The 56,513-nt window shown below is 70.9% G+C and carries 53 protein-coding genes and 2 pseudogenes (1 of these 55 running past the window's edge); 14 read left to right on the forward strand and 41 right to left on the reverse strand.

All coding sequences use genetic code 11. The features are described 5' to 3' along the window. From HLK59_RS12075 to HLK59_RS12095, 5 genes are all read left to right on the forward strand, one after another. Positions 1-731 (forward strand): biotin/lipoyl-containing protein (locus HLK59_RS12075; protein WP_171141370.1); only part of this gene is annotated, 731 nt, incomplete at its 5' end. After that, on the forward strand, positions 728-2,461 hold the full coding sequence (atzF, locus tag HLK59_RS12080) for an allophanate hydrolase (RefSeq protein WP_171141371.1): 1,734 nt from the start codon (positions 728-730) through the stop codon (positions 2,459-2,461). The genes HLK59_RS12075 and atzF, both read left to right, overlap by 4 nt. A gap of 159 nt (positions 2,462-2,620) precedes the next feature. Next, on the forward strand, positions 2,621-3,028 hold the full coding sequence (locus HLK59_RS12085; protein WP_171141372.1) for a hypothetical protein: 408 nt from the start codon (positions 2,621-2,623) through the stop codon (positions 3,026-3,028). Between the two features lie 230 nt (positions 3,029-3,258). Next, positions 3,259-3,927, forward strand: coding sequence for a DUF5134 domain-containing protein (locus HLK59_RS12090; protein WP_171141373.1), 669 nt, complete (start codon positions 3,259-3,261; stop codon positions 3,925-3,927). Between the two features lie 134 nt (positions 3,928-4,061). Then, positions 4,062-4,379 (forward strand): hypothetical protein, encoded by a 318-nt coding sequence (locus HLK59_RS12095; protein ID WP_171141374.1) that lies wholly within the window; start codon positions 4,062-4,064, stop codon positions 4,377-4,379. A gap of 71 nt (positions 4,380-4,450) precedes the next feature. On the opposite strand, the gene HLK59_RS12100 is transcribed toward HLK59_RS12095, so the two are convergent. From HLK59_RS12100 to HLK59_RS12125, 6 genes are all read right to left on the reverse strand, one after another. After that, on the reverse strand, positions 4,451-4,666 hold the full coding sequence (locus HLK59_RS12100; protein ID WP_171141375.1) for a heavy-metal-associated domain-containing protein: 216 nt from the start codon (positions 4,664-4,666) through the stop codon (positions 4,451-4,453). Positions 4,667-4,805: 139 nt separating this feature from the next. After that, a complete protein-coding gene (locus HLK59_RS12105) occupies positions 4,806-6,257 on the reverse strand; it encodes a PepSY-associated TM helix domain-containing protein (protein ID WP_171141376.1) in 1,452 nt (483 codons plus the stop codon). 552 nt (positions 6,258-6,809) lie between these two features. Further along, positions 6,810-7,397 (reverse strand): copper resistance CopC family protein, encoded by a 588-nt coding sequence (locus tag HLK59_RS12110; protein ID WP_171141377.1) that lies wholly within the window; start codon positions 7,395-7,397, stop codon positions 6,810-6,812. Beyond that, the gene (locus HLK59_RS12115; RefSeq protein WP_240982358.1) at positions 7,376-8,029 is read right to left on the reverse strand and encodes a superoxide dismutase family protein; all 654 of its coding nucleotides are present in this window, start codon (positions 8,027-8,029) and stop codon (positions 7,376-7,378) included. The genes HLK59_RS12110 and HLK59_RS12115 overlap by 22 nt, the downstream gene beginning before the upstream one ends. Before the next feature lie 146 nt (positions 8,030-8,175). After that, positions 8,176-8,976, reverse strand: coding sequence for a hypothetical protein (locus tag HLK59_RS12120; protein ID WP_346779715.1), 801 nt, complete (start codon positions 8,974-8,976; stop codon positions 8,176-8,178). 87 nt (positions 8,977-9,063) lie between these two features. Beyond that, positions 9,064-9,279 (reverse strand): hypothetical protein, encoded by a 216-nt coding sequence (locus HLK59_RS12125; protein WP_171141378.1) that lies wholly within the window; start codon positions 9,277-9,279, stop codon positions 9,064-9,066. Positions 9,280-9,575: 296 nt separating this feature from the next. Between HLK59_RS12125 and HLK59_RS12130 the strand changes: the two genes are divergently transcribed. Next, positions 9,576-10,187: a DJ-1/PfpI family protein gene (locus HLK59_RS12130; protein ID WP_171141379.1), complete on the forward strand. Its 612-nt coding sequence runs from the start codon at positions 9,576-9,578 to the stop codon at positions 10,185-10,187. Positions 10,188-10,205: 18 nt separating this feature from the next. Here HLK59_RS12130 and HLK59_RS12135 read toward each other — a convergent pair whose 3' ends face one another. The 30 genes from HLK59_RS12135 to HLK59_RS12285 form a co-directional block, all read right to left on the reverse strand. After that, entirely contained in the window at positions 10,206-11,033 is an 828-nt protein-coding gene (locus HLK59_RS12135) for an ABC transporter ATP-binding protein (RefSeq protein WP_171141380.1), read from the reverse strand. Positions 11,034-11,037: 4 nt separating this feature from the next. Next, positions 11,038-12,003, reverse strand: a complete 966-nt coding sequence (locus HLK59_RS12140; RefSeq protein ID WP_171141381.1) for an iron ABC transporter permease — start codon at positions 12,001-12,003, stop codon at positions 11,038-11,040. Positions 12,004-12,059: 56 nt separating this feature from the next. Beyond that, the gene (locus HLK59_RS12145) at positions 12,060-13,097 is read right to left on the reverse strand and encodes an ABC transporter substrate-binding protein (RefSeq protein WP_171141382.1); all 1,038 of its coding nucleotides are present in this window, start codon (positions 13,095-13,097) and stop codon (positions 12,060-12,062) included. A gap of 93 nt (positions 13,098-13,190) precedes the next feature. After that, positions 13,191-17,489 carry a non-ribosomal peptide synthetase gene (locus HLK59_RS12150; RefSeq protein WP_171141383.1) on the reverse strand — a complete coding sequence of 1,433 codons (4,299 nt, stop codon included), beginning with the start codon at positions 17,487-17,489 and terminating at the stop codon, positions 13,191-13,193. Next, positions 17,486-17,731, reverse strand: a complete 246-nt coding sequence (locus tag HLK59_RS12155; protein ID WP_171141384.1) for a phosphopantetheine-binding protein — start codon at positions 17,729-17,731, stop codon at positions 17,486-17,488. The genes HLK59_RS12150 and HLK59_RS12155 overlap by 4 nt, the downstream gene beginning before the upstream one ends. 87 nt (positions 17,732-17,818) lie before the next feature. After that, positions 17,819-19,402 carry a long-chain-fatty-acid--CoA ligase gene (locus HLK59_RS12160; RefSeq protein ID WP_171141385.1) on the reverse strand — a complete coding sequence of 528 codons (1,584 nt, stop codon included), beginning with the start codon at positions 19,400-19,402 and terminating at the stop codon, positions 17,819-17,821. 21 nt (positions 19,403-19,423) lie between these two features. Beyond that, positions 19,424-19,972 (reverse strand): FcoT family thioesterase, encoded by a 549-nt coding sequence (locus tag HLK59_RS12165; protein WP_171141386.1) that lies wholly within the window; start codon positions 19,970-19,972, stop codon positions 19,424-19,426. After that, positions 19,969-20,859, reverse strand: a complete 891-nt coding sequence (locus HLK59_RS12170) for a TauD/TfdA family dioxygenase (protein WP_171141387.1) — start codon at positions 20,857-20,859, stop codon at positions 19,969-19,971. The genes HLK59_RS12165 and HLK59_RS12170 overlap by 4 nt, the downstream gene beginning before the upstream one ends. Positions 20,860-20,882: 23 nt before the next feature. Further along, entirely contained in the window at positions 20,883-21,122 is a 240-nt protein-coding gene (locus tag HLK59_RS12175; protein WP_093590698.1) for an acyl carrier protein, read from the reverse strand. Beyond that, entirely contained in the window at positions 21,119-22,174 is a 1,056-nt protein-coding gene (locus HLK59_RS12180; RefSeq protein ID WP_171141388.1) for a beta-ketoacyl-ACP synthase III, read from the reverse strand. Before HLK59_RS12180 ends, HLK59_RS12175 begins: the two co-directional genes overlap by 4 nt. A gap of 55 nt (positions 22,175-22,229) precedes the next feature. Beyond that, positions 22,230-23,603 (reverse strand): MFS transporter, encoded by a 1,374-nt coding sequence (locus HLK59_RS12185; protein WP_346779716.1) that lies wholly within the window; start codon positions 23,601-23,603, stop codon positions 22,230-22,232. Between the two features lie 216 nt (positions 23,604-23,819). After that, positions 23,820-24,575 (reverse strand): aspartyl/asparaginyl beta-hydroxylase domain-containing protein, encoded by a 756-nt coding sequence (locus HLK59_RS12190; RefSeq protein WP_171141389.1) that lies wholly within the window; start codon positions 24,573-24,575, stop codon positions 23,820-23,822. 97 nt (positions 24,576-24,672) lie between these two features. Beyond that, positions 24,673-25,407 carry an ABC transporter ATP-binding protein gene (locus tag HLK59_RS12195; RefSeq protein WP_171141390.1) on the reverse strand — a complete coding sequence of 245 codons (735 nt, stop codon included), beginning with the start codon at positions 25,405-25,407 and terminating at the stop codon, positions 24,673-24,675. Between the two features lie 86 nt (positions 25,408-25,493). Beyond that, positions 25,494-26,096 (reverse strand): sigma-70 family RNA polymerase sigma factor, encoded by a 603-nt coding sequence (locus tag HLK59_RS12200; protein WP_171141424.1) that lies wholly within the window; start codon positions 26,094-26,096, stop codon positions 25,494-25,496. A gap of 229 nt (positions 26,097-26,325) precedes the next feature. Next, entirely contained in the window at positions 26,326-27,036 is a 711-nt protein-coding gene (locus HLK59_RS12205) for a hypothetical protein (protein WP_171141391.1), read from the reverse strand. Positions 27,037-27,170: 134 nt separating this feature from the next. After that, a complete protein-coding gene (locus HLK59_RS12210; RefSeq protein ID WP_171141392.1) occupies positions 27,171-27,713 on the reverse strand; it encodes a copper chaperone PCu(A)C in 543 nt (180 codons plus the stop codon). Next, positions 27,710-29,989, reverse strand: a complete 2,280-nt coding sequence (locus HLK59_RS12215) for a heavy metal translocating P-type ATPase (protein WP_171141393.1) — start codon at positions 29,987-29,989, stop codon at positions 27,710-27,712. The genes HLK59_RS12210 and HLK59_RS12215 overlap by 4 nt, the downstream gene beginning before the upstream one ends. After that, positions 29,989-30,234, reverse strand: a complete 246-nt coding sequence (locus HLK59_RS12220) for a hypothetical protein (RefSeq protein WP_171141394.1) — start codon at positions 30,232-30,234, stop codon at positions 29,989-29,991. Before HLK59_RS12220 ends, HLK59_RS12215 begins: the two co-directional genes overlap by 1 nt. A gap of 177 nt (positions 30,235-30,411) precedes the next feature. Continuing rightward, positions 30,412-31,398, reverse strand: a complete 987-nt coding sequence (locus tag HLK59_RS12225) for a DJ-1/PfpI family protein (protein ID WP_171141395.1) — start codon at positions 31,396-31,398, stop codon at positions 30,412-30,414. A gap of 190 nt (positions 31,399-31,588) precedes the next feature. Next, positions 31,589-32,218, reverse strand: a complete 630-nt coding sequence (locus HLK59_RS12230) for a DJ-1/PfpI family protein (protein WP_171141396.1) — start codon at positions 32,216-32,218, stop codon at positions 31,589-31,591. A gap of 162 nt (positions 32,219-32,380) precedes the next feature. Next, entirely contained in the window at positions 32,381-33,169 is a 789-nt protein-coding gene (locus tag HLK59_RS12235; protein ID WP_171141397.1) for an ABC transporter ATP-binding protein, read from the reverse strand. Beyond that, complete coding sequence (locus tag HLK59_RS12240) at positions 33,166-34,197, reverse strand: iron ABC transporter permease (protein ID WP_171141398.1); 1,032 nt, start codon at positions 34,195-34,197, stop codon at positions 33,166-33,168. Before HLK59_RS12240 ends, HLK59_RS12235 begins: the two co-directional genes overlap by 4 nt. Continuing rightward, entirely contained in the window at positions 34,178-35,248 is a 1,071-nt protein-coding gene (locus HLK59_RS12245) for an ABC transporter substrate-binding protein (protein WP_240982360.1), read from the reverse strand. Before HLK59_RS12245 ends, HLK59_RS12240 begins: the two co-directional genes overlap by 20 nt. 236 nt (positions 35,249-35,484) lie before the next feature. Further along, positions 35,485-36,501 (reverse strand): GlxA family transcriptional regulator, encoded by a 1,017-nt coding sequence (locus tag HLK59_RS12250; protein WP_206327049.1) that lies wholly within the window; start codon positions 36,499-36,501, stop codon positions 35,485-35,487. Between the two features lie 304 nt (positions 36,502-36,805). Continuing rightward, complete coding sequence (locus tag HLK59_RS12255; protein WP_240982359.1) at positions 36,806-37,951, reverse strand: hypothetical protein; 1,146 nt, start codon at positions 37,949-37,951, stop codon at positions 36,806-36,808. 363 nt (positions 37,952-38,314) lie between these two features. Then, entirely contained in the window at positions 38,315-38,506 is a 192-nt protein-coding gene (locus HLK59_RS12265) for a DUF397 domain-containing protein (RefSeq protein WP_171141399.1), read from the reverse strand. Beyond that, positions 38,503-39,390: a helix-turn-helix transcriptional regulator gene (locus tag HLK59_RS12270; RefSeq protein WP_171141400.1), complete on the reverse strand. Its 888-nt coding sequence runs from the start codon at positions 39,388-39,390 to the stop codon at positions 38,503-38,505. The genes HLK59_RS12265 and HLK59_RS12270 overlap by 4 nt, the downstream gene beginning before the upstream one ends. Positions 39,391-39,551: 161 nt before the next feature. Further along, positions 39,552-39,845 (reverse strand): antibiotic biosynthesis monooxygenase family protein, encoded by a 294-nt coding sequence (locus HLK59_RS12275; protein WP_171141401.1) that lies wholly within the window; start codon positions 39,843-39,845, stop codon positions 39,552-39,554. Continuing rightward, on the reverse strand, positions 39,808-42,453 hold the full coding sequence (locus HLK59_RS12280; RefSeq protein ID WP_171141402.1) for a GH32 C-terminal domain-containing protein: 2,646 nt from the start codon (positions 42,451-42,453) through the stop codon (positions 39,808-39,810). The genes HLK59_RS12275 and HLK59_RS12280 overlap by 38 nt, the downstream gene beginning before the upstream one ends. Before the next feature lie 214 nt (positions 42,454-42,667). Continuing rightward, a complete protein-coding gene (locus HLK59_RS12285; RefSeq protein ID WP_171141428.1) occupies positions 42,668-43,630 on the reverse strand; it encodes a carbohydrate kinase in 963 nt (320 codons plus the stop codon). A gap of 257 nt (positions 43,631-43,887) precedes the next feature. On the opposite strand from HLK59_RS12285, the gene HLK59_RS12290 reads away from it, so the two are divergent. The 4 genes from HLK59_RS12290 (at position 43,888) to HLK59_RS12305 (ending at position 47,999) form a co-directional block, all read left to right on the forward strand. Beyond that, entirely contained in the window at positions 43,888-44,910 is a 1,023-nt protein-coding gene (locus HLK59_RS12290; protein WP_171141403.1) for a sugar ABC transporter substrate-binding protein, read from the forward strand. Positions 44,911-45,053: 143 nt separating this feature from the next. Beyond that, the gene (locus tag HLK59_RS12295) at positions 45,054-46,061 is read left to right on the forward strand and encodes an ABC transporter permease (protein ID WP_171141404.1); all 1,008 of its coding nucleotides are present in this window, start codon (positions 45,054-45,056) and stop codon (positions 46,059-46,061) included. Further along, positions 46,058-46,894, forward strand: a complete 837-nt coding sequence (locus HLK59_RS12300; protein ID WP_171141405.1) for an ATP-binding cassette domain-containing protein — start codon at positions 46,058-46,060, stop codon at positions 46,892-46,894. The genes HLK59_RS12295 and HLK59_RS12300 overlap by 4 nt, the downstream gene beginning before the upstream one ends. 73 nt (positions 46,895-46,967) lie before the next feature. Further along, positions 46,968-47,999 carry a LacI family DNA-binding transcriptional regulator gene (locus HLK59_RS12305; protein ID WP_171141406.1) on the forward strand — a complete coding sequence of 344 codons (1,032 nt, stop codon included), beginning with the start codon at positions 46,968-46,970 and terminating at the stop codon, positions 47,997-47,999. Positions 48,000-48,078: 79 nt separating this feature from the next. Here the strand turns inward: HLK59_RS12305 and HLK59_RS12310 are convergent, their stop codons facing one another. Continuing rightward, positions 48,079-49,866 (reverse strand): FAD-binding dehydrogenase, encoded by a 1,788-nt coding sequence (locus tag HLK59_RS12310; RefSeq protein ID WP_171141407.1) that lies wholly within the window; start codon positions 49,864-49,866, stop codon positions 48,079-48,081. Positions 49,867-50,086: 220 nt separating this feature from the next. On the opposite strand from HLK59_RS12310, the gene HLK59_RS12315 reads away from it, so the two are divergent. Next, positions 50,087-51,250, forward strand: a complete 1,164-nt coding sequence (locus HLK59_RS12315; RefSeq protein WP_171141408.1) for a helix-turn-helix domain-containing protein — start codon at positions 50,087-50,089, stop codon at positions 51,248-51,250. On the opposite strand, the gene HLK59_RS12320 is transcribed toward HLK59_RS12315, so the two are convergent. Further along, positions 51,231-51,659: a DUF6299 family protein gene (locus HLK59_RS12320; RefSeq protein ID WP_171141429.1), complete on the reverse strand. Its 429-nt coding sequence runs from the start codon at positions 51,657-51,659 to the stop codon at positions 51,231-51,233. The two genes, HLK59_RS12315 and HLK59_RS12320, sit on opposite strands and share 20 nt — an antisense overlap. Positions 51,660-51,895: 236 nt before the next feature. Here HLK59_RS12320 and HLK59_RS12325 point away from each other — a divergent pair, with 236 nt between their 5' ends. Further along, positions 51,896-52,078 carry a DUF5999 family protein gene (locus tag HLK59_RS12325; protein WP_171141409.1) on the forward strand — a complete coding sequence of 61 codons (183 nt, stop codon included), beginning with the start codon at positions 51,896-51,898 and terminating at the stop codon, positions 52,076-52,078. 10 nt (positions 52,079-52,088) lie between these two features. Here HLK59_RS12325 and HLK59_RS12330 read toward each other — a convergent pair whose 3' ends face one another. The 3 genes and pseudogenes from HLK59_RS12330 to HLK59_RS12340 all read right to left on the reverse strand — a co-directional run. Then, positions 52,089-52,487 carry a RidA family protein gene (locus HLK59_RS12330; RefSeq protein ID WP_171141410.1) on the reverse strand — a complete coding sequence of 133 codons (399 nt, stop codon included), beginning with the start codon at positions 52,485-52,487 and terminating at the stop codon, positions 52,089-52,091. Then, a pseudogene (locus HLK59_RS12335) lies at positions 52,484-53,275 on the reverse strand (acyl-CoA dehydrogenase); the annotation flags it as partial. The pseudogene HLK59_RS12335 and the gene HLK59_RS12330, both read right to left, overlap by 4 nt. A 406-nt stretch (positions 53,276-53,681) precedes the next feature. Continuing rightward, positions 53,682-54,083: pseudogene (locus HLK59_RS12340) on the reverse strand (acyl-CoA dehydrogenase family protein); the annotation flags it as partial. A 136-nt stretch (positions 54,084-54,219) separates the two neighbouring features. On the opposite strand from HLK59_RS12340, the gene HLK59_RS12345 reads away from it, so the two are divergent. Next, positions 54,220-55,812, forward strand: coding sequence for an AMP-binding protein (locus HLK59_RS12345; RefSeq protein ID WP_171141411.1), 1,593 nt, complete (start codon positions 54,220-54,222; stop codon positions 55,810-55,812). A 15-nt stretch (positions 55,813-55,827) separates the two neighbouring features. After that, a protein-coding gene (locus HLK59_RS12350) for a PaaX family transcriptional regulator C-terminal domain-containing protein (RefSeq protein ID WP_171141412.1) crosses the window boundary here: on the forward strand, positions 55,828-56,513 show its 5' portion. Its footprint extends 127 nt past the window's final position; 686 of the gene's 813 nt are visible here — the first part of the coding sequence; it begins with the start codon at positions 55,828-55,830; its stop codon lies beyond the right edge, outside the window.

Genomic DNA, 56,513 nt, shown 5'->3' on the forward strand with positions numbered 1-56,513 from the left:
CCCCGCCCGACCCCCGCCACCGTCTGGTCACCACCAAGTACAACCCGGCGCGCACCTGGACCGCCGAGGCGGGCGTCGGTATCGGCGGCTCCTACCTGTGCGTCTACGGCATGGAGAGCCCCGGCGGCTACCAGCTCATCGGCCGCACGGTCCCCATCTGGGGCGGCCTGCGCCCCGGCCGTTCCTTCGCCGACGGCATCCCCTGGCTGCTGCGCTTCTTCGACCGGATCGTCTGGCACCCGGTCTCCCCCGCCGAACTCCTGGACATCCGGGCCGACCTGGACTCCGGCCGCACCGGCCTCGACATCCGGCCCGGCACGTTCTCCCTTGCCGGACACGAGCGCTTCCTGCGGGAGAACGCCGACAGCATCGCCGCCTTCCGCACCCGCCAGGCAGCCGCCTTCGGCGCCGAGCGAGAGGCGTGGGAGGCGTCGGGCGAACTCGCCGAGCGTGCCGAGGCCGCCCCCGTACCTGCCACCGGACCCGTCTCCCTGCCGCCCGGCGGCAGTCTGGTCGACGCACCGCTCAGCTCCAGCGTGTGGAAGGTGGCCGCCGCCCCCGGTACCCGAGTCCAGGCCGGGCAGCCGCTCGTCGTCCTGGAGGCGATGAAGATGGAGGTCGTCGTCCGAGCCCCGGCCGACGGCGTCGTCGCCGACGTCCTCGTCACCCCCGGCCAGCAGATCGACGCCGGCACCCCGTTGACCGTCATCCTCCGAGAGGAAGCAGCGTGAACCAGCCCCCCACCGCCCCCGTCACGGCCGAGGAGCGCGTGGCCGCCGCCTACGAGCGGATCGACAAGGCCGAACGGCCGGAGATCTGGATCGCCCTGCGCCCCTACGAGGACGTCCTGGCCGAAGCCCGCGTCCTCGACGCCCGTGTGACGGCCGGTGAACTCCTGCCGCTGGCGGGCCTGTTGTTCCCCGTCAAGGACAACATCGACGTCGCGGACCTGCCCACCACCGCGGCCTGCCCCGCCTACGCCTACCGTCCGGAGGTCTCGGCCACCGCCGTACGACGGCTGACGGACGCGGGCGCGATCGTCCTCGGCAAGACGAACATGGACCAGTTCGCCACCGGCCTGGTCGGCACCCGCAGCCCGCACGGACCCGTCCGCAGCGCGGGCCACCCGGAGAAGATCTCCGGCGGCTCCAGCTCGGGCTCCGCCGTCGCCGTGGCCCTGGGTATCGCGGACTTCGCGCTGGGCACGGACACCGCGGGTTCGGGCCGCGTCCCGGCGGCCTTCAACAACATCGTCGGCATCAAGCCGACCCTCGGCCTGGTCCCCAACACCGGCGTGGTGCCCGCGGCCCGGTCCTACGACACCGTCACCGTGTTCGCCCGCACTCTCGCCGAAGCCCAGCGGGCGCTCGCCGTCATGACCGGCCCCGACGAGGCCGACCCGCGCAGCCGCACCTGGCCCGACGCCGTACGGCTGGCAGCGCCCGAACGGCCCCGCATCGCCCTCCCCCGCGACGAGGACCTCGCGCCCCTCTCCGACGAAGCCCGAGCCGCCTTCCAGGCAGCCGCCGGACAACTCCGGGAGACCGGCGCCGAAACGGCCATCATCGACGTGACACCGCTGCTGGAAGCCGCCCGGCTGCTCTACGACGGCGCCCTGGTCGCCGAACGCTACGCCGCCGTGGGCGAGTTCATCGCCCGCGACCCGGAAGCCGCGGACCCCACCGTCGCCGGCATCATCCTCACCGCAGCGGCCCTGCCCGCCCACGCCCTGGCCACCGACCAGGAACGCCTCGACCACTTCCGCACGGCCGCCGCCCGCCTCTTCGCCGGCTTCGACGCACTGCTCCTGCCCACCACCACCGACCACCCCACCATCGCCGCCGTCCAGGCCGACCCCGTCGGCATCAACAAACGGCTCGGCACCTACACCAACTTCGTCAACCTCCTCGACATGGCCGCCGTCGCCGTCCCGGCCGGCGAGGCCGACGGCAGCCCCTTCGGCGTCAGCATCGTCACCCGGACCTTCGACGACCAAGTGGGCCTCGACCTCGCCGCGCGCCTCATCGGTACGACGGGTGAAATCGTTGACCAGACCCCAACTCCCCTCCCCGACAACGGAGTCGACCTGGCCGTCTTCGGCGCCCACCGGCGCGGCCAGCCGCTCAACCACCAGCTCACCGAACTCGGCGCCCGCTACGCCGGCAAGGCAAGAACGGCCGCCGCCTACCAGTTGACCGCCCTGGCCACCGAACCCCCCAAGCCGGGCCTGGTCCACGTGGGCCCCGTCGGCGGGGGAGCCATCACCGGAGAGCGCTGGACCCTCTCACCCGCCGGCCTCGGCCGCTTCCTCGCCGCACTCCCCGCACCCATGTCCCTCGGCCGCATCCGACTCGACGACGACTCCTGGGTCCTGGGCTTCCAGTGCGACCCCCACACCGCAGCCGCAGGAACAGACATCACCCACCACGGGGACTGGCTCACCTATCTGGCCACGGTCTGAGACAGCCGCAGGGCTCCCACACGTCGCATCCGGCTCGTGGGACCCCTGCGTCCTACCGCCTGCGAAGTGGACGCCCGCAGCTCTTCCGGAGCCGCTGAACGGGTACTAGCGTCGCTGGAACACGCTCTGTGCTTCCCATCCCGCATCCTTGGGGTCGCCATGATCCACACCCGGGAACTCCTCGACAGCGTCACCACCGAGAGCATCCTCAGCAACGAGGTCCTGGCCGCCGCCGTCGACGTACTGGCGGCGTGCGAGACCGCCGTCACCGCGTGCGCCACGGGCATGCTCGCCGAGAAGGACGCGGACACCCTGCGCGCGGCCATCGACGGGGACCTGGACTGCGCCGACATCGTGGCCGCGACCCGCCGGATTTTGACCCGGCACAGCGGCCACGACCCGGCGCTCCTCACGGCGCAGGCCGAAGCCTGTCTGCTCGCGTGCCGACGCAGCCACGACCTGTGCACCGGACACGTCGAGCACCACGAACACTGCCGCATCTGCGCCGACGCCACCGCTCAAGCCGCCGACGCCTGCCGGAACGTACTCGACGCCGTACGGTCCTGAAGCAAGCTGGTCGCATCCGCGAGACAGGATGGGGTGCCTCAGACCAAGAGCCCCGCCCCGCGGCCGATGTGACCGCACTCACAACCAACTCCCGGAACTCACCAGGATGTCGCACCGACTCCTGTTGTGGCCGTTCGCCAGGTCGGCGTCCGCTCGCTCACCATGTCGGTGCGTCCGGCCCTGGATCTGTTCGTCGACGCCTTGCCGCGTCGTGGAGTTGGGGTGGTCTGGTGATTGCCGCGAGTGGGCTGCGCTGGGTGCTGAGTCTCCTGTTCGCCGTACCGGTCCTGTACGGCACGGCGAAGTCGGTGCTGCCCGGAGGGGGCGTCGCGGACCGTGTCGATCACGTGCTGCACGCGGCCATGGGGGTCTTGATGATCGCGATGGCCCGGCCATGGGGAATGGGCCTGCCGGTCGTTCCGCAGGTTCTGCTGTTCTCCGCGGGGGCGTTGTGGTTCCTGGCCTCCGCCCCCTTCCGTAGAGGAGAACGATCACCAGGCCGAGCCGTGGCCGCCGCGCTTCCCCACGTCGTGATGACCGGGGCCATGGCCTGGATGGTGGCGGCGATGGAGTCCTCGGTGACGATGTCCGGCTCCGCCGGTGCGGGAGGAACCTCCGACATGGCCGGAATGGACATGTCGGGCGGGTCGGGGCTCGCCTCCATGAGCCTGACCGGAGTCGGGCCCGTCACGGTCTCGGTGCTTCTGGCGATCACTCTGGGCGGCCTCGGGCTCGTCTGGCTGACCCGTGCGCTGGACCGGGCGCGGGAGAGGCACACGGACGAGTACCGACCGAAGGACGGTTCCCCGGCGCAGACAGAACATCTCGGCGCTCTGGCGCCCGCGTGCCATGCGGCGATGGCGCTGGGGATGGCGGTCATGTTCGCGCTGCTCGCGTGACGCCCCGCAGGTGACGGTGAGCGGCTGCGGGACGGCGTGCGGGAACCTGCCGGTCCGTTGTTTTCCCGGGCTGTGGACGGGGAGGTAGACATCGAGCCGTCCGTGGGCGGGAGAGCGGTAGGGGGTGAGGTTCCGTGTCCGGAACACTCGACAGGCAGGCGGCCTTCGGGGACGGGACGTGGCCCTGGGAGCGGCCGGTCGCACGTACGCACGGGTGGGCCGCGGTGGGTGAACACCTGGGCAGGGTCTGGTCGTTGTCCGCGCTGACCGTCGTGGTGCTCGTCGGGGGCTACAGCTGGCTCGGCCTCTTCCTCGGGCGGTGGCCGGGGGCCCTGATCGGGGCCGCCGTGGGCATGGTGGTCTGCGGAGGGCTGCACCTTGCGGTGAACCGGGCCGTGTCGGGGCCCAGTGACCGCCGTGCCGTTCCCGGTTCCAGGCGCCCTGGCCCATGATGACGAGCGGTCCCCGCCATTCGGCCGCCGGGCTCACACGCCGTCCGGCGGCCGGCAGGGGGAGGCGCCCGTCAGGCCGCGACCGTCTCGGTGACCTCGTACCCCGCTTCCACGATCGCCGCGCGCAGCAGCGTGTCGTCCAGGTCCGTGCCGGCGACTGAGACCGAGCCCGCCGTGACGTCGACGTCCACGACGGTGACGCCCGGGACCTGGGTGACCTCTTCGGTGATGCTTGCGGCGCAGTGCTCGCAGCTCATGCCGGTGACGAGATACTGCTTCTGGGCCATGGCTCAACTCCTGAGTGCCGCTGAGGCGTTCGTACGCCTTCTGATACGTATGCACCGGCCTGTGCGTTCATTCGGTGCCGTCCACCATTGAGTCGTGGCGGGGCCGAGCTGAGTTCCCGCCTGTCACACACGTCACTTTTCAGCGGCCGGCGGACACCGTCGTACGGCGCTGCCGGAGCACGCCCACAGTCAGGTCCACGGCGAGGAACACGGCGAGCGGTATCCCGAACAGCGGGATCACCCAGCCGACGGCGGCGACCACGACGATGCCGACGGCGACGGCCCAGGACGGCAGGGAGCGCCAGGCACCGCGGGCGGGCGGGGCTCCGAGCGGGGCCCGCCGGTCGGAGCGGGTGGGGCGGCGCTGCCACCACATGCGGTAGCCCCACACGATCACACAGATCAGACCGGTCGCGAGGAGGGCCAGCAGGATCTGGTTGACCAGGCCGAAGAGGGTGCCCATGTGGGCGTTGATGCCCCAGCGGGTGAGCTTGGCCATCACCGGCCAGTCGGCGAAGGCGACCTTGTCGGTCACGCGGTCGGTGGCGGCGTCGACGGCGACGCTGTCGCGGCCGACCGGCCAGAGGTTGCGGGTCTGCGTCACCGTCCAGGCTGAGGCGTCGTCCGCGGGGACGGCGATCTCCACCGGACCGCCCAAGCCGTCGGCGCGGGCCGCCTTCAGGACGCCGTCTATCGCGGCGGGGTCGGCCTTCTTCGCTGTGCCGCCGGATCCGCCCGCGCCGGTGGCCAGGGTGGTGGCCACGGAGGGGGTGTGGGAGTGCAGCGCGTCCAGTGCCTCACCGAAGTTGGCGCCGGCGTAGCGCGACCACGTCAGGCCGGTGGCGGAGAGGCCCAACAGGCCGACGGCGAGCCAGACTCCGGTGGCCGCGTGCCAGCTGCGGGTGCGCCGCACGCCCTTCTTCGCCGACCGGTCCGGCAGCAGTAGGCGGCGCGCGGTCCGTTTGCCGTGCCGGCGGCGCCACCACAGGAAGAGACCGCCGAGGACGAGCACCCACAGCCAACTGGCCGCGATCTCCGAGTAGTAACGGCCGACGGTCCCGAGGTTGAGGTTGCGGTGGAAGGCGTCCAGCCATGTGGTGAGCGGGGTCTCGGCGTACCAGGTGGTCAGCTGCCCCCTGGTCCTGCCCGTGTACGGGTCGACGTAGACGGTGTGGGTCTTCTCGCCGAGTTCGGGCAGGGCGAAGTCGACCTGCGTGGTGCCGTCGTCGCTGCCCGGGCGTACGGCGACCAGCGTGCCCTTCGGGTGCTCCGCGCGGGCGGCGGCGACCTGCTCGGACAGCGGCACAGTGCTGCCACCCGCATGGGCAACGTGGAGTTCGTGGCCGTAGACGAGCGAGTCGAACTGGGGCGTGAACGTGTACAGCAGGCCGGTGGTGGCCGCGACGAGCAGGAACGGCGCGACCAGCACTCCGGCGTAGAAGTGCAGCCTTGCCAGCAGGGCGCCGAAGCCCTCCGGTCGCCGGGCGGGAGCGGTCTGCGGGGGTTCGGGGGCCGTCGCGGTGGCGGTGGTCTCGGCCCCTCCGGCGGCTGGTGCGGGCGGACTGGGCTCTTCCGAGTCGATGGATGTCATGGTCACCTCTTGCTGGGGTCGGCGGTATCGGGGATGGGGACAGGGCATCCGGCGGTCGGACCGCCGTGACGCCGCTCCAGTGGCCCGGTTTCAGCCGCTGTCCTGAAAGCAGTCGTATGGAAGGCGCTTCGAGTTCCCGGCCGAGCGCCCGGAGTTCGTCGGCGGCGGAGAGGGGAGCCCGGTCGGCGGTGGCGGGCGGGGTGCGGGACGGCGGGCACCGAGCGACTTCATGTAGTCGTCCCGGGGCGGGTGTCGGTTCCCGGCGACGGCAGGGACACTCCTCACGTGGGACGGTTCCGCGTCGGAGGTGTCCTGGCAGATCGGCGCCGTGCCACGATGACCGCACCGGGCCACGATGGAATTCGCCTTCCCGAGCGTGGCCCGGCCTGTGCCCGCCTGCCGCCATATCGCCACATCCCGTCCCGGTGCGGGCGGCGGCCGGCGGGCTCGGTCATGCCGTGGGCGGCCGGACGCTGTCCGCCCACCCCCACCGATGGTCAGCCGCAAGGCCGGCCTGGACTCCCGTACCGGGTACGGGAGTCCGGCCTCGCGTCACCCGGCGCCGCTCCCTTCCGGAGCCCCGCGACGCCGTACCGTACGGGCGGCGAGGAACCCCCCGCCCGCGACCACGGCGACCGCCCCCGCGAGAGCGGCCGTCGCCGTGGTGCGGCCGAGGCCCAGGACGGTGTCCGAGTCTCCTGTGCCGGGGGCCGGCAGGCTCAGGCTCGCGCAGGCCGACGGGGTGCCGGCGGGCTCGGTGCCGTCGGCGGCCTCGAACTGGTATGCGTTGGTCTGGGCGTCCCCGTCCCCCGCGGTGATCGAGTACGTGAGGGTGATGACGCCGGCGGGCAGCGGGGAGACGGCCGCACAGGCCGTGGTCCGGTCGGTCACGACCGGCTTCCCGACCACGATCTCCTTGCCGTCCGGTCCGACCATCCTGATCTCCGGCGCGATACCGGAGGTCAGGTTGTCGAACGTCAGCCTGACCACAGTGGTCCCGGCGCCTACCGTGGCTCCGGGAGCCGGTGCCGCGTTCTTGAGCGCGGTGTGGGCGTATGCGGGTGAGCTGCCCAGGAGCAGGAGCACACCCGTACACGCGACGGGTCCGGCCGTCGCCGTCAGAAGTCGAAGTCGGCGCATGCGATCCGGTTGTCCTGTGCCTCGTTGGGGTGGACGACGACGGCGACCGCGTCCTGGCCGGTCTTGCGAGAATTGGTCACCGTGGTCATGCCCATACCGGACTTGTCGGCGGTGAACATCAGGTGGATCTCGTTCGGGGGCGTGGTCGCGCCGCCTTTCTCGAACTGGAAGTGCCCGCCGCCGTTGTCGTCCGAGCAGTGCTGGGCGTGCAGGTGGGCCATGTAGACATGACCCGCTTCGAGGCCGGTCAGGGAGACCGTGACCGTGGTGCCCTTGGGGCCCTGGGCCAGCCAGGCGGTGCCCTTGACGTCGTTCATCCCGGGCGGGCGGGTGTCGAGCATCTTGAAGGTGCCCTTCACCACCGTCGCACCGGCCATCTTGTAGGCGGGAGTGGCCGAGGGGTCCCCCATCGCTTTGTCGGACATGCCCTCCATGCCGTGGGCGGAGGACGAGGCGGATGATCCCCCGTGGGCCGATACGTGACCGCCCGAGTCGCCTCCGCACCCGGTGAGAAGGACCGCCAGGGCGGTGGCGAATACGGCGCCCAGGGCCGGTGTGGGCCTTCTGCGCGCGAGGGCGAGCGCGGGACGGCGGCCGGGCGTGGCCGCGCGGGCGGACGTGACGTGGTGCATGGGACTGACCCCGATCAATGCGTGGAGGCACACCGGTGCCCACGGGTGGACGAGGCGTGCCGGTCGGGAACGGACAGGAGGACACGAAGCGCGTGGCAGTCACGGCTGTGTCCCGGCTCCCGTCGGCTCCGGCGGACCGGGAGGTCTCAGAGACGCGGGGCGGGCATTGGGCCCAGGGACACGTGCAGGGCTGCCGAGGGGCCGAGGGGCGGCCCTCTGCGGACGACGGCGTGCCGGAGCACGGCGGGAGCCCTCGGTGTCCTGTGGGCGGTGTCCGTCTCCGGTCGGCCCGCGGGCGGGCGCCGGTCGAGGGCCGGGTGTCCGAGGAGGCGGTGGACCCGGTGGAGGGACGCGAACAACGTGACGGCGAGCGCCCGGCCCAGCCGGTACGCCGCGGCCTCGCCCCGCCACAGCCACAGCCCGCACACGACGGCGGCCAGCAGATGCGCCAGGAACATCGCGGTCCCCGCCGACAGAGCCGCGGGGGTGCCCGCTGTTCCGCTGTGCGCCATGGCCGTCCCGACAGCGGAGTGGCCCATGTGCATGGTCATGCCGGAAGCGGAATGGGCCATGTGCATGGCCATCCCGGAGTGGGCGAACGTCGTGGCATGCTCCGCCCCCGCACCCGGCGCGTGGACGAGCTCGTGTGTCAGGTCGAACAGCACGTGCAGCAGCCCCTGGGCGGCGGTCGTGACACCGACCACTGGCACCAGGCCGCGTTCCCGGCGGGTGAGCCACCAGCCGGCCGACGCCGTTCCCGGCAACGCCACGCCGATCGCCCACCAGGGCAGCAGATCGCCGGACATCAGGGCATGCCCCAGTGCGCTCGTCACCATGCAGACGGCCGCGAAGACACCCGCCGACAGTCCGCGCGGGATTCCCACACGTACTGCGGCGGACGCCGCGCGGCTCGCCGGGCACACCGCGCCCGGCCGGCTCCGGGACACCAGTCAACTCCTCGTACCGTTGGGCTCGTCGCCTCTTACGGACGGGAGTGGCCATGTGTTCAGCCGCCGGGGCCTCGTCGTGATCGGTCAGGCGGTGACTATCCCGTCCAGCTTGCCCGCCTTCGCCTCGGCCACCAGGGAGGAGAACTGGTCGGCGCTCATCTGGACGCGCTGCCCGAAGTCGTCAGTGAGCAGGACGCGTCGGTCCGCAGGGGCACTCGGGTCGACGAACAACTGCGGGCAGCCGCAGTCGCACTCTCCGCAGAAGGTCGCCAGGGGCTCCAGTCCGTTGGTCTCGTTCATCGTGCGCTGCCTTTCGACGGGAAACCGGGCCACCAGGTCCTTGCCCTCGCCTGGCGTCCGGGGGTGGCCGAGACATACCCGTGCGCGCCCGGCGTCACGCGCCGGAGTGCACGGCGGCGGTGGCACGGTCCGGTGCGCCCGCGCGCCGTTTCACACCCCGTGCTCCCGGCGGCATGCCAACTGTGGGAACTGAACGGAGCACTTCGCCGACTATGTGAAGAGGAGCGCCCGACGGTCGGCCGACGCCTCGGCAGAATGCCCCTGGCGGCTGCGAGGACCCCCGCTAGGGTGGGGCCATGGACACCCCCCTCACCATCGGAGTGCTGCTCTTCGACGACGTGGAGGAACTCGACGTCGTCGGCCCGTGGGAGGTGCTCGGGTTCTGGGCCTCCCACATCGCGACGGCGTCCGTGCGCGTCCTGGCCGTCGCCCCGCGTACGGGAGTGGTGCGGGGCGCCAAGGGCCTCGGCATGGTCGCCGACCACGCGGTGGACGACGGGTTGCCGCTCGATCTGCTCGTCCATCCCGGCGGCAACGGCACCCGCGGCCTGGTCAAGGACGAAGCGCACCTGGAGTGGTTGCGCACCCTGCACGGGCGCGGGACGGTTCTGGCGAGCGTGTGCACCGGTTCCCTGGTGCTGGCGGCGGCAGGGCTGCTCTCCGGCCGCCCCGCCACCACGCACCGCGACCACCTCGACAAGCTCGCGAGGATCGACCCCTCGATCGATGTGCGGCGCGGTCCGCGCTATATCGACGACGGGGCAGTCGTCACGAGTGCGGGGGTCTCGGCCGGCATCGACATGGCCCTGCACCTGGTGGCCCGTTACGACGGCCCCGAGGCGGCCGACGCCACCCGGTCCGGCATCCAGTACGAGACCCCGGAACCCGCACAGGGCTCCGGGGTTTGAGGGGCGCACCGCTCCGGTTCAGCGTTCGGCGGCCCCGGCGAGACGGCCTTCGTCGCCCTGCGGACGCTCGACGTTCGCGAGCGGCCGGGCCGCGTAGGTGATGCGGACGACGCCGTCGGCGTGCCGTTCGGTGCTCGCGCTGACCCCGAAGACATCGGCGAGGAGGCCCGGGGTGAGCACCTCCAGGACCGGCCCCGCCGCCGCCACCTCTCCCTCCCGCAGGACGACCAGGTGGTCGCAGAGCCGGGCGGCCAGGTCGAGGTCGTGGAGGACGGCGAGGGTGGTGACGCCAGTGGCGCGGATGAGGTCGAGGAGCTCGAACCGGGCCCGGATGTCGAGGTGGTTGGTCAGTTCGTCCAGCACGAGAAGCCGGGGGTTCTGGGCCAAGGCCCGTGCGAGCAGCACGCGTTGACGTTCGCCGCCGGACAGGGAGGTGTAGTCGCGGTCCGCGAACGGCCGTACGCCGCAGCGGTCGACGGCCTCCGAGACGATCGCACGGTCCTCGGCCCCGTCGCGGCCGAGCAGCCCGTGGTGGGGAGCGCGGCCGAGGGCCACGATCTCCGTGACGGTCAGGCCGGTGGTGTTGCCGCCCCCGTCCTGGAGGACGGCGGCGGTACGGCGGGCCGCGGCTCGGGGGGACAGTTCCCATACGTCGTCCTCGCCGACGCGGACCACCCCGTCCGCAGGGCGCAACGAGCGGTAGACCGTACGCAACAGTGTCGATTTCCCACTGCCGTTGGGGCCCACGAGGCCGACGATGGCGCCCTTGCGGGCCTGAAGGCTCACGTCCCGCAGGATCGGGTTGCGGTCCAACGTGACGTGGAGCCGGTCGACGACGAGTTTCATACAGTCAGTCCAAGCCCTTGTTGCGGCGCAGCAGCCACAGGAAGAAGGGGGCACCGAGCAGGGCGGTGAGGATGCCCAGCGGCAGTTCGTTGGGGCGGTTGAGGGTACGGGAGAGCAGGTCGACGAGGACCAGGTAGACGGCTCCGAGCAGAGCCGTCAGCGGCAGCAGCCGGCGGTGGTCGGCACCCATGGTGAGCCGCACCAGGTGCGGGATCATCAGGCCGACGAAGCCGATGCTGCCGGAGACCGCGATGACGGTGCCGGTGAGCAGTGCGCTGAGGACCAGCAGGACGGCCCGCAGCCGGTTGACGTCGACGCCGAGCGCGGTGGCCGACTCGTCGCCGGCCAGCAGCACGTTGAGGCGCCGACCGAACAGGGACAGCAGGGCGGTCGTGACGAGTACGACCACGGCGACCGCGGGGATCTGCTCCCACTTGGCCCCGGCCACACTGCCCAGCATCCAGAACATCACCGTCCGCAACTCGGTGGGCGTCGCCTGGAGTTGGACGAAACTGGTCGCCGAGAGGAAGACGTAGCCGATGGCCACCCCCGCCAGCACCAGCCGGACCGGCGCGAGCCGCCCCCGCCGCTGCCCGAGCGCGAACACCAGCGCGCCCGCGGCGACCGCGCCGAGGAAGGCCGCGGCCGACACCCCGAGCCCGGCGAGCACGGCGCCCCCACCCAGGGTGATGACGAGGACCGCGCCGAGTGTGGCGCCGTAGGAGAAGCCGAGGACGATCGGGTCGGCGAGCGGGTTGGAGACCACGGTCTGGAGCACCGCGCCGGTCACCGCCAGGCCCGCGCCGACCAGGGCCGCCAGGACCACCCGGGGGGTGCGGAAGTTCCACACGATCTGGTCGAGCGCGAGGTCGGAGGGCGCCGAACCCGCGCCGGTGACGTGGTGCAGGACGATCGCCCACACGTCACCGACCGGGACGTTGACCGCGCCTATGCTGATCGCCACGATCATCGTGACGACCAGCGCGACCGGCAGGAACGTGAACGCCAGCGGAACCTTGAGCCGGCTCAGAGGGCGTCGGGGTGCAGCATCTTCGCGACCTTCTCGACCGCCAGGTCGTTGCTGGGGCCGAGGTACATCGAGTCGGACAGCGTCACGTACGTGTTGTTCTTGGCGGCCGGCCACTGGGGGAACTCCTTGAGTAGCTTCTTGGCGTACGCCGCCGGGTTCGGGTCGTTGTAGGCGATGACGACGAGCGCGTCGACGTCGGTGGCGGCCACCTTCTCCTTGCTCAGGTCGGCGAAGGACGTCTTTGACGCGTTCTCGAAGGCGTTGGAACCGCCGGCCTTGGCGAGAATGTCGTTGTAGATGCCCTTGGCGACGACGGAGCTGAAGTCGTTGCCGCCCATGGACATGTTGGAGAAGAGGACCATGACCTTGGGCTGCTTCTCACCCTTCACCTTGGCCGAGACGGCCGTGATGTTCTTCTCCGAGGCGGCGATCAGCTTCTCGGCCTTGTCGCTGACGTTGAAGACCTTGCCCATGTCGCGCAGCAGCTGGTAGCTGTCGGCGATGGTCATCTTGGAGGTGTCCTGGTCGCAGCCCTGGGGGGAGACGTAGCTGTTCGCGCCGACGTCCTTGAGCTGGTCGCGGGTGGCGAAGCCGTTCTTCTCGTCGAAGCCGTACGAGGTGGTGGAGAGCACCAGGTCCGGGCGCAGGCCGAGCATCGCCTCACGGGGGATGTCGTAGGCGTCGTTGAGTTTGACGTCGCCGGTGGGCAGCTTCTTGATGGCGGCGGCTCGGCCGACCACCTCGGACATGCCGTAGGTCTGCTGGTTGGCGACGATCTTGTCACCGAGGCCGAGGGCGAGGAGGGTGGAGACCTCGGCGACCGAGGCGCCGTTCATGACGACGACTCTGCTGGGGGCCTTCTTGAAGGTCTCCTTCTGGCCGCAGTTGTCGAGGGTGACCGGGTAGCCCGTCTTCGAGGCGGCGGCCTCCGTTGTCGTGTCGCTCGCTTTGTCGTCGGACGAGGAGCCGCATGCCGCCGTGAGGAGGCAGAGGGCTGCGGCCAGGGCGGTGACGGCCGGCCGGTTGATCGACATGCGGGCTCCTTGCGTGAGGGACGTACTCATGGGCTGACGGGTTCTGATGCAGTAGTCGGGGTGAAGTGGCCGTGAGTTCCCGGCAGTTGCCGACTATTTCGCGGCCACCTCGGAACGGGTCTCCCGCCGCCGGGCGGGGGCGGGCAGCACACCCGCCGTCACGCAGTGGTCCAGGTAGCGGAAGAACAGGCCACGGTCGAGGGGCGGACAGGTGACGCCGGTGTCCGACAGGCCGGCGCGGACCCGGTCGGCTCGGACGTGGCCGAGACGCAGGTCGGTCTCCGTACCCTCTCCCACGGCCCCGCCGTCCGCGGAGTCGAAGAAGGCGAGCGTCGTGGCCGCGACGTCGGCCGAGCCCGGCAGTTGCTCACGCCAGCGCGCCAGCGGCAGGGAGCGTACGGGATAGCCGTACTCCCGCACCCAGTCGTAGACGTCCGCGAGCCGTACCCGTGGCAGGGTGGCGTGGTTGAAGACCGGACCGGTGGCCGTCGCGTCCGGGTCGAGGGACAGATGGACGAGGGATTGGGCCACGAAGTCCACCGGAGTCCAGATCTCGTCCTCGAACAGCTCCGGGACGATGCCCTCGGGGATGCCCGCGCGCAGCACGCTCCACAGGAAGTCCCGCTCGTTGACGTATCCCGTGCCGGCCGGTCCGACCACGCGGCCCAGTCGGTGGACGGTGACGGGCAGACCGCGTTCGGCCGCCTGTTCCAGCAGCCGTTCCGAGGCCCACTTGGACTGCTGGTAGCCGTGGCGCAGGCCCTCGTGGGGCGGCAGGAACGCCTCCGGCACCTCGGGGCTGTGGCTCGCGGGCGGGGCCACGGAGAGGGTGGAGACATAGTGCAGGGGTGTCGTGTTGACGGCGGCGAGGCGCAGCAGTTGCCGGGTGGACTCGGTGTTGGCGGCCCGCAGGGTGGCGTAGTCGCGCATGATGCTGACGGTGGCCGCGTTGTGGAAGATCGCGTCGCAGGTCGCGGCGAGGTCGGCCAGCGTCTCCCGGCGCAGGCCGAGATCGGCGCGGGCGAGGTCTGCGGGCAGGGCTGTCAGGCGGGCCGACGCGCGGGCGTCGGGGGTGAGGCCGTGCCGGGTGAGGGCCTCGTGGACGCGGGCGGTTGCCTCGGAGGTGTCGGCCGCCCGGACCGGGCAGACGATCTCGGCCCCGGTGTCGGCCAGCAGCCGGGACAGAAGATGCGCGCCCACCAGTCCGGTGGCGCCGGTGAGCAGGATGCGCCGGGGCGTGCCGTGGGCGGCGCGGCTGATGCCGGGCCGGATGCCCGGGTCGAGCCGGGTGTCGGCCAGCAGCGCCGACGGGAGTCCCACGGCGGCGCTCGACTGTTCCTCTCCGGCGAGGAACCGGGCAAGGGCCGCGGCGGTGGGGTGCTGGAAGAGCCAGGCGACCTTGATGTCCCGACCCAGTTCCACGCCGAGCCGGTTGGCGGCCTGGATGGCCTGGAGGGACTGGGCGCCCAGGTCGAACACGTCGTCGTCCACCGTGACGGTGTCGTTCCCGAGCAGGTGTGCCCAGACGCCGGTGATGGTCAGCTCCAGGGGGCTGCCGGTCGTGGGCGCCCGGTGGGCGCGCGGTTCGGCGAGCACGTTCCGGTCGATCTTGCCGGAGCCGGTGCGAGGCAGCCGGTCCGTGAACTCGATCGCGGAGGGCACCATCGCCGCGGGCAGCGACGCCCGCAGGTGGTCTCTGACATCGGCGGCGGACGGCGCGGGGGATTCCGCCACGAGGTGGGCCACCAGGCGCCGGGTGCCGTCCGCCAGCACCTGCCCGACGACGGCCGCCTCCCTGATCCGCGGAAACGTGAGCAGGGCGGTTTCGACCTCGGCGGGCTGGACCCGATGTCCGCTGATCTTGAACTCGGTGTCGGCCCTGCCCGTGTAGCGCAGTTGCCCGTCGTCGCCGATGCGGACCAGGTCGCCGGTGCGGTAGGCGCGCGGGGCGTCCGGCAGGGCGGTGAGCGGGGCGAAGCGTGCGCTGTCGGACACCTGTGGCCGGTAGCCGTCGGCCAGGGTGGGGCCGAGGAGGTACAGCTCGCCGTCGGCCACCGCCGCCCGCGTGCCGGGCAGGGGCAGGCCGATGGGGACGTCTCCGGCGGCGAGTTCGGGGTCGTGCAGGTCGGTGACGGTGGCGACCACGGTGGCCTCGGTGGGGCCGTAGGTGTTCAGCAGCGCGACCGAGGTGCCGACCGCCTTGCGCCAGCGCTCGACGCGTTCGGGCAGGGCCGCTTCGCCGCCGATGACGACGGTGCGTACGCCCTCGGGGAGGGCGGCGGCGCCAGTCGAGACCGCGTAGGCGAGTTCGTGCCAGTAGGCGGTGGGCAGGTCGAGGACGCTCACCCGCAGCCGTGCGCAGGCGTCGAGGAAGCCCGGGACGGAGTCGGTCATGTCGTCGGTGCGGATGATCAGGGTGGCGCCGGCGCACAGGGTCAGGAAGATCTCCTCCACGCTGGCGTCGAAGTGCAGCGGCGCGAACTGCAGGACACGGTCCTCGCGGCGCAGCCCGTAGCGGTGCGTGGCCGCGGCGACGAAGTGGGCCAGCGCGGCGTGCCCGACCGCCACCCCTTTGGGGCGGCCGGTGGAGCCCGAGGTGTGCAGGACGTACGCGAGGTCTGCCGGTGCCGGTGGCGCGGGTGGCGTGGAAACGCCGGCGTGCTCCGGGTCCCGGTCGTCAGAAGGGAGCAGCGGGAGTACGGCGTGCTCCGCGAAGTCGGCCGCTCTGTCGCCGGTCGTCAGAACGAGGGCGGGGACGGTGTCGGCCAGCAGGCGGGCCGTGCGGTCGGCGGGTGCCTTCGGGTCGAGGGGGCAGTAGGCGGCGCCGGACATCAGTACGCCGAGGACGGCGGTGACGGCGGCGCCGCCCCGGGGCAGGGCCACCGCCACCACGTCGCCGCGACCCACGCCCCGGGCGGCCAGTCGGCGGGCGATGTCCCGTGCCGCGCCGAAGAGTTGGGCGTAGGTCAGGGTGTCTCCGTCGTGCTCGACGGCGACGGCCCCGCCCCGGCGGGCCACGTGATCGGCGATCAGGCTCAGCACCGGGCGGGCGGGCTTGGGCAGCGGGCCGCCGTCCAGGACGGGGACGGGCTGGTGCGCCCGGGGCCCGCCGAGCGGCCGGTCCGGGTCGGCCAGCGCCTCCAGCAGCAGGGCGAGCAGGCCCTCCTGGAAGGCGGCCGTCTCTGCCTCCGTGTACAGGTCCGGGTTGGCGTCGACGGCGACGCGCAGTCCGGTGCCGTCGCCGCGGTCGTAGACGTTGACCGCCAGGTCGTCGACGGGGCCCGCGGACACGTTGTGGACGGTGCTGGGATGTCCGGCGAACTTCAGGTCGTACTCGAAGGGCATGATGTTCACGCCCGGCCCGGACAGCCTGCGCTGGCCGCCGACCAGCTTCAGGTCGCGGCGCAACTGTTCGTAGCGGTAGCGCTGGTGGGGCAGTCCGGCGCGCAGTTCGCGTGAAACGCGGGGGGCGAGGACACGGAGGCTGTCGTCGGGGGCGACGGGCACGCGCAGGGGCAGGATGTTGCGCACCATCGCGGGCACCCGCAGGGAGACCGAACCCAGGCGGCCCATCGCGGGCAGGCTCAGCACGATCTCCGGTGCCCGGGTGAGCCGGTGGAGGTGGGCGGCGGTCACCGCGAGGAGCACCTCGGACCAGGTGACCGACAGGTCACGGGCGACTGTGCGCAGTTGACCTGCTGCGGACGGGTCGAGGTCGGTGACGTGGCGGTGGAAGGTGCGGGCGGGCAGCGCGGAGCGGCCGGCCGGGGTGGCCACGGGCGGGTGGTCGGCGTAGCGGTCGGTCCAGTAGGTCCGGTCCTTGGTGTGGCGGGCGGATTCGCGGTAGGCGGCTTCCTCGGCGCGGACGGACTCCAGGGTGCCGAAGCCGCTGTCCGGTACGGGTTCGCCGGCCATGAGGGCGCTGTACACCTCGGCGACCCGCCGGGCCACCAGGGAGAGGCCGAAGCCGTCGAGGGCGATGTGGTGGACGCGGTGGTACCAGAGGAACTCCTCCGGTGCCGTGCGCAGCAGGGCGTGGCCGAAGACCGGGCCTCGGGTGAGGTCGACGGGGCGGGTCATGTCCTGGTCCATCCAGGCCAGGGCGGTCGCGTGCGGATCGGGTTCGGTGGTGAGGTCGGCGATGTGGGTGCGCCAGTCCCCGGCCGGGGTGGTGGTCTGCCGGGGGCGGCCGGTGTCGTCGGTGTCGAAGGTGACGTTGAGGGCCTCGGTCTCGGCGACGACGTGGTGCAGGGCCCGGTCGAAGACGGCCGGGTCGACGGGTCCGGTGATGCGCAGGTACTCGGCGGTGTTGTAGGCGGGGCTGTCCGCGTCGAGCTGCTGGCCGGCCCAGATGCCCTCCTGGGCGGCCAGCAGTGGTTGACGGTCCGTCATGTCCGCTGCCCCTGACGCTGGGAGAGGAGCTGCCACCACTGGGCGAACGTGGTGCGTTCGGCGAGTTCGACGAAGGTCACCTCGGCACCCGCCGCCTGCCAGCGCTCCAGCAGGGTGACGATGCGCAGCGAGTCCAGCCCCGCGTCCAGCGGGCTGTCCTCCAGGTCGACTTCGCCGGGCTCCAGGAACAGGCACTCCGCGAGGTCCGCGCGGAAGCTGTCCAGTGTGAGGGGTTCAGGCATGGGGACTCTCTCTCGGTGGCTCGTCCGGTTAAGTGCCGGTGGCTCGCGGGCGGCCCGCGCCGGGGGTGAGCGGCGTGGACGGGCCGGTCAGTTGACCTTGCGCGCGGAGTCGCTCCAGAAGCGGTCACGCAGCTCGCGGCGGAGGATCTTGCCGCTGGGGTTGCGCGGGACGTGGTCGGTGAACTCGTAGCTCGCGGGCAGCTTGAACGCGGCCAGCCGCGGCACGAGGAAGGTGTGCAGGTCCCGAGGGCTGGGGCGCTCGCCTGCCGCGGGGACGACGAAGGCGTGCACCTTCTCGCCCCACCGCTCGTCGGGGATGCCGACGACGACCGCCTCCCCGACCCCGGGGTGGTGCTCCAGTACGTTCTCGATCTCGGCGGGGTAGACGTTCTCGCCGGCGACAAGGATGGCGTCCTTGATGCGGTCGCGGATGAAGACGTAGCCGTCCTCGTCGAGGTAACCGGCGTCCCCGGTGTGGATCCAGCCGTCGACGAGCGTCTCAGCCGTCTTGTCGGGCAGGCCCCAGTACTCGACCATCCGCGCGGGGGTGTGCAGGCAGACCTCGCCGACCGCGCCCGGGGGCAGTTCCCGGCCCTGGTCGTCGATCACCTTGGCGCGTACGCCCGGGTAGGGGTGGCCGGCGGCCTGCATGAGCGTCCCGCCCGGGACATGGGCGGCCGGCGGCAGGCACACAGCGGTGTTGCCGGTCTCGGTCAGCCCGTAGATCTGGGCGAACTCGCAGTCCAGGACCGCGAGGCTCTCCTCCAGCAGCGCCTCCGAGATCGGGGAGCCGCCGTAGACCGTCTTGCGCAGGGTCGTGAAGTCCTTCGCGCTCACCCCAGGTTCGGTGAGCATCATGCGCAGCATCGCCGGGACCACACAGGCGGTGGTGATGCCGAGGTCGCGGATGAGGTCGACGGCCTGCCGGGCGGCGAAGGCGCGCATCGCCACCACCGTCGTACCGGCGTTGAAATTCTGCGCCGCCCACCACAGTCCGCCGACGTGGAATCCGGGGATACCGATCAGCGCGACGTCACCGGCCCGCCAGTCGATCCAGTCCAGGCCCTCGCTCGCCAGCCCGTCGCGGATCGCGAAGAAGCTGCGGTGGGCGAGGACGACGCCCTTGGGCAGGCCGGTGGTGCCGCTGGTGTAGAGCTGGGCGACCGGGGTGTCCGGGGTGGCTTCGAACTCGGTCTCGCTGTCGCGGTGTTCGGCTCGCCAGGCGGTGATCGAGTTCACCGGTACGACGGTCTCTGGTGGCTTGGTGGGCATGCCCTCGACGATGGGGGCGAACTCGTCCTCCAGGAACAGCAGCCGGGTGCCGGAGTCCTGGAGGATGTGGCTGACCTCGGGTGCGGTGAGGCGCCAGTTGACCGGGACCAGGACGGTGCCGGTCTTGGCGCAGGCGAAGAGGGCCTCGTAGTAGTGCTCGGACTCCTTGCCCAGGTACGCCACCCGGTCGCCCTCGCCGAGTCCCTCGGCGCGCAGGGCGTGTGCCATGCGGTTGCTGTGGTGGTGCAGGTCCGCGTAGGTCACGGTGCGGTCCTCGCAGATGATCGCGGCGGCGTCCGGCTGCCGGGCTGCGTGGAAGCGGGTGGTGTGGACGAGGGTGCTCAGTTCGGCGTGGTGGAGCTTCGCGCCCTTCGGCTGCGGCACCGTGGATGTCTCCATGAAAGCTCTGCCTCCGGTGGGTCAGGGGACGTTGACGAACGCGAGGGTCGCCTCGCCGTCGCACCGGCCGCCGTGGGCGTCCTGGTAACGGAAGACGGTCTGGGCGTGGAGGAAGGGGCTGCCGCCGCCGGGAGCGCGCCGGGCCACGGAGCGGAACTCCATCTCCCCCGTGAAGTGACGGGGGTTGACGGGCCGCCGGAAGTTCGACGCGAAGCGGGCGATGAGGATGTCGGGGAGCTGGTGACGCCAGAAGTCGTCCAGGGTCCATGCCTCGAAGCCGGTCAGCAGCCCTTCCTTCACGGACTTGGCGACCAGGTAGTACATCAACTGGTTGTAGGCGATGTTGACCTCGACCGAGTTCAGGTGGCCGGTGTCGTCGATGTAGCAGGACTCCTCGATCGCGAAAACGCCCTGCGCGCAGGAGAGTCCGGCGCTCGCCGTGACCTCGGCAGACTTCAGGTACTTGCAGTGCTCCTTGTAGGGCACCAGGACCCGGATCAGCAGTTCCTCGTCGGTGGGGTACGACCGCTGCGGCGGGGAGGCGTCGCGCTCGGTGGCCGGCGCGGTCACGCTGCGCGCATCCCGTCGTACAGCCTGCGCTCGTCGTGGACGGTGACGCGGTGGGAGACGGTCGGCTCGGGGGTGGTGGTGTGACGGGCGCGGTGGATGAGGCTGCGGTTGTCCCAGACCAGCAGGTCGCCCTTCTCGAAGCTCTGCAGGTGGATGCCCTCGTGCTCGAAGGACTCGTCGAGCTGGCCGGTGGCCTCGAAGAGCCGCTTGAGCAGTTCCTCGTCGAGCGGTTCGCCGGCCGCGTCCTCGATCCCGACGGTGAAGCCCTCGCTGATGTAGAGGACCGTCTCCCCCGTCATGGGGTGAGTGAAGGTGGTGGGCTGGACGACGGGCGGGGTCTTCGTCTCGACCTCTTCGATGATCTCGGAGATCGGGCGGTAGACGTCGTGCGGGCGGATCTTGAAGTACTTGCGCACCGAGTGACGGCAGCGCGTTGTGGCGATCTCCTTCTTCAGTTCCTCGGGCAGCCGCTCGTACGCCTTGCCCATGTCGATGAAGTAGGTGCCGCGGTTCTTCTCCGGAACGACCTGCGGGTAGATCAGGGTGATACCGAAGGGGTCGGGCATGAACTGGTAGTCGGCGTGCCAGAACTTGCCGGTCTTCGGCACGCCTATCTGCTTGCCGTTCTCCGGCACGTTGGAGGAGACGAATATCTCCGGGACGTCCGGGTGCTTGTACATCGGCTCGTAGTACGTCTCGGGGCGGCCCAGCCGCCTGCCGAGGGCGAGGAACTGCTCGGGGGTGAGGTCCTGGCCCTTCAGGACGGCGATCTTCTTCGTGTAGACGGCCGCCTTGAGAGCCTGGATGTCCGCTTCGGAGGCCGTGGTGTGGTCGAAGCCCTCGACGGTGACGCCGAGCGCGGCTCCCAGCTGGTCCTTGATCTGCATGGCTGTCGGTCCTTCCGTTCGGTTCAGACGGTGGTGGTGCGGCGGGAGTCGACCAGGTCGGCGATCTGGCCGAGGGTGAGGTCGGGCTGGAGTTCGTCATCGCCGACGGTGACGCCGAGGTCGCGTTCGATGCGGATGCTGATCTCGACGGTGGTCAGGGAGTCCACGTCCAGTGCGCCGAGGGTGGCCTCGGGGCGGATCAGGTCGGCGGGGACGTCGTGCAGCTTCACGATGACGTCGACGATCTGCTCGTAGGTGGTCATGGTGTGGTCCGTTCCGATTGCGGGTGAGTGTGCGGGGGGAGTTCGGGCCAGGTCATCAGGCAGGAGCCCCAGGTGAGGCCGCCGCCGAAGGCAGTCAGAAGGAGGCGGTCGCCGGGGCGGATCCGCCGCCGGGTGGCGGCGTCGGCCAGGGCGAGCGGGATGGAGGCGGCCCCGGTGTTGCCGACGGCGTCGACGTTGGCAACACAGCGCTCCCTCGGTAGGCCCAGGTCGTCGGCGACGGAGTGCAGGATGCGCAGGTTGGCCTGGTGAGGCACGAAGTGGTCGACGTCGTCGGTCTTCCAGCCGCCCTGCTCCAGAGTGGCCCGCGCCGAGGCGGCCATGCGGGTCACCGCGTGCCGGTAGACCTCCTTGCCGCGCATCGCGAAGTGCCGTTCTGCGTGCGTGGGTTCGCCCCCGGTGGACCTCTGGCGGGAACCTCCGGCGGCGACCGTGATCAGGTCCTCGTGGGCGCCGTCGCTGCCGAGGTCGAAGTGGCCGACCGCGCCCGGTTCGTCCGCGTCTCCCGCGCGCAGGACGACGGCTCCGGCGCCGTCCCCGAAGATGATGGCGTTGGTGCGGTCGAGCGGGTCGACGATGGTGGAGTAGGTGTCCGCGCCGATCAGCAGCACCCGGCGGGCGACACCGGCAGCGATCAGACCGGCGGCGGTCGCGAGGCCGTACACGAACCCCGTACACACCGCCCCGACATCGAAGGCCGCCGCCCCCGCGAGGCCGAGGCGGGTGGCCACCACGGGTGCGGTGGCGGGGCAGGGACGGTCCGGGGTGGTCGTGGTGACGATCACCGCGTCGGCGGGAGCGCCACCGGCCGAGCGCAGGGCGAGCCGACCGGCTTCGACGGCGAGGTCGGAGGTGGCCTGGCCCGGCTCGGCGACGTGCCGGCTGCGGATCCCGGTGCGCGTGCGGATCCAGGCGTCGTCGGTGTCCAGCCGTGCGGCGAGTTCGTCGTTGGTGACCACACGGGGCGGCACCCATCCGGCCAGTCCGCACAGGACGGCCGCCGGACCGGGCGGGCTGGGGGCGTTGCTGGGCACAGCTGTTCTCCTCGTGGGGCTCGTGGGGTGGTGAGAAGGAGGGTGGGTGAGGCGTCTATGCGGCAGCGGTCGCGGTTCTGCGCAGGACCAGGGTGAGCGGCACGCCGCAGCACAGGACGGCCGCGACCGCGAACACGGCGCCACGTATCCCGGACAGCAGGGCCTCGTCCGGCGGACCCGTGCCGACGCTGCCGGACAGGGCGACCAGCAGGGCGAGGCCGACCGCACCGCCCACCTGGAGCGTGGTGGAGGCCATGCCGGAGGCCACGCCCTGGTCCTCGGCGGCGATCCCGGACGCGGCAACGATCCACATGCCGGTCCAGGCGGCGCCCTGACCGAGCCCCAGCAGCACGATCCCCGGCAGCAGCAGGACGTAGGAGCCGTCCCCGGTGAGCGCGAGACCGAGGGCAGCGGCCCCCGCCGCACCCAGCGACATGCCGCCGACCAGCATGCGGCGCACTCCGACGCGGGCGACGGCCCGCTCACCGACCTGCGTGCCCAGCGCGGTCACCACGGCCGGGACGAGGAACGCGAGGCCGGTCGCGAACGCACCGTAGCCACGCACGTTCTGGAAGTACAGGGTCAGGAAATAGGGCAGCGAGCTGAAAGTGGCGCTGTAGAGCGCGGTGATCGCCATCGCGGCGACCAGGCCCCGGTGGGCGAACAACCGTGCCGGGACCAGTGGATCGCGCGCGCGGGTCTCGACGAGTGCGAAGACGCTCAGCAGGGTGACCGAGAGCAACGCGCTCAGCAGGGCGGACGGGCTCCCCCAGCCGGCCTCGGGAGCGTGCACCAACAGGAAGACGAAGAGCGTGATCCCACCGGTGGCGGCCAACGCGCCGGTGACGTCGAACCGCCGGGTACCGCCGCGCGGGCCGTCCGCCGGGAAGAGCCGCAGGCCCGCCCACGCCAGCGCAGCCGCCACGGGCACGTTGACGAAGAACACCGACGGCCAGCCGAACGCCTCCACGAGCACCCCGCCCAGCAGCGACCCGAAGCACAGGCCCCCGGCCCCCGCCGCGCCCCACACCGCGAGAGCCCGGTTCCGGGCGGGCCCCTCCTCGTAGATCGTGTTGATCAGGGCGAGGGTGGCCGGGAACAGCAGCGAGCCGCCGAGCCCCTGCACCGCGCGCACCGCGACCAGCACCCCCGCCGACTCCGACAGCCCTCCCACCAGTGACGACCCCGCGTAGACGAGCGCCGCGGCGACGAAGGTGCGGCGCCGGCCCAGCAGATCGGCCGCCCGGCCGCCCAGCAGGAGGAAGCCGCCCGTCGTGACGACGTAGGCGCTCACCACCCACTGCAGGCCGTGCGCGGAGAAACCGAGACCGGCGCCTATCTCGGGCAGGGCGACATACACGATGTTGTAGTCGAGCGCGATGACCAACTGGGCCAGCGCCAGAACCAGAAGGGACAGTCGTGTCCGCACCGGTCGATACCCCCTCCCACACACGGAAAAACAGTGAAATAATCAGTCCGAGAATCGGAACTGCCAAGCAATTTCGGCCACCGTAACACCGGCGAGAAACCTTGAGAACAACCGGAAGGGAAACATTTCCAGAAATCGCGTTCAAAGATTTTAGGCAGCACCAATTGCCGACAGCGTGACAACTGTCGGACTGTTTTCGGTGCGGAATTCAGACCGTCAGGAATCCCCCATGAGGCGCCTGATCTCGGTGATGAGAACCGTCAGCGCCCGCCGTTCCGGGAGTGTCGTTTCCGGATGCCACAGGTCCACGAGCAGGCAGGCCCGCGGCCGTTTGCCGTCATTGCGCGCCTCATGCTCGAAGGAGTAGTCGAAGAGCAGGCACTTTCCCTCCTCCCAGAAACGGGTTTCACCCGCCACGGTGATGCTGCAACCGTCCGGAATATCCACGGCGAGATGCAGATTGATACTGAAGTTCCACAGGTCGCAATGCGGTGCGACGGCCGCCCCCGGCAACAGCGTGGAGAAATGACATTCCAGCAGGGGGCATATCTTCTCGGTGTCGACGGCGAACTCCTGGAGCACCTTGTACGCCGTGGGCACGGTGTCCGCCGATTCCGCGACCAGCCCTCCGCCCCGGAACAGATAGAGGGCCTGCCAGTCCTGCTGCCGGCTCAGGTAGTGCTCGTAGTCCGAGAACATCTCCCGGCGCCCCGCCCAGGCCGCGGTCAGCTCCTCCTTGATAACCGGATGGGCCGCTTCGAACGCGTCCACCACCGGGGTCAGTTCGGGATGTCCCCGGGGATCGTGCCAGGGGGTCGGGGAGAGTCCGGGCAGGATCCACTTGGCCCCCTTCTGGAGGGGGTGACGTGCCGCCCCTCCCCCGGGCTCCAGCATCCGCTCCACACGGCTGAGGGAGTCCGTACCGTGCTCGTGCCTGATCGCCGCGAAGGCGTGCTCCATCTCGGGTGTCATGCGGGCCCCTCCTGGTCGTCACCGCCGCGGCCGGCCGCCGGGTCGGTGTCTCAGTAGTAGTCGGGGGGAGAAGCCGGGGAGTTCCCGCGAAGTTCGGTCAATTTCCTTGCTCGCCAGGGGAGTTGGGTTCAGCATCGGCCACCGCTGGTGAACGGGCGGGACCGGGGCGTCCCGGGTTCATGCCCACCCGCCGGTCGCACAGCGCGGTGAGCGCCGGGTCGGCGGTCGCCATCAGGAGCGTCACCGGCAGCGCGGCCAGCAGACGCACGAGGGCGTCCCGGTCGTCCGGCTCCAGCCCCTCGCCGGGATCGTCGGCCAGCAGCACACCGGCCCCCGCCGCCACCCGGCCGACCACACGCGCCCAGTGCAGACGCCGGGTCTCGCCCGGTGTGAGGCTGCGCAGAGGACGGTCCCTCAGCCGTCCGACGCCCAGCAGGTCCGCGGCAAACGCCGCCGCGGTCGGGTGGGTGCCGCGGACCAGTACACCGGCCGCCGGCGCCCCCGAGCGGACCGGGGCGAGGACCCTCGGAAGCCAGGCGCAGGCCCTGCCCCGCCATGCCCGCTCGGCGGGGGTCCGGCTGCCCCGGCCGCCCACCGTGATCTGCCCGCCGCCCACGGGGATCAGTCCGGCCACCGCGCGCAGCAGCGCCGTCCCCGTCGCGCGGTCCCGGCCGGTCAGTACGACCCGTTCGCCGGGCGCGATGTCCAAGGACAGCCTCCGCGCGCCCGCGCAGTCCACGGCCCTCAGGCCCACGTCCAGTGCGACCGGATCGGTCGTGAGCGGCCACAGCCGCGGGACCGGGCGACGGGATCGCTCGCTGTTGACTGTCACGTCCCAGTAGTCGCCCGACCACGCCGTCGGGTTCCCGGCGGCACGCCCCATTTTCGAGAGCCGCCCCGCCGGGGGACCCTCGGAGGTCAGGCCGCCAGGACGCCGGCCGCCTCGGCCTCCCGCACCAGCCGTTCCAGGGTGGCGCGAGCGCGGGAAACCCGGGAGCGGACCGTACCCACGGGACAGCCGACGAACCCCGCCGCCTCCTCGTACGACAGTCCGACCACCTGGGTCAGCAAAAACGCCTCCCGGCGATCGTCGGGCAGACTCTCCAGCAGGTCGAGCAGAGCCACTCCCTCGTCGAATCCGGGCAGTTCGCACGACTGGACGCGCTCCTGTGCCGTACGCCAGTCGACGGCGTCGGCGATCCGGGGACGTACCGCGGCGCGGCGCAGGCTGTCGGCGACCGCGCGGCGGGCGATCGACAGCAGCCAGGTGCGGGCCGAGGCGCGGCCCTCGAAGCGGTGCAGGCTGCCGAGAGCCCGCGCGAAGGTGTCCTGGGTCAGATCGTGGGCGGTCTGCGGATCGCCACTGAGATGAGTGACGTAGCGCAGCACGTCACCGTGGAGGGCGCGGACGAAGTGGTCGGCCGCGTCCGGGTCGCCGCCGCGCGCGGCCAGCGCCCAGGCGGTCGCCGACGCGTCCGCGGATTCACGGTCCGCGCGGTGCGCGGGCAGGACGGAGATCATCACGTGATGTCCTTCTCGGGTCTTCCGGGGCCCGGCCCGCACAAGGTCAGGGGCATGGCTCACCGGGACATGGGTGCGTCCGTACGCGAGAGGTACGGCGATACCCGGAGCCCTGAGGACTGGTGCTCGCCGCCGCGGCACGGCGGCGGGACGAGCAGTGCGCCGCGATCCCGCGCGCGAGGGCGCCACGGGACGGGAGGCGAGGTGGCTCCGGGTGGATCCGGCTGTCTCAGACGACAGCGGCACCCGCGGGTGGCCCACGGAAGGTGAGGGAAGAACACAGGAGCAGCCGCACCGGGGCGTCGACGACGGCGGTGCGGCGCCCGCGCACGGACGGACGGTCCGCGGGCGCGGGCAGCGCGAGCAGCAGCCGCAGGGGCGCCGCCAGCCAGGAGGCCGCAGCCCGCAGGACCCTGAAGACGGCCCGCTCGCCGTGGGCCAGCCACAGCCCGCACAGGACCGCGGCCAGGAGGTGCGCGGCGAGCATGCCGACCGAGGCGGCACCGCTCATGCCGTGCACGTGGCCGAGGCCGGCCATGCCGTGAACCGCGTGGGTGCCGGCCCCCATGTCCATCCCGCCCATGGAACCCATGCCTGGGGATCCCATGTCCATGGAGCCCATGGAGTGCATGTCCATGGCCCCCGTGCCCGTCGAGGCGGCGGGGCGGGACTCCGGCGCGGACGCGAGCGTCTGCGCCCGTTCGAAGCTCTCGTGGAGCACGGCCTGTACGGCGGTCACGACCGCGACGACCAGGGTCCGGCCTCGCTCCCGCCCGGCGAGCAGCCAGCCCGCCACGGCGGTCGCGACGCCCCCGGCGGACATGGCCCACCAGGGGACGGGAACCCCCGACATGGTCGCGTGCGCGAGGGCGGCGAGCAGCACGCAGACGGCGGCGAACACGCCGGCCCGCACCGCGCGGCACCACCCTCGGACAGTCATAGCCCGCTCATCCTCGCACCCGGCGTTCGATCGTCGTCAGGGGGTACGCACGAACCCCCTCCCTCCACCTCACTCACGAGGGGGTGACTCACGTCACAGCCACTGCACGGGAACCCGGGGGGCGCGGAAGGCGACTACTGCAACGACACCGAGCCTGGCTGCACGACGACGGCCAGCGCCTTCACGGGGCCGCTGCGCCGGAACTCCAGGGTGAACGACACGAGGTCACCCGACTCCCACCCGGCCGCCGGCACGGGCACCGTCAGGTCGACCCCGCTCGGCGACATGGAGAGGCTGTCTCCCGCCGCGACGGAGACGGAGTCGATCTGCGACCGGTAGGCCGCGTTGCCCTGCTGCATCCGGTGCCGGGAGAGCGTCACCTCACCGGAGACGCCCCGTGCCGTGACCCGGACCAGGGTGTCGGCCGAACCGCCCCCGTTGGATATGTCGAAGAACGCTGCGGTCTCCGGGACCCCGGCGGACGGCAGCAGGATCTTCCCTCCCGCGACGCTGACGCGCGCCGGAGTACCGGCCCGTCCCGTGCCGACCCAGGCGGTCAGGCCCGCCAGGGCCACGCTGCACGCGGCGACCGGCACCAGGGCCGCGAGCGCCCCGTCCCGCAGCCGCCGCCTGTCAAGACCTTCCGGGAAGGGCACCCACTCCGAGATCCACCTCATCGGACACCCGCCTGAGCGCGCCGCGGACCCTGATGGCCACGTGCCGGGGAGGGCTGCCAGCCGCGCAGCCGAAGGCTGTTGGCGACCACCAGCACCGAGCTCATCGACATCGCCGCCGCGGCGACCATGGGATCGAGCAGGCCGACCATGGCCAGTGGCACGGTGACGACGTTGTAGCCGAACGCCCACGCCAGGTTGGCCCGGATCGTGCCCAGCGTGCGCCGGGCGAGCCGCACCGCGTCGACGAGCGCCTCGATGTCCCCGCGCGCCAGCGTCAGGTCGGCCGCGCCGATGGCCACGTCGGTGCCGCTGCCCATGGCGATGCCGAGGTCGGCTTCGGCGAGCGCGGCGGCATCGTTCACACCGTCGCCGACCACCGCGACCCGGGCGCCCTCCTCCCTCAACTCCCGCACGAGGGCGGCCTTGTCCTCCGGGGAGCAACGGGCGTGCACCTCGTCGATACCGAGCGCGCCGGCGACGGCGTCGGCGGGTGCCCTGCGGTCGCCGGTGGCGAGCACCGTGCGGATGCCGAGCCGCCGCAGCCGCTCCACCGCCCGGTAGCTCCCGGGGCGCAACAGGTCACCGACGGCGATCAAAGCCTTGGCCCGGCCGTCGACCGTCACCAGGACCGGTGTGTGCGCGGCCTCCTCCGCCTCGGCCAGGGCCTTGGCCAGTGCGCGGGGCAGCTTGCCGTCCGGTGTGACCACCTCGACCGCGACGCCCTCCACCCGGCCGCTGACCCCGTGCCCCGGCACCGCGGCGAACTCCGTCACCCCCGGCAGCGCTTCGGCCTCTCCCGTACGGCGTGCGTAGGCGGTCACCGCCCGCCCGATCGGGTGCTCGGAGCCCTGCTCCACGGCCCCGGCCAGCCGTACCACCTCGTCCTGCCCGAGCTTGCCCGGCAGCGCGGTGACCTTGGCGACCGTCATGTGCCCGGTGGTCAGCGTGCCGGTCTTGTCGAGGACGACCGTGTCCACGTGCTGCAATGCCTCCAGCGTCTGCGGTCCGCTCACCAGCACGCCCAATTGGGCCCCGCGCCCGGTGGCGGCCATCAGCGCGGTCGGCGTGGCCAGCCCCAGCGCACACGGGCAGGCCACGACCAGAACGGCGACGCAGGCGGTGAGCGCCGCCTGCGGGTCGGCTCCAGCTCCCAGCCAGAATCCCAGCACGGTCACCGCGATCGCCAGCACCACGGGGACGAACACCCCGGCGACCGCGTCGGCCAGCCGCTGCGCCCGCGCCTTGCCCGCCTGCGCCTCCGTCACCAGGCGGGTGATCCGGGCCAGCTGGGTGTCCGCGCCGACCGCGGTCGCCTCGACGAGCAGCAGCCCGCCCGCGTTGACGGCGCCGCCCACCAGGGCCGAACCGGGACTCACCTCCACCGGCTCGCTCTCGCCGGTGACCAGGGACAGGTCCACGGCCGAACTGCCTTCCGTGACGCGCCCGTCGGTGGCGACCCGCTCACCGGGACGCACCACGAAGACCTGCCCCACGCCCAGCTGCTCGATGGGGATCGACCGCTCGCCGTGCCCGTCGCGGACGGACACCTTCTTGGCCGCTAGCTCGGCCAGTGACCGCAGCGCCGCGCCGGTCCCGCGCCGCGCCCTGCCCTCCAGGTACCGGCCGGTCAGCACGAAGAGGGGCACGCTCACCGCGGCTTCGAGATACAGGTGCGCCATGCCCTCCGATGCCGAGGGCACCAGACTGAACGACATCCGCATCCCGGGCTCACCCGCTCCGCCCAGGAACAGCGCGTAGACCGACCAGGAGAAGGACGCCACCACACCGAGCGAGACCAGGGTGTCCATGGTGGCCGTGGAGTGACGAAGCCCTCGTAGAGCCCTGATGTGGAAGGGCCAGGCGCTCCACACCGCCACCGGGGCTGCCAGGACGAAGCACAGCCACTGCCAGTTGCGGAACTGGAGCGCCGGCACCATCGAAAGCACCAGCACCGGCACCGCCAGCAACGCGGTGACCAGAAGCCGTTCCCGCTCACTGCGGGCCTCGGCGTCGCCTTCGTCCGCCTCCTCGTCGTCCGCCCCGTCGTCGGGCAGCGCGGCCTGGTACCCGGCCTGCTCCACCGCGGTCACCAGGTCCTGCGGCGCGACACCGGCAGGATGGCTGACCCGCGCCAGCCCCGTGGCCAGGTTGACCGTGGCCGTGACGCCCTCCAGCTTGGCGAGCTTCTTCTCGACTCGCCGCACACAGGCCGCGCAGGTCATCCCGCCCACGGTGATGTCCGTGACCACCAGGCTCGCCGTCGGTTCGCCCGCCATCACTCACCGCTCCCGTGACTCATACCCGGCATGTCGTCCATGCCACCGTCACCGCCGCCACCTGTTCCTGCCGTTCCCCCGGTGCCGTGGATGCCGGGCGCCACCGGTCCGGCCGCCGATCCGACGGCGTAGGACACCGAGAAGACCAGGACCAGCAGGAGCAGGAAGCCGCAGAGCGCGGGCGGTGGAAGCAGTCTGCGGGTGGTCACACCGGCGGAGCGGGGTGACAGCGGGACATCGGCCATGGCCGGCCTCTTTCCTGGTCGCGTCGAACCATTGCGCAGAAGACGGCAGTTGTAGCCGTGTCGCTCCAGTAGTCGTGTCGTCGGAGCAGCGAGTTCCGACAGGAAATCGTGACTTGCATCACACATGCGATGCCGCGGGCCGCACTCCATGGCATCCCGAGAGACATCGGAGCCGTATCAGGAGAACCGCTCCCGCTGATCGAGCGGTGAGATGCCCAGGACCCGGTGAAAGGCATGGCCCATCGTGGCAGCGGTACCGAATCCGGCCTCCTCCGCGACGGTTTCGGCACTGCGCAGCGTCTCGGTCAACAAGCGCGACGCGACCGCCACTCGGGCACGTTCCACGTACACCCTCGCGGACATGCCGGTCTGCTCCCGGAACAGGCGGGAGAGATGCCGCTCGGACAGACCCGCGTGCCGGGACAGGGAGCGCACCGTCAGATCCGCTTCGGGGTGGGCGAGGACCCTGCGCTGCACCTCACGCAGGGCGGCGTTCCGCGCCTGCGGGGCGTGAAGGTCGGCGAACTGGGCCTGCCCGCCCGGCACCCGCATGTGGGTGACCAGGTACCGGGCGACCGTGTGGGCGGCTTCCCGGCCCATGTCCTCTTCCACCAGAGCCAGAGCCAGGTCGACGCCGGACGCGATGCCGCCCGCCGTCGTGACGGGACCGTCACGGACCACGGTGTCCCGGACGTGGACCTCGACGGCCGGATGGCGGCGGCGGAGTTCCTCGGCATGCTCCCAGTGCGTGGCCGCCCTGCGGCCGTGGAGCAGACCGGTCGCGGCGAGCAGGAAGGCACCCGTGCACACGGACGCCACCCTCCGTGCCCTCCCGGCCAGGACACCGATCGCCGCGACGGTCTCCTCGTCGAGGACAGGGATGCCCTCCGTGCCGGGCAGGATCACCGTGTGGACATCGGTCACGTCCTCGAAGGCCAGATCCGGCACCACCCGCAGCCCGCTGGACGTACGGACGGCAGCACCGCCACGGGACGCCGTCAGCACCTCGTAGCCCGACGCGGTCCCGCTCGCCGGATCCGGCTCGGTGGCCGCGTTGGCCGCGCAGAAAACATCGGCGGGACCCGAGAAGGTCAGACTCTGAACCCCGTCGAACAGAGGAAAGAGCACTCCACGCCGTTCCCCGCTCCCGACCGAACGGTTCATCTCGCCTCCCGGCAGGTCCACTCGGCTTCCGGCCACGAGCGGCCCTCCAACGAGCGGCCGTCCATCCAGGAGTCGGACAGCCAGGGGTCCGGGTTCCCGAACCCTCGTGTGGCGCGCGCCACACGAGGGACTGCCGCCGGGGGCGCACCCGGCCGACGAGCCACTTGGCCTCCCGCACCAATCCCCACCGTCACTCGGGCGGGAACAGCGCGAACAGCTTCTCCACGACCTCCGCGGGAGCGGAGTCCCGGGATCCCGCGTGGTACGGCGGCTCCGGCGCGTACTCGATGAGGAGCTGAAGGGCCTGCGCCACGTCGTCACCCGCGATCAGGCCCGCCAGGGTCAGAGCCATGTCGATGCCCGCCGAGACGCCTGCCGCGGTCGCGTAGTGACCGTCGATGACGACCCGCTCGTGCGTCGGAATCGCACCGAACCCGGCGAGGTGATCGAGCGCGCCCCAGTGGGTCGTCGCCCGACGGCCGTCGAGGACTCCGGCGGCGGCGAGGATCAGGGAGCCCGTGCAGACGGACGTCGTCCACGTGGCCGTCCGGTCGGCCGTGCGCAGCCACTCGTGCAGGCTTCCGTCGGCCATCTGCTGCGCCTGCCCCGGGCCTCCGCCGACGATCACCACGTCCGGGTCCGGCACGTCGGCGAGGCGTGCGACGATATCGACCGACAGACTGCCCAAGTCGTTGCGGACAAGCCCCGGACGCTCGGCGACGAAGACGACCTCGGTGTCCGGGAGGCGGCCCAGGACCTCATAGGGTCCGATGACGTCCAGCGCGGTGAAACCGGGATAGAGAACGATCGCGACCTTCATACGGGTGGCTCCTTCGGTTGCTGTGGTGGCGGATCGGCCCGAGCGGACGACATGCGTCCGTCCACGCGGACAACCGCCGTTGACATGGTTGTTCGGGGGCCTTCACACCGAGACGGACGACGAAGTGGTCGGCGGCCGACGCGGTGGGTCCGAAGCGATGCGTCATCCCCTGGGCCCCGGATCGGACGAGGAGGCGACGGCAATACGGGGCCGGCCCGTGATCGGGTGGGTGTCGAGCACCGCGCGCACCCCGAACACGTCGTGCACCAGGTCGGGCGTCAGCACGTCGGTCGGAACGCCCACCGCGACAAGCCTGCCCTCCGCCATGACCGCGACGCGATCGCAGTACGAGACCGCGTGGTCGAGATCGTGCAGTGCCGTCAGCGTCGTCATCCTCAACTGCCGGATCAGGTCCAGGACCTCGAACTGCGCGCGCACGTCGAGGTGGTTGGTCGGCTCGTCGAGGATCAGCAGCCCGGCTTCCTGCGCGAGCGCGCGGGCGAGCAGGACACGCTGCTGTTCGCCGCCGGAGAGCGTCGTGAACCATCGCCGGGCCGCCCAGCGCATGTGTACGTCGTCCAGTGCCCGCTCGATGATCCGTTGGTCACACGCGGTGTCACGGTCGAGCGTGCCCTTGCGCGGGGTGCGGCCCATGGCGACGACCTCCTCTACGGAGAACTCGGCGCCGAGGACGGTGTGCTGGGTGACGATCGCGCGACGGCGGGCGACCTCACGCGCGGACAGGCTCCACACGCTCTCACCGCCGATCAGCGCCGCCCCGCCGCTCGGCCGCAGCACCCGGTAGGCGCTGCGCAGGAGCGTGGACTTCCCGCTGCCGTTGGGGCCGACGAGCCCGACCAGCTCACCCGGCTCGATACGCAGCGACACGTCGGAGACGATCCGGGCCGAGGCGATGTCGATGCTGACGCCGTCGAACTCCAGCCGCGTCACGCCTGCTCCCCCCGCCTGGTACGGCGCAGCAGCCACAGCAGCACCGGCACACCGATGCCTGCCGTGAAGATGCCGGCCGGCAGTTCGTTGGGGCGGGCGACCGTTCGGCTCGCAAGGTCGACGAGCACCAGGAAGGTCGCGCCCACGAGCAGGGACGTCGGCAGGACACGCCGGTGTTCGGCGCCCACGACGAGGCGGGCGATGTGGGGGATCACCAGTCCGACGAAGCCGAGCCCGCCGGCGACCACGACGACGGTCGCGGTCATCAGCGACGTCACCACGAGCAGTCTGCGTCGGAAGCGGTGCACGTCGACCCCGAGCCCGGCCGCCGCATCGTCGCCGACCATGAGCGCGTTGAGGGCACGCCCCTGGGCGAACAGCCAGACGGCGCCCAGCGCGAGCGCGACGGCCGGTATGCGAAGGTCGGACCATGCGGCCCCGGCGAGGCTGCCCATGAGCCAGAACATGATGCCGGCGAGCTGGTTCGGGTTCGTCTGCAACTGCACGAAACTCGTGGCGGCGACCGCGAGATACCCCACGGCGACGCCGGCGAGGATCAACCGCGTGTCGGTCAGCTGTCCGCTTCGCTGGGCGATCAGGAACACCGTGGCCATGGTGAGCACCGCCGCGGCGAAGGCGCCGCCCGTCGCGCCCAGCCCGCCGAACGCCGCGGAGCCCATCGCCAGCACCAGCACGGCCCCCAGAGACGCGCCGGGAGTGATCCCCAGCATGTAGGGATCCGCGAGTGGATTGCGTACCAGCGCCTGCAGCCCGACCCCGATGACGCTCAGCCCGGCGCCGACCACCGCGGCCACGAGGACGCGCGGCAGTCGCAGCTCCCAGACGATCTGCTCCTGGAGCGGGTCCAGGCCCGCCGTGTCGCCCGTCATGTGACGCAGGATCACCTGCCACACGTCATGCGCAGAGACGGTGACCGTGCCCATGGACACCGCGGCGGTGACAGCCGCCACGAGCGCCACGGCGAGCGTCGCGTACAGGAGGACCGGCCTACCGAGGATGCGCCGCATCGGCGATCTTCTCCACCGCGAACGCGTTCGTCGGCCCGATGAACGCCCCGTCCGAGACGCTGGTGTACGTCTTGGTCTTCGACGCCTCCCATTGCGGGTACTTCTTGAACAGCCCGTCGGCGAGTTGCTTCACCTTGTCCTTTTCGGACGGGTCGGACAGTCCGATCACCAGCACGTCGACATCGGCGGATGCCAGCGCCTCGGCGCTCAGGTTCGAGGTCAGCTCCGGATTCGGCTTGTCGCTGGGAAAGGCGTTCTCGCCGCCCGCGGCCTCGATGATGTCGTCGTAGACACCGCCGGAGAACACGGCGGGCAAGTCGTTGGCGCTCATCATCGCCATGCCGGGATACACCAGCAACACCTTCTTGCGGTCCTCGCCCTCGACCCGATTCCTGACGGACGAAATCCGCTTCTCGAGCCGCTCGACGAGGTCCGCGGCCTTCTGCTGCTCGTCGAAGACGACCCCGGTCTGCCGGATGAAATCAAAGGTCGACTCGATCGACTGACGTTCGTAGACAGCCTGGTCCCGGGCCGACGGGTTCGTCGCCCCGTAAGCGCAGTCGACCGGGTTGACGTACGACTTGATCCCGACGTTCGCCAATTGCTCCCGGGTGGCGAATCCACTCTTCGCGTTGAACCCGCCGCTCCACGTCGACACCACGAGGTCGGGCTTGAGATCGAGCACCTTCTCGGCGGGAACATCGAAGTTCTTGTTCCACTCGACACCCCGGGTCGGCAGTTTCGCGACCTCCGCGACCATCTTCGGGTCGTCGGAAATGGTAACGCGTTGCGCGTTCGCGAGAATACGGGTCTGAAGGCCGAGAAGGACGTAGGTCTCCACCTCTCCGACGGACGCGCCGTTCATGATAAGTACACGTTTGGGCGGGGCGTCGAATGTCACCTTCTGGCCGCAGTTGTCAATCGTCAGCGGATACGACGTCCTGGTCGGTGCGGCACTTGTCCCCGCAGCCACCGTGGCGTCCGAACCAGACCCCGCCGAGTCACCGGAGCCGCACCCCGCGGCTGACAGGCTCAGCACGACGGAGACCATCACGACAGCACACCGTTTTGCTCCGGGCCGAAAGGACCGGAGGAATGTCAAAGGCATCTGCACATCTACTTTCAGGAATTCACAGGCAGACCGGGTCAGGTCTTGGCGGTCCACAGGTGAGCGCCATCTGAAACCCTCACCGAGCGTATGAGCGCCGCGTCAGGTCGTCGATGTCACACAGCCCAAGAAATCTGCCGTCTCCCGGATCGGGGGAGGCGAAGGAGGAGTCCGTCCTATCAGGGAGCGGAGTGGGGCGTCGACGGCTTCCCGAACGTACGGCGGTACTCCGTGGGCGATACGTCGAGTTCGCGCAGGAACGCCAGACGCATCGCTTCCGGCGTCCCGTATCCGCAGGCACGCGCGATACGCGTCACACCGTCTCGGGTGTCCGTCAGCAGGCGCTGCGCGGTCTCCAGGCGCAGAAGATCCACGTAGCGGCCCGGGGTCGTCCCGACCTGCTCGGTGAAGGCACGGGCGAACTGGCGGGGGGACAGGCCCGCCCGCCCCGCCAAGGCCGGAACCGAGAGGTCGGATGCCGGGTTCGCGGCGGCCCAGTACTGGACCTCACGCAGCGGATCCGAACGGGCGACCTGCGCCGAGAGCTGCACGCTGAACTGGGCCTGGTTGCCCGGCCGGCGCAGGTAGACCACCAGCAGCCGCGCGATCTCGTGCGCCACCGCGCGACCGAAGTCCTCCTCGACCAGGGCGATGGCGAGGTCCACGCCGGCGGTCACTCCAGCCGACGTGGAGATCGGCCCGTCCCGGACGAAGATCGGCACCGGATCGACCTCGACCCGGGGAAACCTGCTCGCGAGGTAGTCACAGGATTCCCAGTGCGTCGTCGCCCGGCGGCCGTCGAGCAGTCCGGCCTCGGCAAGGAGATACGCCCCGGTGCACACGGACATCACACGTCTCACGCGAGGAGCACGCTCACGGAGCCATGCCACGAGTCGCTCGTCGACGTCCCCCACGCCCGGCCCACCCGGTACGAGCAGGAGGTCGGGATCCTCTGCATCGGCCAGATCGAGGTCGGGAACCAGTCGCAGACCACCGGCGGCGCGCACGGCCTCGCCTCCGACGGAAGCCGTTCGAATGACATAAGGCGGCGTGTCCACGCTTCCGGTGAAGCGCGCCGCCACCGAGAACACGTCCACGGGCCCTGCCACGTCGAGGGGCTGCACGCCGTCGAACAGCACGACCAGTACCGACTGGGTTCCCACCCGGGCGACACCGGCATCGCCGGAAGGGCTCATCACTCCGCCGAGGCTACCGCGTCGTCACACCTGGCTGAGTACCCGTCGGCAGGCAGGCCCGTCAGGACCCCGCCGAACCGGCTCAGCGCCCTCAGACCACGCCAGGGCCACCCGCGACGTCCCCCAGGTCGTCAACGTCCAGCACGGCAATATCCAGGGGCCTGCCCCGAAAAGGTCAGACCTCGTTGACCTGCATGTTTGCCGGACTAGCGAAGTGACGCCAAGTCACCCGCTACACATAGGGAACCTGAACTCCACCACGTCCCCTCGTCGGCAGCAGGTCGGCGAACTACATCTATGCGCGTCACCGACCGCCCCGCCGCTCCGGCCCGTCAGGGCTCCATCCCCTGAGATACGGCTTGAGTTCCTCCGGCGTGGGTTCGCGTGTGTCCGGCATTTTCGGAAGGTCGCTCAAGGGGTCGATCGACCTCGCGTACGCCCTTGCCCACTCCAACCAGCGCCGGGCCCGGCTCAGAGCCGGCTCGTCCGCAACACCGTGAAGCTCGCCAATCCGACGTTCCAAGGCCGTGCAGTACGCGCTGAGGGCAGCGGACTCCTGCCAGCGCCCGGCCTCTTCGCGTAGTGCCTGGGCAAGTTGTTCGCGAACAGCCTGTTCTTTCGCCACCTCCACGGCCGCTCGCCAGCGAACTTCGCGTTCCGCAATGGCTCGCTGCTCGTCCTGCCTGCGCCGAGCGTCTTGTGCGGCTCGTGCCTCGATCTCTCCAAGGACCGCGTCCAGGGCCTCTTCGAGCGTCCGGGTCTTCCGATCTCGCCAGCGACCGGGCCGGTCGGTCAGGCCGTGAGCGACCTCCACGACGAGGCGAGACGAGCGGTCGGGATCTGTGGACTGTGGGAACTCCTGCCTGACACTGACGGTGTAGGCGAGGCCGTCGACAGCAATGTCCACTCCGCCCTCGCGTGGGTGAAGGAACGAGTGGGCCTTCCGCACCTCATACCCTCGCCGGACCGCCTCAGCCGACAGTCCCTGCAGCAGGAGAAGCGACCTTCGGCGGAGCCCCGAAGGCATGATGAGTCGTCGGCGCTCGTCGTCTTTGAGCGCGGTGACGATCGGATGGAGGTTCCCCAGCCGTGAGGGAACGGGGACCGGATCCCCACTTTCCTTCGGCCGTTGACCCCGCGCATTGGGATGCGGGCCATCCGCAAGGAACAGTTCCAGCCCCGGCGCAACGTACGGAACCTTCTCGATGCGCTTGCCCGCTGGTTCCAGACCATGCCGTTTCGCGTAGTTGACGACGCGCCGCCACTCCGCGACCTCGTCATCGTCAGGGTCGGTGATCCGAACGCGGCCCTCGGCGACGAGCCGCTCGATCAGCTCATGAGCCTTCGCCCGCCGGGCCCGCGCGACGGGCCTCTCGCTGTAGGGCATCCGGGGGCTGACGGGCGCTGCCAGCTCACTGCCATCAGCGGCCGCAGAGTCGTCGTCGATCATCAGGACCCCACCATCCCGCAAGGTATCGGCCGAGCGCCAGTCACTCGACATCCAGGCTCCACCACCCGCGCTGAAAACGAGATCGTTCGACGAGTCCGTACTGGCGTACAGAGCCGAAAGGCGCCCGTCAGCAGTGGGAGTCCCCTGGGACTTTTCTGGGACTTCCGGCCCCATCAAGCAGCACGAGCATGAAATAGCCGAAAGGTCATTCGTGCAGGTCAGCGACCACAGCCCATTCATCGCGGCAGGTCACCGCGTCCGCTGGTCTCTTCCGGGACATCTGAGCGGCCCTCGCAGGAACGCCGTCGCACCCATCCCGACCTGTGTCCACGCAGGGCTGGAGGGGCGCGGCGGCGTCAGCGATCAGCGCCCGGCCACAAACCGTACGAACGGCGCCCACTGCTCACGCCCCACGGCGAAGGGCGAGCGGGACACGTCCTTGGAGTCCCGTACGTGAACGGCCTGTTCGGCGATCGCGATCTCCACGCAGTCGTCGCCCTGGCTGCCGCTGTAACTGGACTTGAACCAGGCGAGTTCCGTCGTACCGCTACTCATAGCTCTCCTCGCAGTCGCTCCAGCAAGTCCCTGGATTCCTTGGGACCCAGGGCCTGCGAGCGCAGTGTTTCATAGCGCTGGCAGAGCAGGCTCACCTCTTTTCGGTCCGAGATCAACCGGCCGTTCTCCTGCCCCTCGGAGTACCCGAGCCGCTGACCCGCCGGGGTCTCCAAGATCCGCACCGGCCCATCCAGGCACGGGTGCAACCCAGCCTCCAACGGCACCAATTGAAGCGTCACATTACGCGGAGCGCTCCGCTCCAACACATGATCCACCAACCCGCGCATCGCCTCCGCGTCCCCGAACCGCCGCCGGAAGACATGCTCTTCCACGATGAAGCTGAAGGGCACGGTGGGCCGTTCACCCATCATCCGCTGCCGCTCCATCCGCGCGGCGAACTGCTCCTCCAACTCCCCATCGGTCCGCAGCGGAATCGTGCCCTCGAACACCGCCCGCGCATACGCCTCCGACTGCAACAACCCCGGCACCAGCCGACATTCGTACGTACACAGGCTCACCGCCTCCCGCTCCAGCCGAGCCCACCGCCGGAACCAAGCCGCAAGACCCACCTCGCCCCGGCTGAGATGGCGAGCCGCCCGCCTCAACGCGCCCGTGCCGCCCAGCGCCCCCTCCGCGCGCTCGATGAACGCCTCGTCCGGCATCCGGCGTCCCAACTCCACGGACTCCACGGTGTGCTTGGAGAACTGGACGATCGCGGCGAGCTCTTCCCGGCTGAGCCCCGCGTGCTCACGTAACGCCTGCACGACCGCCCCGAACGTGCGCAGACTGTCCGACGGATGAGGCTCCCGCTCCCACTCCCCCGCCGAAACCGCCCGGACGCCGTCCTCCGCGCCCGCCTCTTGCCCGACTTCGACGATGTCCATCCGCCGCCCCTCTCTCCAGCCCGTTCGCTGCCGCACACGCCACCACTCAGCGTGACGGCCCCACGCGCGTACTGTCTACTCCGCGTGCCCGTACGCTGACTCCGCGTACGGGGCGCGGCGCCCGCGCGCAGCCCTACCCGGACGACGCGCGGACGCCGAGGTCACGCCGTCGGATCGAGGAACGTCAGGACGGAGGCGTCCTCCTCGATGAGCGGAGTGAGTGCGGTGTTGAACGGGGGGCCGTAGGGGGCCTTCAGGTGTGCCTGGAAGGCGTCCTCGTCGCGGTAGACCTCGAAGATCCAGTAGGCGCGCGGGGCGGCGGCCTTGGTGTAGACGTCGAAGGTGAGGTTGCCTTCTTCCTCGCGGACAGTGCGGGCGTAGTCCCCGATCAGGCGGGCGACCTCGTCCTGTGCGCCTTCACGGGCGGTGAACTCTGCGAGCAGGGTCTTCTTCACTGTGTCGTGTCCTTGTGTGATGGTTGTTGTGGCGTGCGGCCGTAGTGGTGGTCGTGGTGGTCGTGTCAGTCGTGGTGGGGTCGAGGTGCCAGACGGTGGCCTTGTTCAGCTTCACCGAGCCGTTCTCGGCGAAGACCTGCACTCCCTGGCTGGCGGGGTCGGGGAAGATCTGGTCGGTGATCACGGCTTCGCCGTCGCCGCCGAAGACCTCGACGGACGACCAGTCGACGAGGATCCGCAAGGTGATCCTGCCGTTCGTCGGCTTCAGGGGTGCGGTCTGGATGCCGGGGAAGGTGCTGTTGAAGTCCACGGCGCCGGAGAGGGTGCGGTCGACGTACAGCTCCTGGGTCGTGGTGTCGTAGCCGATGACGGTTTCCTCGCCGTCGGCGCCGGTGCGCACCTTGAGGCCGAAGCGTTCGGCGCTGTCGAGGGTGAAGGTGGCCTCGATGTCGAGTGACTTGCCTTCGGCGGCGGGACCGATCAGTGCCGTCGACGTGTTCGTCACGGTGGTGGGGGTCGCGGTCGCCGGGGATGCCTGACGCAGGGACTCCACGCTGCTCACCGGTTCGCTGGTCAGCCGGACTTGGCCGTCGACGGTGCGCAGCGCCACCTCGCGGGGGATGCTCTGCGCGCCGCGCCAGGGGGTGGTGGGGACAGCGCCGGCGTAGTCCCAGTTGCTCATCCAGCCGATCATGTACCGCTTGCCGTCCGGGGCGTCCTCCCAGGACACGGCCGCGTAGTAGTCCTTGCCGTAGTCGGCCCAGCTCGCGCGTTGCAGGACGGAGAGGGCGGGGGTGCTTGCCTCGGTGAACCGGTCGGCGAGGATGTGGCCCCAGCCGCCGGTGTTCATGTCGACGAGCTGGATCCGCGCCTCCTTGCCGAGGTAGGGGCGCATGTCGAAGGAGGCCCAGTCGAGGGTCTCGCTGTCGGAGCCGGTCGCGCTGCGGACGACCTGGCCGTCGACGACCAGGTTGACGGAGGTCTCCTCGGTGCCGGCCTTGGCCTGGGTGTCGGACAGCACGATCTGATCGGCGTTGATGTGGCCCCAGCCGCCGGTGTTGTCGTCGACCACCCTGATCTGGGCCTTCTTGCCGGTGAGGTCTCTGACGTCCCAGGAGGCCGTGTCCAGTGCCTCGGCATCCTTCCCGGTGGCGCTGCGCACGACCTCGCCGTCCACGAGGAGTTCGAGGGCGGTGGGGTTCGCGGAGCCGACGGGGTGGTTGCCGCCGCCGATGCGGAAGTTGACGTAGCGCTTGTCGATGGTGAACTCGGGCGAGGTGAGGGTGCCGGTGGTGGCGTCGCCGTTCAGGAAGGTGTTGACCAGCCCGCCGCCCTGGAAGCCGGAGACCTGCTGCTGGCCGGGGAGGGTGCCGGTGGCCGGTGCCGAGCCGAACGCGGTGCCGGTCGCCGTCCAGTCGCCGTAGGTGCCGTCCTCGAAGTCGGCGAGGATCTGCCCGGGTCGGTGCGGGTGCCGGCCGCCGCCGACCTTGAAGTTCAGGTAGGGGCTGTCGACGGTGAAGGCGGGCGAGGTGAGGGTGCCGATGGTGGCGTCCCCGGAGTGGAAGCTGTTGGCGAGGCCCGTCCCGTCGAAGCCGCTGACGGTCTGCTGCCCGGCGAGCGTCCCGGCCGCCGGTCCCGAACCGAACGCGGTGCCCGTGGCCGTCCACGCACCGAAGCCCGTGCCCTCGAAGTCCTGTACGACGGTCCCGGCGGGCGGGGTGTAGGAGCCGTCGTCGTCAGCGGTGAACGTCGTGCCGTCGAAGTCGCCGACGAAGTACTGGGCCGCCGAACCGCCCGCGATGCCACCGGGGTTGAGGTTGACGACCAGAACCCACTTGATGTTGTCCGGGTCCCCGTCGACGGCCAGCGGGAACAGGTCGGGGCACTCCCACACCCCGCCCGTCGCACCGGCCGGGCCGAACTCACTGAGCCGCGTCCAGTCCTTGAGGTTCTTGGAGGAGTAGAACAGCACCTTGTGCTCGGCGGACAGCGACACCGTCATCAGCCAGCTCTTGGTGGGCTCGTACCACTGGACCTTGGGGTCGCGGAAGTCCCGTGAGCCGATGTCGAGGACGGGGTTGCCCTGGTACTTGGTCCAGGTCCGGCCGCGGTCGACGCTGTAGGCAAGTGCCTGTGACTGTATGCCCGTCGAGTTGTTGTAGCTGGTGTAGATCGCCACCATGGGCGGGTTCGCGGCGGTACCGAAACCCGTGGTGTTGTTCTTGTCGACGACCGCGCTGCCGGAGAAGACCATCTCCTGGCCGTCGTTCGACAGAGCGACCGGCAACTCCTGCCAGTGGACGAGGTCGGTGCTCACCGCGTGGCCCCAGGACATGTCGGCCCACGAGTTGCCGTTCGGGTTGTACTGGTAGAAGAGGTGGTACTCACCCTCGTAGTACACAAGGCCGTTGGGGTCGTTCATCCAGTTCTTCTCCGGAGTGAAGTGGAACTGGGGGCGATACGTCTCGGAGTACGCCGCGGTGTCGGCCGCGACGGCCTGCGGGGCAGGCAGGGCGGGAGTGAGCAGGGCGGCGAACAGCGCGCAGACGGCCGCCGCCACAAGGGGCGTTCGCAGCCGGGCATGCCGGGATGCACGTCCAGAAGTCATGGTGTCTCCTGTGCCGCGGGCTCCACGCAGCACAGCCTGCGGCGGGCGGCCCGAGAATGTCTCGCCCCGGTCCGCGATGTCGTCCACACCACCGACCAGGGCGTGTCAACGTTGACTGGTGTCAACGCTGACATCAAGTGGCCCGATGATGAACGTAAGTCAGCCGACACGTCAACGCCTCGGGCGGGATTCCCCGGTGCGGCCTGGCTGCCCGTCAGACGATGTCGGCTGTCGCGAGCTGTGCCAACTGGTCCCGCCACGGCGGGTTGGGGCCGGCGACCGAGCAGGTCAGAGCCGCTACCAGGGCGGCGAAGCGGGCGGCTTCCGCTACATCGTCGAGGCGCAGGGCGGCGAGCCGGCCGCCGAGAAGTCCGCGGGCTCCGAGGTGGTGCAGCAGCCCCGCGGTGAACGAGTCCCCCGCTCCCACGGTGTCGACGACCGGCGTCGCCACCGCGGGCACCGCCACCCGTTCGCCGTCGAGCGAGACCAGAGCGCCGTCGGCGCCGCGCGTGATCACGACCAGCCGTGCTCCGGCCGCGTGCCACAGGTCGCACGCCTTCTCCGGCTCGGTACCCGGCAGGAGAATCTCCAGGTCGTCCTCGCTGAGGCGCAGGATGTCGGCGAGGGCGCACCAGTGGGGCAACCGGGCGCGGTAGACGTCCGGATGCACCAGCAGGGGGCGGACATTGGGGTCGACGCTGATGGTGGCCCCGGCCGAGGCCCCGGCCAGGAACTCCTCCACCACTGCCGCGCCGGGCTCCCTGACCAGGGCGAGTGAGCCGGTGTGCAGGCAGGAGGTGCCGGAGAGGTCGACTCCCGCCAGTTCCTTCGGAGTCCACTGCCAGTCGGCCGTGTTCTGCGCGTGGAAGGAGAACGCGGCCTGCCCGTGGGCGTCCAGTTCGGCCACGGCCAGCGTGCTGGGCTCGGCGGCCTCGACGGCGTCCGAGAGGTCGACGCCGGACGCCTGGAGGTGGGCGCGGAACAGGCGGCCGAACACATCGCCGGACAGCCGTGCGAGGAGGCGGGCCGGGGTACCGAGGCGGGCCAGAGCCACCGCCGTGTTCGCGGGTCCGCCGCCCGGCAGCACCCGCAGGGCGAGTTCGTTCGCGGCGCTCGACGGCTCGGTGAAGGCGTCGGCGACGCACTCTCCGAGAACGGTGATCCGGTGCGGGCTCATGTGCGGCTCTTCTCTCGGAGCGGTGCGGGCGGACAGCGCGGGCAGGGTGCGGCGCACGCCTGCCTCCGGCCGACCCCACGGCCGACGGCTGTCGGGGCGTTGCCTATTTGTGACGGGCGGAAGGCATTGACGTTGCCGGGAGACGGAGTCCATCATCCTCGCCATGCGGTGTCAACGATGACATAAGTCAACGGTGACACCGGGGGTGGCATGCCCGCACCCTGCCCTGTGCCGCCCGCTATCCACAGGAGTCGTCCATGTCTCGCACCACGCGCCTGTCCTCCTCCCTCCTCAGAGCCGCCGCCGTCACGGGCGTCGCGGCCCTCACCCTCACGGCCTGCGGGTCCGGCTCCGGTTCCGGATCGGGTTCGGCCAGTTCCGGTTCGGGCGACGTCAAGGTCGGTCTGATCACCAAGACCGACACCAACCCGTTCTTCGTGAAGATGAAGGAGGGCGCGGAGAAGACCGCGAAGTCCGAGGGCGTCGAGCTGATGACCGCGGCCGGCAAGTTCGACGGGGACAACGCCGGGCAGATCACCGCGATCGAGAACATGGTCGCCGCCGGTGTGAAGGGCATCCTGATCACCCCGAGCGACTCCAAGGCGATCGTGCCCGCGATCGCGAAGGCCCAGGCCAAGGGTGTGCTGGTCATCGCGCTGGACACGCCGACCGAGCCGGAGAGCGCGGTCGACGCCCTCTTCGCCACCGACAACGTCAAGGCCGGTGAGCTGATCGGCGAGTACGCGAAGGCGGCCATGGCGGGCAAGACGGCGAAGATAGCCGCGCTCGACCTCGCGCCGGGCGTCTCCGTCGGCGTCCAGCGGCACGACGGGTTCCTCAAGGGCTTCGGCGCCACCGACAGCGACGTGGTCTGTGCCCAGGACACCGGCGGCGACCAGGCCAAGGGCCAGACGGCGATGGAGAACTGCCTCCAGAAGGAGCCGGACATCAACGTCGTCTACACGATCAACGAGCCCGCCGCGCTCGGCGCGTACACCGCGCTGAAGGCCAAGGGCCGGGAGAAGGACGTCCTGATCGTCTCCGTCGACGGCGGCTGCACCGGTACCCAGGCGGTCAAGGACGGCAAGATCGCCGCGACCTCTCAGCAGTACCCGCTGAAGATGGCGGCCCAGGGCGTCGAGGCGGTCGTGACGTACGCCAAGGGCGGCAAGAAGGCGTCCGGTTACACCGACACCGGCGTCACGCTGATCACCGACAAGCCGCAGACCGGGGTCGACTCGAAGGACACGGCGTTCGGCCTGGAGAACTGCTGGGGCTGAGCCGCCCGTCGGTCCCACGACCCGTCTCTCCCCCTCAGCGGGGCGGCCGGACCCACCTCCCCGACCCGGGACGGCCGCCCCCTCGCCTCCTTGTCCCCCAGCGGGGGCCGACAAGGACTTCCGCCTTCCGACAAGGACTTCGCATGACTGCCACGTCCACGCCACCCTCGACGCCGTACGCCGAAGTCAAGGCACCGACCCTGGCCCGCAGACTGCTCACGCAGCCGACCACCGGCCCGCTGGCCGCCCTGCTGCTGGCCTGTGTCTTCTTCTCGTTCTCGACCGACCAGTTCCTCACCGGCGGGAACTTCTCGCTGATCGTGCAGCAGGTCATGGTGGTCGGCACCCTCGCCATCGGGCAGACCCTGATCATCCTCACGGCGGGCATCGACCTGTCGTGCGGTGCCGTGATGGCGTTCGGCAGCATCGTGATCGCCAAGATGGCGGCCGAGGGTTCCCTGCCCCCGCTGTTCGCGATCGCGCTGGGCCTGGTGGTCTGCGGCGGTTTCGGGCTGCTGAACGGGCTGCTGGTGCAGAAGATCCCGCTGCCGCCGTTCATCGTCACCCTCGGCATGCTCAACGTGGCCTTCGCACTGACCCACATCTACTCCGAGGAACAGACGGTCACCAGCCTGCCCGGCCCGCTGACCGCCCTCGGGCAGACCTTCCCGCTCGGCCACACCGACATCACCTACGGCTCTCTGGTCACCATCGCCCTGTTCCTCGCCTTCGCCTACGCGCTCAGCTCCACCGGCTGGGGCCGGCACGTCTACGCCCTGGGCAACAGCCAGGAAGCCGCCCGGCTGAACGGCATCCGCACCTCCCGGCTCACCATCGGCATCTACACCGTGGCAGGTCTGCTGTACGGCGTCGCCGCCCTGCTGCTCATCTCCCGTACCGGGGTCGGCGACCCGCAGGCCGGGCAGACCGACAACCTCGACAGCATCACCGCCGTCGTCCTCGGCGGGACCAGCCTGTTCGGCGGCCGGGGCTCGGTCCTCGGCACGTTCATCGGCGTCCTCATCGTCGGTGTGTTCCGCAACGGACTCCAGCTGATGGGCGTCGCCTCCATCTACCAGACCCTGATCACCGGTGTGCTGGTGATCCTCGCGGTGACCGTCGACCAGATCTCCCGGAAGAAGACCCGATGAGCGCCATGTCCTCCCCCACGCCCGTGCTGCAGGCCCGCGGTCTGGTCAAGCGCTACGGCCAGGTCACCGCCATCGACGGCGCCGACTTCGATCTGCTGCCCGGTGAGGTCCTCGCCGTCATCGGCGACAACGGCGCCGGCAAGACCAGCCTCATCAAGGCGCTCACCGGCGCGGTGACCCCCGACGAGGGCGAGATACGCCTCAATGGCGACCCCATCACTTTCTCCGGTCCGCAGAGCGCCCGCGCCCACGGTATCGAGACGGTGTACCAGGACCTCGCCGTGGCCGCCTCCATGGACATCGCCTCGAACATGTTCCTCGGGCGGGAACTGAGGCGCCCCGGTGTCCTCGGCAGTGTCTTCCGGATGCTGGACAAGAAGCGCATGCGGCAGGAGGCCGCCGAGCACATGGCCGATCTGAAGATCGGGCTGCGCTCGCTGACCCAGTCGGTGGAGACCCTCTCCGGCGGGCAGCGGCAGGCCGTCGCGGTCGCCCGGTCCGTCGCCTGGGCGAGCAGCGTCGTCGTGATGGACGAACCCACCGCCGCCCTCGGTGTCAAGGAGTCCGGCCAGGTGCTCGACCTGATCCGCCGGGTCCGCGACAAGGGCATGCCGGTCGTCCTGATCAGCCACAACATGCCCCATGTCTTCGAGATCGCCGACCGCATCCACGTCCACCGGCTGGGCCGACGGGCCGCCGTGATCAAGCCCTCCGACTACTCCATGGCCGAAGTCGTCGCCATCATGACCGGCGCGCTCACCGTCGACGCGGCCGGAGGTACGGTCATCACGGATTCCGAGGCCGCCAAGGCCGTAGGTGTCCAGGCCAACTGACCACACCTTCAGCAGCTACGGGTTCCGGCCGAGGCCGAGGCCGGAACCGACGAGCAAGGAGACCGTGTCCTCCATGGCAGCGAACCGCCGCCCCACCCTGGCCGACGTCGCCCGCGAGGTGGGTGTCAGCGCCAAGACCGTCTCCCGCGTCCTCAACGAGGACGGACCCGCCTCCGCGCAGACCAGGGAACAGGTACTCGCCGCCGTAGCCCGGCTGGGCTTCCAGCCGAACCTCATGGCACGCAACATCCGCGTCGGCGGACCCGACACCACCGTAGGACTCGTCATCCCGGACCTCGCCAACCCCTTCTTCGGCGCCGTGGCCCGCGGTATCGAGGACAGCGTCGGGGACCGCGGCCTGACCCTCCTCATGGGGTCCTCCGCGGACGACCCCGACCGCGAACGCGCCCTGACGGACAAGTTCCTCGCCCGCCGGATCAGTGTCCTCATGGTCGTGCCGTCCGTCGGCGCGAACCACTCCCACCTCAAGTCCCAACGCGACGCCGGGCTGCCCATCGTCTTCCTCGACCGGCCTGGAGTGGGACTGACCACGGACAGCGTCGTCAGCACCAACCGCACGGGCGCGCACGACGGCGTCGCCCATCTGATCGCCCACGGACACCGGCGCATCGGCTTCGTCGGCGACCTGCCCACGAAGCTGTACACCCGCCGCGAGCGGCTGGCCGGCTATCGGGAGGCCCTGAAGGAAGCGGGTCTCGCCCACGACCGCTCGTTGGTCACGAACGCCCATGACCAGCACGGTGCCTCAGCCGCCACGGCCCAGCTGCTGGACCTGGCGGATCCCCCCACCGCCCTGTTCGCCGGCAACAACATCGTCGCGCTGGGCATAGTCACCGAACTCGCCCGCAGCAAGCGCAAGGACGTCGCGGTCGTCGCCTTCGACGACGTGGCGCTCGCCGAGGCCCTCGAACCGGCCCTGACCGTCGTCGCCCAGAACCCTGAAGAAATCGGCAGGGCAGCCGCAGCGACCGCCCTGGCCCGCCTCGACGGCGACCGCTCCCGCGCTCGCACCGTCACCATCCCCACCCAGCTGCTCAGCCGCGGTTCGGGCGAACATCCGCCTGCCGCACAGCACGGGGCATGACATCGCCGGACGGCACCAAGAGGACGCAGGCATCACGAGAACGGCCCCGCGTACGCGGGGCCGTTCTCGCATCCATGGGTCAGAGCGCCGCGGCCGCCGCCTTCCCCGCCTGTCGGCCCGAGAACAGGCAGCCGCCGAGGAAGGTGCCCTCCAGGGAGCGGTAGCCGTGGACTCCGCCGCCGCCGAAGCCGGCGACCTCCCCGGCCGCGTACAGGCCCGGTATGGGGTTACCGGACTGGTGGAGGACGCGGCCGGAGAGGTCGGTCTGGAGGCCCCCGAGGGTCTTGCGGGTGAGGATGTTGAGGCGTACGGCGATCAGCGGACCGGCACTCGAATCCGTGATCTTGTGGATGGCCGCCGTACGACTCAGCGTGTCCCCGGGGTAGTTGAGGGCGTTGCGGATGCCCATGACCTGGGCGTCCTTGGTGTACGGGTTGTCGATCTCGCGGTCCCGGGCGTCGATCTGGCGCTTGAGGTCGGTGAGGTCGATCAGGTTGTCGCCGGTCAGCTTGTTCATTCCCGCGACGAGCGCGGTCAGGTTGTCCGCGACGACGAAGTCGGCCCCGTTCTTCTTGAACCGCTCGATCGGTTCCGGGGTCTGCCAGATGCGGGACAGCAGCATCCAGATGTCCTTGTTGGTCAGGTCGGGGTTCTGCTCCGAGCCCGACAGCGCGAACTCCTTCGCGATGATCTTCTGCGTGGTGACGAACCACGAGTAGTCGTAGCCGGTGTCGGTGATCGTCTTGAGGGTGTGGAGGGTGTCGTAGCCCGGGATGTCGGGGCTGGAGAACCGCTTGCCGGTGGCGTCGAACCACATCGAGGACGGGCCGGGCAGGATGCGGATGCCGTGCTTGGGCCAGATCGGGTCGTAGTTCTGGAGACCCTCGGTGTAGTGCCACATGCGGTCGGGGTTGACGATGCGGCCGCCGGCCTGCTCGGTGATGGCCAGCATCCGGCCGTCCACGTGCGCGGGCACACCGGTGATCATCGACTTGGGGGGCGTGCCCATCCGGGCGGGCCAATTCGCGCGGACGAGATCGTGGTTGGCGCCGATGCCGCCTGAGGTGACGATCACGACCGGGGCGCGCAGCTCGAACTCGCCGACCACCGTGCGGGAACTGGACTTTCCGCGGGCGACACTGCTCGGCTCCAGGATCGCGCCGCGTACGCCGGTGACGGCCCCCGCGGTGGTCACCAGCCCGTCCACCCGGTGGCGGAACTTGAAGGTCACGTTGCCGGCGGACACCGCCGCGCGGACCTTCTTCTCGAAGGGCTCCACCACCGCGGGTCCGGTGCCCCAGGTGACGTGGAAGCGAGGCACGGAGTTGCCGTGCCCGTCCGCGAGACCGCCGCCGCGCTCGGCCCAGCCGACGATCGGGAACCACTGCATGCCGAGCCCGGCGAGCCAGGAGCGCTTCTCACCGGACGCGAAGTCCACATACGCCTCGGCCCACTTGTACGCCCAGTAGTCCTGCCCGGCCGGGTCGGCGATGCCGCGGTCGAAACCGGCCGTGCCCAGCCAGTCCTGCCAGGCCAGGTCGTGGGAGTCCTTGACACCCATCAGGCGCTGCTCGGCGGAGTCGACGAAGAACAGGCCGCCGAAGGACCAGAACGCCTGGCCGCCCAGGCTCGCCTCCGGCTCCTGGTCGAGGAGGAGCACCTTGTGTCCCGCGGCGGCGAGTTCGGCCGTGGCGACGAGTCCCGCGAGACCGTGCCCGACGACGATCGCGTCCGCGTCCTGCGACTCGGCGGCGGACGCCGGCACGGCCCCGGCGAGATAGGCGGCGGCGAGGGCACCACCGGCTGCGGTGAGGGCGCGGCGGCGGGTGAGACCGGCCGACGAGGCCGTGTTGTCCGTGTTCTCCATGGGGCGCCTTCCAGGTAGCGGCACTGCGGGTGCGGGAGGGAACGCGGGGGAAGCATGGGGGAAGCTTTATGGGGGTGTTGATGCGCGAGGTGTGCTGTTACCGTCGGTAGCCCACAAGGTAAACAGCTCTCCAAGCCGACGCGGTAGTCGCCGGACGTCAACGCCGACGCCGCTTCGTTGTGGCCCGGCCACACAGCTCGGACTCCGCGGGGAGGGGCCCATGACCGTCGTCCACGAACCCGAGCCGGTCATCGAGGTCCTGCGCGCCATGGCCGTCGACACGGACGTCTGCGGCGAGTTGGTGCTCGCGGCCCGCACCCGCTCCCCCGAACTGGCCCGGCTCACCGAGGCCGAGACCCGCTCGCACGTCACCGCGCTGATCCGCGCGGCCGGCGCCTGGTTCACCACCTTCGACCAGGTGGAGGCCCTGGCCGACCAGGACTTCGCCGCCGCGCTGCTCCTCGGCGCCGACCGCGCGGTCCAGGGCGTCCCGATGACCGCCGTACTGCGCGGAGTACAGGCCGGGCTCACACGCGCGGTCGAGATCACCCTGGAGCGCTGCCGCTCGGCGGGCGTCTCCGACGCCGTACTGCTCTCCGTGGTGCTGCGGATGAAGGAGTACGGCGACACGGTCGAACGGCATGTCGTCAACGGCTACCGGGCCGCCGAGCAGGAACCGCCGCGCGAGACCGGCGCCCTGCGCACCCGGCTGCTGGGCCAGCTGCTGCTCGGCGGACTGGTGCCGCCCGCGGCGGAGTTGGCGCGGGCGGGGCTGCGGCCGAACGCCGGGGGCCTGTACCACTGCCTCGCCGCCGACCCCGTGGACCCGCACGCACTGCCCGCGCTGCGCGCGGCGACGGCGGTCGTGGAGGGGCATCTGGCCGGGCTGTGTCCGAGACCGCCGTCGCCGGCGGAGATCGATCCGGGCGCTCTGGTGGTGGTCGCACCGGCCGCTCCCCCGCCCGAACTGCGCGCGCTGTACCGGCTGTGCGTGCGCGCGCTGGACATCGCACGGCGGCAGGGCCGGCAGGGCCTGTACGACCTCACGGACTTCGCCGCCGAGATCGCTCTGGCGGAACAGCCGCTGCTGGGGGCGTATCTGAGCCGCGAGCTGCTGGGCGCGCTCAACCCCGCCGACGACTTCCACCGCCAACTGGCGCTCACCGCGCTGACGTACCTGGACAACGGCCGCCGTCTCGACCAGACGGCCGCCGCCCTGTTCACCCACCCCAACACCGTCCGCTACCGGCTCGGCAGGCTCCGGGAGATCACTGCCGGATCACTGAACGAGCCGCTCGCGGACGGCGGTTCGGGGCCACTGCACACGCTGCACTGGCGGTGGGCGCTCACCACCTGGCTGGAGGTCAGCCCTCGGTCAGCGTGACGTCCTGCTGCCGGGACGCGTGGAACCGGGGCAGCGGCAGGCCGCCCTGGGGGGCGAGTTCCATGACGGTGGCCTCGACCTGGGCCGCGCCCGGCTCCAGCGCTCCGGGCGAGGGCTTGCCCGTGTTCTCCCAGCGGTGCTCGGCGCCGTCGCACACGGCCTGGGTGCCGCCGATGCCGTGGCGGACGGACGGGGACTTCTGGCCCACGGAGGAACTCACGAAGACCGGGCCCGAGTTGCCGAGACAGCGGTAGGTGCCGGAGAGGGTGACCGTGCCGTCGGCGGCGATGCTGCCCGCCGGGTCGACGGTGACCGTCTCGTAGGGGTCGGCGGTGGCGGTGGGGGCCGCGGCCAGGAGGAGCAGCGCGGCGACGGCGACGGAGAGGGCGATGGCGGGGCGTACGGGCATGGGGATGCCTTCCGAATAGCGGTACGGGATCCCCCACTCGTACCGCTCGGGCGCCCCGAGGGGTGTGACCGTCACTCCTTCGGTGGCGAGTCCGCGGCGGTCATCGTGGATCGGTCCTGGTGTTGTCCGCGTGTTGTCACGGTTGGCGTCCGGCCGTTCCGATGAGTTCCCGGCGGGAGCATGGTCTATCCATACGGACGACCCGTACGGATCGTCCTCCGATGTGGAGGTGCGCCATGTGTTCCCACCAGCCTTCGTGCCCTGCCTCCGACACCGCCGCGCCGCACGTCGTGGCCGCCCATCCCGAGCAGGGGTGGAGCCTGTTGTGCGACGGGGCGATCGTCTTCGACGACACGGGTGAGCTGCGGCCGGACGGCAGCGCCGTGGGCCCGGTCGAGCGACTGGCCATGGCGGCCTGATTCCCGGGACCTAGGGCAGGACCGCGAAGCCGTCGAGTTCCACCAACGCCTCCTCGTCCCACAGGCGGACGACCTGGACGACGGCCATCGCGGGGTAGTTCCGGCCCGCCAACCTCCGCCAGACACCCCCGAGTTCGGCGGCTCGGGTGCGGTAGTCGGCGACATCCGTGGCGTAGACGGTGACGCGGGCGAGGTCGGCGGGGGTGCCGCCGGCCGCCTTCAGTGCTCCCAGCAGATTGGTGAGCGCCCTCTCGAACTGCTCGACCAGCCCCTCCCCGACGACCTTCCCGTCGGTGTCGAGGGCGGTCTGGCCGGCCAGGAAGACCACGCGGGTGCCGGTGGCGACGACGGCGTGGGAGAAGCCGGCGGGTGGGGACAGGTGGGGCGGGTTCACCCGCTCGGTGCTCACCGGGGCGCCTCCTTCTCGTACAGCTCCTCGTACAACTCCTTGTACAACTCCTTGGCGATGATTCCGCGTTGGACCTCGCTCGCCCCCTCGTAGATGCGCGGTGCGCGTACCTCTCGGTAGAGGTGTTCGAGGAGGTGGCCGCGTTCCAGGGCGCGGGCGCCGTGCAGTTGGACGGCGGCGTCGACGACGTACTGCGCGGTCTCGGTGGCGAGCAGCTTCGCCATCGCGGCGCGCTGGGGGACGTCGGGGGCGTCCTCGTCGTACGCCGTCGCCGCCGCGTACACCATGAGGCGGGCCGCCTCGGTGCGCAGGGCGAGCTCGGCGACCTGGTGGGCGACCGTCTGGAGATCCTTCAACTTGCCGCCGAACGCGTCCCGTCGCGCGGTGTGGGCGAGGGTCGCGTCCAGGGCGGCCTGGGCCATGCCGACCGCGAAGGCGCCGACGCTGGGCCGGAACAGGTTGAGAGTGCCCATCGCCACCCGGAACCCACGGTCGGGCTCACCGAGGACGTCGTCGGCGCTGACGGGCACGCCGTCGAAGGCGAGGGCGCCGATGGGGTGCGGGGAGAGCATGTCGAGCGCGGTACCGGTGAGTCCGGGACGGTCCGCGGGGACGAGGAAGGCGGTCACACCGCGGGCGCCGGCACCGGGAGTGGTGCGGGCAAATACGGTGTAGAAGTCCGCCTCGGGAGCGTTGGAGATCCAGCACTTCTCCCCGGTGAGCCGCCAGCGCGAGGAACCGTCGGGCCGGGCCCCGAGGGCTCCGACTTCCGCGTCGGCAGCGCCGGCCGCCTTGCTGCCGGGGGCATCCGCGCGCGGCCGAACGCCGTGGGTATCAGCGCGCGGCCAAGCACCGTCGGCATCAGCGCGCGGGCCGACTCCGGGAACCTCCGCGAGCGGCTCACCACGGGACGTGTCCGCACGCCGCCCACCGCTGGAGGCACCCGCACGCGTCTCGGCAGCGAGGGCGTCCCCACGCGTCCCGGTGCCATAGGCCTCCACAGGACGGCCGCCCGCCACGACGCCCGCGCGCGCCCCACCGCCACCAGGAGCACCCTCGCCCGGCCCGGAGCCGGGAGCACCCTCGCCCAGCCCGGAGCCACGGGCACCCGAGCCCGGCCCGGAGCCAAGGGCATCCGCACGCGTGTCCCCGCCGGGAACACCCGCGCGCCGCCCGTCACCAAGACCACCCGCGCTCCGCCCTCAGCCCCAGCGCCGCCGCGTCCGAGCCGGCGCCCGGCTCGCTCAGGGCGAACGCCGCCACCGCGCGGCCCTCGCTCACCGGGGGCAGCCAGCGCTCGCGCTGGGCGGGGGTGCCGTACGCGTGCACGGGATACGCCCCCAGCCCCTGCAACGCGAGCGCGGTCTCCGCCTCCGTGCAGGTGTATGCGAGGGACTCCCGCATCAGGCACAGGTCGAGCGCGCCGGAGGTGAAGAGTCGTCGCAGCAGGCCCAGTCGGCCGAGTTCGGCGACCAGGGCACGGTTGACGTGTCCCGGCTCGCCCTTCTCCGCCAGCGGGCGCAGCCGCTCCGCGGCCAGGGCGCGCAGCTCCGCGCACCAGGCGGTTTGTACCGGATCGAGCGAGAATGCGGGCATTGCCGGTCCCCTCTCTCCACTGGACCCCTCGACGATATCGCGTCCCATTGACTGTCGTCACCAACGCGATACGCTCCTCCAGCGAGCCCACTCACGACGCCCACAAGGCAGGCCACCAGGCAAGGGGGCACCCGCCATGAACGTCTCGGCGCACGTCGACACCTTCGCGCGCGACCATCTCCCACCGCCGGACCAGTGGCCCGAACTGGTTTTCGATCTGCCGGAGCTGCGGTACTCCGATCGGCTGAACTGTGCCGACGAGCTGCTGACCGGCCCGCCCGACGGCGCCCCGGTGTTCCACACCCCCGCCGGGGACACCTGGACGTACGGCACCCTGCGCGCCCGCGTCGACCGGCTCGCGCATCTCCTCACCGGGGACCTCGGGGTCGTACCCGGCAACCGTGTGCTCCTGCGCGGACCCACCTCGCCCTGGCTCGCGGCCTGCTGGCTGGCGGTGCTGAAGGCGGGCGCGGTCGCGGTGACCGTGCTGGCGCAGCAGCGGCCGCACGAGCTGGCGACGATGTGCGAGATCGCGCAGGTCGGTCACGCGCTGTGCGACATCCGGGCGGTCGACGACCTCGCGAAGGCCGAGATACCGGGCCTCAAGGTCACGGCGTACGGCGGTGACGCGCCCGACGACCTGCTGAACCGGACGGCGCCGGACACGCCGTACCCCGCTGTGGAGACCGCCGCCGACGACGTGGCGCTGATCGCCTTCACCTCCGGCACCACGGGACGCCCCAAGGGGTGCATGCACTTCCACCGGGATGTGCTCGCGATAGCCGACACCTTCTCGCGGCATGTGTTGCGCCCACATGTGGACGATGTCTTCGCGGGCAGCCCGCCACTCGGTTTCACCTTCGGCCTCGGCGGGCTCGTCGTCTTCCCGATGCGGGCCGGTGCCAGCGCGCTCCTGCTCGAACAGGCCGGTCCCAAGCAGCTGTTGCCCGCGATCGCCGAACACCGGGTCTCCGTGGTGTTCACCGCGCCGACCGCCTACCGCGCGATGCTCGACGAGCTGGACGGGTACGACACCACCTCCCTGCGCCGCTGTGTCTCCGCCGGCGAGAACCTTCCCGCGACCACCTGGCAGGCCTGGCACGAGCGGACCGGGCTGCGGATCATCAACGGCATCGGCGCGACCGAGCTGCTGCACATCTTCATCTCGGCCGCCGACGAGCACATCAGGCCGGGGACGACCGGGGTGCCGGTACCGGGGTGGCACGCGCGCGTGATCGACGAGGACGGCCGGGACAGGCCCGACGGGGAGCCCGGGCTGCTCGCGGTGCGCGGGCCGGTCGGCTGCCGCTATCTCGCCGATCCGCGGCAACGGGAGTACGTGCGCGACGGCTGGAACATCACCGGGGACACCTATGTCCGTGAGGGCGACGGCTACTTCCGCTATGTCGCCCGCGCGGACGACATGATCATCTCGGCCGGGTACAACATCGCGGGCCCCGAGGTCGAGGACGCGCTGCTGCGCCACCCGGACGTCGTGGAGGCCGCGGTCGTGGGGCGGGCGGACGAGGCGCGCGGGCAGGTCGTGGTGGCGTACGCCGTGGTCAAGGAGGGCGCCGAGCGGGACGCCGGAGCGCTGCGCGCGTTCGTGAAGGCGGAGCTGGCGCCGTACAAGTGTCCGCGCGAGATCGTCTTCCTGGACGCGCTGCCGCGCACGGCGACCGGCAAGCTCCAGAGGTTCAGGTTGCGTACCGGGGGTGACCAGCAGTGATGCCGACGACCTAAGATGATCAACGTGTCCGACCAGCATGCACCACGGTCTCTCATCGTCACGCTCTACGGCGCCTACGGCCGCTTCGTGCCCGGCCCGGTACCGGTCGCCGAGCTCATCCGCCTGCTGGCCGCGGCCGGCGTGGACGCCCCCTCCGTGCGGTCCTCCGTGTCCCGGCTCAAACGTCGCGGGTTGCTCGTGCCATCACGTACGGCACAGGGCGCGGCCGGGTACGAACTGTCGCCGGACGCCCGCCAGTTGATGGAGGACGGCGACCGGCGCATCTACGCCGTCGAGCCGCCCGAGGACGAGGGCTGGGTGCTCGCCGTGTTCTCCGTGCCGGAGTCGGAGCGGCAGAAGCGGCACGTGCTGCGCTCACGGCTGGCCGGGCTCGGCTTCGGCACCGCGGCGCCGGGCGTCTGGATCGCGCCCGGACGGCTGTACGAGGAGGCCCGGCACGTCCTCCAGCGGCTCCGCCTCGACCCGTACGTCGACTTCTTCCGCAGCGAGCACCTCGGCTACGCCCCGACCGCCGAGGCCGTGGCCCGCTGGTGGGATCTCGCGGCGATCGCCAAGGAGCACGAGGAGTTCCTCGACCGCCACGCGCGCGTGCTGTCGCAGTGGGAGCGGCGCGAGGACACTCCGCCCGAGGAGGCGTACCGCGACTACCTCCTCGCCCTGGACTCCTGGCGCCACCTCCC

It is taken from the genome of Streptomyces sp. S3(2020) (assembly GCF_013044505.1).
Classification (GTDB): Bacteria; Actinomycetota; Actinomycetes; order Streptomycetales; family Streptomycetaceae; genus Streptomyces.

Coding starts and splice junctions, on each gene's coding strand:
- HLK59_RS12085 (WP_171141372.1), top strand. CDS start 2,621: ATGATCCACACCCGGGAACTCCTCGACAGCGTCACCACCGAGAGCATC.
- HLK59_RS12100 (WP_171141375.1), bottom strand. CDS start 4,666: ATGGCCCAGAAGCAGTATCTCGTCACCGGCATGAGCTGCGAGCACTGC.
- HLK59_RS12105 (WP_171141376.1), bottom strand. CDS start 6,257: ATGACATCCATCGACTCGGAAGAGCCCAGTCCGCCCGCACCAGCCGCC.
- HLK59_RS12110 (WP_171141377.1), bottom strand. CDS start 7,397: ATGCGCCGACTTCGACTTCTGACGGCGACGGCCGGACCCGTCGCGTGT.
- HLK59_RS12115 (WP_240982358.1), bottom strand. CDS start 8,029: ATGCACCACGTCACGTCCGCCCGCGCGGCCACGCCCGGCCGCCGTCCC.
- HLK59_RS12125 (WP_171141378.1), bottom strand. CDS start 9,279: ATGAACGAGACCAACGGACTGGAGCCCCTGGCGACCTTCTGCGGAGAG.
- HLK59_RS12130 (WP_171141379.1), top strand. CDS start 9,576: ATGGACACCCCCCTCACCATCGGAGTGCTGCTCTTCGACGACGTGGAG.
- HLK59_RS12135 (WP_171141380.1), bottom strand. CDS start 11,033: ATGAAACTCGTCGTCGACCGGCTCCACGTCACGTTGGACCGCAACCCG.
- HLK59_RS12140 (WP_171141381.1), bottom strand. CDS start 12,003: ATGATCGTGGCGATCAGCATAGGCGCGGTCAACGTCCCGGTCGGTGAC.
- HLK59_RS12145 (WP_171141382.1), bottom strand. CDS start 13,097: ATGTCGATCAACCGGCCGGCCGTCACCGCCCTGGCCGCAGCCCTCTGC.
- HLK59_RS12150 (WP_171141383.1), bottom strand. CDS start 17,489: ATGACGGACCGTCAACCACTGCTGGCCGCCCAGGAGGGCATCTGGGCC.
- HLK59_RS12155 (WP_171141384.1), bottom strand. CDS start 17,731: ATGCCTGAACCCCTCACACTGGACAGCTTCCGCGCGGACCTCGCGGAG.
- HLK59_RS12160 (WP_171141385.1), bottom strand. CDS start 19,402: ATGGAGACATCCACGGTGCCGCAGCCGAAGGGCGCGAAGCTCCACCAC.
- HLK59_RS12170 (WP_171141387.1), bottom strand. CDS start 20,859: ATGCAGATCAAGGACCAGCTGGGAGCCGCGCTCGGCGTCACCGTCGAG.
- HLK59_RS12175 (WP_093590698.1), bottom strand. CDS start 21,122: ATGACCACCTACGAGCAGATCGTCGACGTCATCGTGAAGCTGCACGAC.
- HLK59_RS12190 (WP_171141389.1), bottom strand. CDS start 24,575: ATGACACCCGAGATGGAGCACGCCTTCGCGGCGATCAGGCACGAGCAC.
- HLK59_RS12200 (WP_171141424.1), bottom strand. CDS start 26,096: ATGATCTCCGTCCTGCCCGCGCACCGCGCGGACCGTGAATCCGCGGAC.
- HLK59_RS12205 (WP_171141391.1), bottom strand. CDS start 27,036: ATGACTGTCCGAGGGTGGTGCCGCGCGGTGCGGGCCGGCGTGTTCGCC.
- HLK59_RS12210 (WP_171141392.1), bottom strand. CDS start 27,713: ATGAGGTGGATCTCGGAGTGGGTGCCCTTCCCGGAAGGTCTTGACAGG.
- HLK59_RS12215 (WP_171141393.1), bottom strand. CDS start 29,989: ATGGCGGGCGAACCGACGGCGAGCCTGGTGGTCACGGACATCACCGTG.
- HLK59_RS12220 (WP_171141394.1), bottom strand. CDS start 30,234: ATGGCCGATGTCCCGCTGTCACCCCGCTCCGCCGGTGTGACCACCCGC.
- HLK59_RS12225 (WP_171141395.1), bottom strand. CDS start 31,398: ATGAACCGTTCGGTCGGGAGCGGGGAACGGCGTGGAGTGCTCTTTCCT.
- HLK59_RS12230 (WP_171141396.1), bottom strand. CDS start 32,218: ATGAAGGTCGCGATCGTTCTCTATCCCGGTTTCACCGCGCTGGACGTC.
- HLK59_RS12240 (WP_171141398.1), bottom strand. CDS start 34,197: ATGCGGCGCATCCTCGGTAGGCCGGTCCTCCTGTACGCGACGCTCGCC.
- HLK59_RS12245 (WP_240982360.1), bottom strand. CDS start 35,248: ATGGTCTCCGTCGTGCTGAGCCTGTCAGCCGCGGGGTGCGGCTCCGGT.
- HLK59_RS12250 (WP_206327049.1), bottom strand. CDS start 36,501: ATGAGCCCTTCCGGCGATGCCGGTGTCGCCCGGGTGGGAACCCAGTCG.
- HLK59_RS12255 (WP_240982359.1), bottom strand. CDS start 37,951: ATGATCGACGACGACTCTGCGGCCGCTGATGGCAGTGAGCTGGCAGCG.
- HLK59_RS12265 (WP_171141399.1), bottom strand. CDS start 38,506: ATGAGTAGCGGTACGACGGAACTCGCCTGGTTCAAGTCCAGTTACAGC.
- HLK59_RS12270 (WP_171141400.1), bottom strand. CDS start 39,390: ATGGACATCGTCGAAGTCGGGCAAGAGGCGGGCGCGGAGGACGGCGTC.
- HLK59_RS12280 (WP_171141402.1), bottom strand. CDS start 42,453: ATGACTTCTGGACGTGCATCCCGGCATGCCCGGCTGCGAACGCCCCTT.
- HLK59_RS12285 (WP_171141428.1), bottom strand. CDS start 43,630: ATGAGCCCGCACCGGATCACCGTTCTCGGAGAGTGCGTCGCCGACGCC.
- HLK59_RS12290 (WP_171141403.1), top strand. CDS start 43,888: ATGTCTCGCACCACGCGCCTGTCCTCCTCCCTCCTCAGAGCCGCCGCC.
- HLK59_RS12295 (WP_171141404.1), top strand. CDS start 45,054: ATGACTGCCACGTCCACGCCACCCTCGACGCCGTACGCCGAAGTCAAG.
- HLK59_RS12300 (WP_171141405.1), top strand. CDS start 46,058: ATGAGCGCCATGTCCTCCCCCACGCCCGTGCTGCAGGCCCGCGGTCTG.
- HLK59_RS12305 (WP_171141406.1), top strand. CDS start 46,968: ATGGCAGCGAACCGCCGCCCCACCCTGGCCGACGTCGCCCGCGAGGTG.
- HLK59_RS12310 (WP_171141407.1), bottom strand. CDS start 49,866: ATGGAGAACACGGACAACACGGCCTCGTCGGCCGGTCTCACCCGCCGC.
- HLK59_RS12315 (WP_171141408.1), top strand. CDS start 50,087: ATGACCGTCGTCCACGAACCCGAGCCGGTCATCGAGGTCCTGCGCGCC.
- HLK59_RS12320 (WP_171141429.1), bottom strand. CDS start 51,659: ATGCCCGTACGCCCCGCCATCGCCCTCTCCGTCGCCGTCGCCGCGCTG.
- HLK59_RS12325 (WP_171141409.1), top strand. CDS start 51,896: ATGTGTTCCCACCAGCCTTCGTGCCCTGCCTCCGACACCGCCGCGCCG.
- HLK59_RS12345 (WP_171141411.1), top strand. CDS start 54,220: ATGAACGTCTCGGCGCACGTCGACACCTTCGCGCGCGACCATCTCCCA.